Below are 54,216 nucleotides of genomic sequence, written 5' to 3'. Positions count from 1 at the left end.
TGGCGGTGGTGAAAGACACCGCCGCTGGCCAGCGACTGGTGGGCTACGTTTCCGGTGAGGACCTGGATGAGCGCCGCATCAAGGCGACGCTCCGGGAGCGGTTGCCGGAGTACATGGTGCCGTCGCACATCGTGACGCTTGAGCGCCTGCCGCAATTGCCCAACGGTAAACTGGACCGCAACGCCTTACCGGAACCCACGGCGCCCGCCGAGCAACAGGCAGCGCCGCAAGGGGAGCGGGAAACGCTGCTGGCGGAGCTCTGGCAGGCGGTGCTCGGCATTGAGGGCATCAGCCGGGGCGACAGCTTCTTCGAACTGGGCGGCGATTCCATCCAGTCGCTCGGGCTGATCACCCGGCTGCGCCAGGCCGGTTGGCACCTGACGCCCAAGACGGTGTTCCTCAAACCGCAACTGGCGGAGATGGCGGCCGCGCTGGAAACCGCAGTGAACGAGGCGGATGCGCCGGCGAGGGTGGAAGGCGAGTTGCCGTTGACGCCCATCCAGCATCATTTCTTCGAGCAGCCCCTGCGCGATGAGGCGCACTGGAACCAGTCGCTGCTGCTCAAGGTCACGCAGCCCCTGGATGCAGGCCGCCTGCAGCAGGCGGTGCAGGTGCTGGTCGAGCATCACGACAGCTTGCGCCTGGGCTTCCGCCGCCAAGCCGGCCACTGGCAGGCGTTCTATCGGCCATCCGAGAGCGCGGATCGCCTGCTGCGGGTTGTGGACCTGGCGGACGCCGGGGCCGTCACTGCGGCGTGCGATGCCGTCCAGCGGAGTTTCGACCTTGAGCGGGGCCCTCTGGCCGGCGTCCTGTTGATCAACCTGCTGGATGGCGAGCAGCGCCTGTTGCTCAGCGTGCATCACCTGCTGATAGACGGTGTGTCCTGGCGCATCCTGCTGGACGACCTGACGCGCATCTACCAACAGATCGAAGCCGGCCAGCCTGCGGATCCCGGATTGCGCAGCGCCAGTTACCAGCGGTGGGCGGACCATCTGGCGGCCAACGCAGCCTCGGGCGCCTGGCTGTCGGAAGTCGACTACTGGGCCACCCTGGGCAGCGTGGATGAGGCCTGGCCGGTGGATAACCCGGACGGGCGCCGGGTCCAGGCGGACGCCCGTCACGTGGAATGGCGGTTGCCGGTCGGGCAGACCCGGCGCCTGCTGCGGGAAACCCTGGCCGCCCGGGACGCGGGCATGGACGACCTGTTGCTGGCGGCGTTGGCAGAGGGCCTGCGCACCTGGGGCGATCTGGACAACCCGCTGGTGGCGGTGGAAGGCCACGGCCGGGAACCGCTGGACGACCGCCTCGATCTCAGTCGCACCCTGGGCTGGTTCACCAGCCTGTACCCGTTGCGCCTGCCGTCCACCGGTGAGCCAGATCGCACCCTGGCGCGAATCCGCGAGGCCCGTGCCGCCGTGCCCGGCAAGGGACTGGGTTTCGGAGCCCTGCGCTACCTGGCGGAGCCGGAGATCCGGTCCCGTCTGGCGCAGGTGCCCGAACCCCGGCTGGCCTTCAACTATCTGGGCCAGGTGGACGGCCACCTCGGCGATGATCGTTTCCAGCCCGCCGATGAGTCGCCCGGCGACCTGGTCCACCCCTGGTCGCCCCTCAGTCGCGAACTGGAGATCAACGGCCAGATCCATCGGGGGCAACTGGTGCTCAATGCCCGCTACAGCGGTCAGCGCTATCGGCCCCGCACGGTGGAACGGCTGCTGGCGGCCATGGGCGAGGCACTGAAAACACTGATCCGGACCCCCTCGGCGACAACGGACGTGACGGCCAAAGTCCAGAGCGATGGCGCGTCCCTCGACCCCCGGGTGCGCCTGGGCGGATCGGCGGACGCCACCGGCACCCTGTTTTGCCCCCATCCGGTGAGCGGCACGGTGGTCGGCTACTACCCGCTGGCGCGACAGCTGGCGGATGACTGGACGGTCTGGGGCCTGCAGAACCGGCAGATCCTGGATGCCGGCTGGCACGATACCTCGCTGGCGGCCATGGCGCGGGATTATGTGCGGATCCTGCTGGAACAGCAGCCGACCGGCCCGTACCACCTGCTTGGCTGGTCCATGGGCGGGACGCTGGCCCTGGAAATGGCCAGCCTGCTGGAACGCCTCGGTAAGCGTGTCGCGTTCGTCGGCCTGATCGACGGTTACGTGCCCGGTGCGGGTGAGGCGAGAGCGGTGGCGGACGCCGCGCCGGTGCCGGACGGTGTCGGCGACGACCAGTGGCAGCAGTTGCTGGCGGTGGAGCGCCATATGCGCACGCTGGCGCGGACCCACGACAGCGTCAGGCCGGTCCGGGCTCCGGTCCATGCCTGGTGGGCGTCGCAGTCACCGGAGAACAACGCCCATGCCGAGCACATCCTGGCGCGTTCACTCGGCCAGCCGTTGGCCACATCCGTCTGGCTGGAGACGGACCATCTGGGCATCGTTCGTGAACCGGCCTTTATTGGCGCGCTGGCCGAGCTCCTGGGGCGCTTCAGTCTGGCAGCGCAGGCCCCCGCCTGAGGGGCTGACACGCGTTGCTTCTGTCCAATCGGGCCATTCGGGAGAGTGGTCCAGCTTATCATCCTAATGCGAATATTTATCATTTACATTACCGTTAATTTTCATTAAGGTGAATGCGCTTTTGGGAGGGAGCGTGCACACGCGCTTTACGTCAACAGGGCGCCTGATCCGGAAACGGTTCGGCCAGGCTTCCAGGCGCCACAGGACCAACACGGAAATCAGGTATGGATAGGATGTACAAACGCCATGGGGCGTTCCGCGTGAGTCTGCTGGCCGCCATGGTCGCGGCTGTCCCGGCGGCTGGCTGGGCGCAGGACAGCGACGATGCGCAGGAGCTGGATACCATCACGGTGACCGGTCAACAGGAAGGCCCGCGGGGCCCGGATGTCGGTTACAAGGCCGAACGCAGCCTGACGGCGACCAAGACGGACACGCCACTGTCCGAGACGCCGCGCTCGGTCTCCGTCGTCACCCGCAAACAGATCGAGGACCAGGGTGCGCAGACCCTGGGGGATATCCTGGAATACGTTCCCGGCATTTCCCCGGCCAACTATCCGGCCGGCGATGCCCTGGCCGGGGATATTTTCTACATCCGCGGCATGAACCAGCGCGACTACGGCTACGGCACCTATCGCGACGGCCTGCGCACGCAACCCAACGCCTACGCCACATCGGCCGAACCCTACGGCCTGGAGCGAGTGGAAGTGTTCAAGGGACCCACCTCGATCCTATACGGCGAGAACGTCCCGGGCGGGCTGGTGAACCTGGTCAGCAAACGCCCCACCGAGACCCGTCAGGGAGAGGTGAACCTGAGCTATGGCACCCATGACCGCAAGCAGGTCTCGGCGGATGTTTCCGGTGCCCTGACCGACAATGGCGGCGTCCGGGGCCGGTTGGTGTTCCTGGCACGCGACTCGGATACCCAGACCGACAGCGTGCCCGACGACCGCATCTATTTCGCGCCGTCACTCGCCATCGACCTGAGCGATCGGGATACCCTGACGCTGCTGACCCAATACCAGAAGGACGAGACTGAAATCCAACTGGGGCTGCCGGCGGCGGGAACGCTGCTGGATCATCCGGGGGGCGAGCTGGATACCGACACCAACCTGGGGCATCCGGACTGGGACAGGTTCGATCGGGAATTCTGGACGCTGGGCTACGAGTATGAACACCGTTTCAACGACGCCTGGACCTTCCGCCAGAACGCGCGCTACACCCGCTCACTGGTGGATCGCCGGGAAACCTGGTGGTCGTTTATCGACAACGGTTATGGCCCCTATGTTGCGACCTACGGCCGTGACCGGGACAACGAGTCGCGTGTCTACTCCATCGATAACCAGGTCGTGGGGCATGTCACCACGGGCGCCTTCGACAACACCGTGTTGGTGGGGGCCAGTTTCGACAGGGTGTCGTTCGCCCAGACCCAGCATATCGGCAATATTGCCGGTGGCGAGTATCAACTGATCAATATCTTTGATCCCCGGTATACCTCCAGGCCGCAGACCTCGGCATTGGCATCGGATGACGAGATCAAGCAGGATCTTGCCGGTGGCTACGCGCAGCTGCAGACCAGGGTCGGCGGTCTGATTGCGCTGGTGGGAGGCCGCTACGACCGGGCCAAGAGCCGATATGACGATCGCACGCCAGCCAACAGCGACACGCAACGAACGGACAACGAGTTCACCTGGCAGACCGGGCTGATGTACCAGTTTGCCAATGGCCTGTCGCCGTACGTCAGCTACGCCACCACGTTTGTCCCGGTGCAGCAGACGTCCAGTAATTCCGGTGAGACCTTCAAGCCGATCACCGGTGACCAGGTGGAAGTGGGTGTGAAGTACGAGCCGCTGGGCTGGAATACGGTGGTAACGGTCGCCGCCTATGACATCACCAAGGAAGACGATGTGACCTATGACAGCAACCTGGGCGACTACCGCCAGATTGGCGAGACCGAGTCCCGGGGGGCGGAAGTCGAGGTCAGGAGCGACATCACGGACAACCTCAGCATGACCGCCGCCTACAGCTACACCGACGCGAAGATCACCGACGACGCCGGTTCGCGTTATGAAGACCGGCAGGTTACCGGCGTGCCACGTCACCAGGCCTCCGTCTGGGCGAACTACTCGTTCCGCCAGGGCGCCCTGGCCGGACTGGATACCGGTGTCGGCGTCCGCTACCTGGGCAGTTCCTATGCCTACCCGCCCGATACCCTGGATTACGGCACGCTCAAGACCGATGGCGAGACCCTGGTCGATGCGGCCCTGGGGTATGCCCTGACCGACAACTGGCAGGCGCGGGTCAGCGTGAAGAACCTGTTCGACCGCAAGTACGTCGCGCAGTGCAATAACGCCGGCCGTTGTTACTGGGGGGCCGAGCGTACCGTGCTGGGCACCGTGTCCTACAACTGGTAGGGCCTGAGTGCCCCCCGGGTGCCCCGGGGCTGCGCAGCACCGTTGGGTCCGGAGGCGGTTCGCCGCCTCCTTTTCATGAGGGAGCCGATCCGAGGCTACCCGGGTTTTGTGAGCGCTCTGCGCCGGTACCGGCTGCAGGGTTTTGTCGTTTCAGGAAACAAGGAAGCATCCGTGAACCGGACTCTGACGGCGGACCCGGCCGCCGAAAGCCACGCACAACGTCCCGTTCTCCTAGCCACGGTGACCGGACTCCTGTTGCTGGTGGCCCTGGTGCTCTGGCAGGCGGTCCTGCGCTTTCCGGATCTGGACCTGTCGGCCCTGGCGGGTGCCTGGCAGGCCCGGCCCCCGCTCGATGGACTGTTGTTCCGGGAGGCCCAGTTGCCGCGCGTGGTTGCCGGGATCGTCGTCGGCGTCGGGCTGGGCCTGGCCGGTGCCCTGATGCAACTGATCACCCGCAACCCGCTGGTGTCGCCCGACCTGCTGGGGATCACGGCTGGCGCGCAATTCGGGGTCATCCTGGGATTATTGCTGCCGGCCAGCCTTGGGTTGCCGGTGATTTTTATCGGCGGCCTGCTGGCGGCCGGGCTGACCTTCCTCCTCGCCGGTGGCAGCCGTACCACGCCATTGCGTCTGGTGCTGGCGGGCATGGCCGTGGGCCAGGCCCTCTACGCCCTGATTACCCTGTTCCTGACGCTCAACGCCCGGGCCGCGATGGTGGTTTCGCTCTGGGATACGGGGTCGCTGAGCCAGATGGGCTGGGGCGGACTCCTACCCGCCCTGTGGCTGGTTCCGCCCTTGCTGCTGGTGATTGTGCTGATGCGCCGCCCCATAAACATGGCGGTGCTGGGCGATGCCCAGATGCGCATGCTGGGCCTGTCGCCGCGGCTGTTGAAAGCGGTCGTGATCGGGGTGGGGACGATCCTGACCGCGTTGGCGATCCATCTGGCCGGCCCCCTGGGATTCATCGGCCTGGTCGCGCCCAACCTGGTCCGCTATGGGCTGGGCATTCGCTGGCCGTCGCGATTGCTGCCGCTGGCGGGATTGTGGGGCGCGGTCCTGACGCTGGGGGCCGACGCGCTGGTCACCGGACTCAAGGGCTGGATCGACCTGCCGCTGGGGACGCTCTCCGCCATGATCGGGTCGTTGGCGGTGCTGCTCCTGCTGCGGGTGATGGCCCGCCCGGGCCCGGCGGCGCAGGCGGATGTCTTTTCCGGTGAGCCGGGCGGTACTCGCTGGCCCGTGGGGCCGACCGGCCTGGCGCTGGGGCTGCTGGGTGCACTGGGGTTGGGCATGCTGGACGGCGCGACAACCATCAGGCTGGGCGACCTGCTGGCCGGGGAGAACTGGGCCTGGACACTGGTGGATCTGCGCTTGCCGCGTCTGCTGGTCGATGCCTGCGGCGGTGCCCTGTTCGCCATGAGTGGGCTGATCCTGCAGTCGGTGACCCGCAATCCGCTGGCCAGTCCCAGTGTGCTGGGTGTCAGCCAGATGGCGGCGCTGGCGGTACTGGCCGGTCTGGTGGTGAGTCCGGACCTGATCGTCGCCGCGCGGCTGCCGTTTGCCTGGGCCGGGGCGGCCCTGGCTTTGTGCCTGATTGTCGGGCTGAACCTGCGTCATGGCCTGGAACCACTGCGGCTGATCCTGACCGGCTTCGCGCTGACCGGTCTGGCAATGAGTGTCACCAGCCTGTTGATTGCCTACCACAGCCAGAATGTCGTGCTGGCCCTGATCTGGATGACGGGCAGCAGCTATGCCGCTACCTGGACCGATGTCATCAGTCTGGCGCCCTGGCTGGGACTCGGGCTGGTCCTGGCCTGGCTGGGCCGGCGCTGGATGGATCTGCTGGCGCTGGGCGACGGGGTGGCGGACAGCCTGGGGCTGGCCTCCACCCGCAAGCGGCTCTGGTTGCTGGTGCTGGCCAGCCTGATGATCGCCTCCGGCGTCAGCGTGCTGGGGCCCGTCGCCTTCGTCGGTCTGCTGGTCCCCCATGCCGTGAGGCTGCTGGGATTCCAGGGTTATCGCCAGCGGCTGGTGGTCACGCCGCTGCTGGGCGCGTTGCTGCTTGTCCTGGCGGACATCCTGGGGCAGCGCCTGCTGGCGCCGCTGGATATCCCGCTGGGGATCATGACGGCGGCGATCGGGGCACCGGTGTTCCTGGTGCTGCTCAGTCGAACCTATCTGCGTCGGGAGTAAGGCATGCGTTGCGTGGGAATCATTCTGCTGTGCCTGACGCTGTTGAACGGTACGGCGCTGGCCGCCGGTCCGGATGTCGTGGCCTACCGGTCGGATGACCTGCCGGAACAGCCACAGAGGATTGTGACCCTGGATGACCTGTCCACCGAACTGGCGGTGTCGCTGGGGCTCCGGCCGATTGGCGTGGCCAACCTGGCGGGCTATCGGCGCTGGGTGAAGCTGGGAGCCGATCACCTGGACGATGCGGTGGCGCTGGGCTCCTCCCAGCAGCCCAGCCTGGAACGGCTGGTGAGCCTGAAACCGGACCTGATCCTCGGTGTGGCCGGTCTGCACGGTGCGTTGTTCGAGCGACTCGATGCGCTGGCGCCGACGCTGCTGTGGGATGTGTCGCTGGCGCCGGCCCCGCAGGATGCCGTCACCAAAGGTGAGTGGATGCTGGAGCGGCTGGCGGGACTGACCGGGCGGGAGTCCGAGGCGGGGCGGGTGCTGGACCGGTTGCAGGCCGCGCTGGACGAGGCGAAAGGCATTGCGCAGGCCCGGGGCCTGCGCGATGAACCCCTGGCCGTTCTCTACCCGCTGACCCAGCAGGGCCTGTTTATCGTTTCCAATGAGCAAACGCTGGTGGTGAGTCTGGCGGACCGGCTGGGCGGGCGTAATCCCTGGTCTCTGCAGGCCGCGCACCGGCTGCACCGGCGCATTGAAATCAATGAGGTGGCTCACCAGCCAGACCTGAACGTGCTGTTCATCGGCGGGTTCCGGCAGGCCCCGTTCTTCCAGTCCAGACTCTGGCGGTCGCTGCCGGTGGCCCGGCGGCAGGACTACGGCTTCCTCGATACGCCTTACTGGTCCTACGGGGGCCCCTGGTCGGCGACGGTGATCGTCCGGCAAATGGCCGAGGCGCTGCGGCAGATGCAGGGAGCCCCGGGTGGCTGACGGATGGAGCGGTCGCGGCGGGGAATGTCTTAAATTTTCGGGATCGCCAGTCGTCTTTAGAAGCAACAGACAGGGACGGGAGTCCCCGGAATCCGATCGGTCAGACGAGGTGCATGATGAGTTTTGACAGCGACAACACCATTTTCCAGGTCGTCATCAACGGCGAAGAGCAGTATTCCATCTGGCCGGATTACAAGGCGATCCCCGAAGGCTGGCGGGCCGTCGGCTTCAGCGGCGACAAGGCGGCCTGCCTGGCGCACATCGAGTCGGAATGGACGGACATGCGCCCGAAGAGCCTGCGCGATGCCATGGCCGGAGCGTAAGCGCCATGGATGCCGTTATCGAACAGGCGGAGGCGGCCGGGCTTTCCCTGCGGGAAGGCTTTCCGCTGACCGTACAGGCGACGGATCGCCAGCGGGGCCTGGAGCAGGCCTTCAGCGTTATTCGTGATCAGGTGGATCGTCGCCTGGAGCGGGACGGTGCCATCCTGTTCAGCGGGTTTGCCGATCCCGGCGTCGAAGGTTTCCAGGCGTTTGCCGCGGCTTTTGGCCATCCCCTGCTGAGCTATGAGTTTGGCTCCACCCCGCGCAGCCAGGTGACCGGTGGTGGCGTCTACACGTCCACCGAATACCCGGCGCACCACTCGATCCCGCTGCATAACGAGCAGGCCTACACCACCGAGTGGCCGATGCGGATCTGGTTCTATTGTGCCCGGGCGGCGGACGAGGGTGGCGAGACGCCCATCGCCGACAGCCGCCGCGTCTACCGCCGGATCGACCCGGCCCTGCGTCGACGGTTCGAGGAGAAGGGCCTGCGCTACGTGCGCAACTATGGCAACGGTCTGGATGTGGACTGGCAGCAGGTGTTCAACAGCGACGATCCCGCCGCGGTCGAGGCGTACTGTCGTCGACACCGGATCGACTGGGTCTGGAAAGACGACGGCACCCTGCGGACGTCCCAGCGCTGCCAGGCGGTGGCCCGCCACCCGCGCACCGGGGATCGGGTCTGGTTCAACCAGGCGCACCTGTTCCACGTGTCGGCGCTGGATCCGGAAATGCAGGAGGTGTTGCTGGAGACGGTCGGCGAGGCGGACCTGCCGCGCAATGTCTACTACGGCGATGGAACGCCCCTGGAGAGTTCGGCCCTGGACGTGATTCGGGGCGTGCTGGACGAGTCCCGCATCGTCTTCCCATGGCAGACCGGTGATGTCCTGATGCTGGACAACATGCTGACGGCCCATGCCCGGCAGCCATTCAGGGGACCGCGGAAAGTGGTGGTGGCCATGGCGGAAGGCGTTTCCCTGGAGTCCCTCGAGCAAACCGCGATACCGGAGGCTGCCCATGACTGAGGTTATCGATCGAGCCGCGTTGCCGTTACCGGACGGCCGCATGCTGCAGGCCAGCGCCGAAGGGCGTCGCATCACGCTCGCTGTCGCCGGCCAACCGTCGATCCAGTTTGGTATAGGACCCGATGCGCCAACACTGGGTGTCGACGTGATGGAGTGTGGCGAGCGGGATCCGCAGCAGGCCGTATGGCTGGCGAGTTACTGGCTGTTTGCCACACGCCCCGGGAGCCAGTCGCTGGAGTGGTCGGGGCTTCCCCTGACCCCTGCAATGCGAGATGCGGGGCTGGTCATGCCGGCGGCGGATGGCGGCTGGCAGACGCTGCGTACGGCCTTCTGGCAATTGCCGTCTCCCTGGCTTCGGAGCGGGACCGGGGCCGATTTTCCCCAGGCCATGCAGATGGTCTCGGGCGTGCGCTTCCCCCGTCGCCCGCCCAAACCGGTGGGCGAGGTGTACCGTCGTTTCGATGCCCGGCTGGGAAGCTGGATTTCACTGCGGACGCTGGATATCGAGCAGGATCTCGAGCGCTTCAACCGCTGGCAGAATACGCCGCGCGTCGAGAAATTCTGGGAAGAGGGCGGCTCGCTGGAAACCCATCGGGCGCACCTGGAGAAGCTCGCGGACGATCCCCACTGCCTGCAACTGATCGGGTGCTTCGACGACGAGCCGTTTGCGTTCTTCGATGCCTACTGGGCGCGGGAAGACCGGATCGGGCCCTACTACGAAGCGGACCATTACGACCGCGGGATTCACATGCTGGTGGGCGAGGAGCACCATCGCGGACCGCACAAGGTGGCCAGTTGGCTGCCGGCGCTGGTGCACTACCTGTTCCTGGACGACCCGCGGACCCGGATGATCGTGTCCGAGCCGCGTTCGGACAACGACCGCATGATCCATCACCTGCAACGGATTGGCTTCCACCGGCAGAAGGATTTCGATTTTCCCCACAAACGGGCCGCTATGATGGCGCTGACACGGGAGTGTTTCTTTGACCGCTGCTACCTATGCTGACGCCGGACAGTCGTTTACGCCGGTAACGGCCACAAGCCGATGATCTCTGCGCTGGCCCCCCTGTTCGTGGGCGACTTTGCCCGCTACCGTGATGTCCTGGTTCTCAGGGATGATCCGCGCGCGTCGTTTCCGGCCCGGGATCTGACTGATCCCGACGGCCTCCTCTGGCTGCTGGAGCAATACGAACCCGGGTTGTTGGATGTCGACCGCCGGGCGCTGGTTTCCCAGTGGTCGCGAACCTATTTCCTGAAGCTGACCGTGCCGACGGTGGCAGCCAACCTGCTGCTCAACCGCCAGTTGCCGGTGGGACTGGATACGATGGATATCGTTCTGGATGACGCGGGGCTGCCGGCTGCCTTCAGGATCCCCCACGGAGGTGAGGTTTGGCGTTCGTCGCCAGCCGGGCCGTTCGAGCGTTTCGGAACGCTTCTGGATGACAACTTCTCGCCCTTCATCGAGGCCATGAATCGCCATGTCAAAGTCTCGCGCACCGTGCTTTGGAGCAATGCGGCCAACTACTTCGAGTGGTTGGTGTCGGCCATGGCGCAGTTGCCTGTCCCGGAGCCGGTGCTCAAGGACGGTCGGGCATTGATCGATACTGAGCGCCGCCCCGATGGCTCGCGCAACCGGATGCATGCGCCGGTGCGGTACCTAAAGCGGGAGTGCGGCCCGTCGCCGCTAAGACAGCGCCGGCATTGCTGCATTCGCTACCTCCTGCCGGATCTGGATCTTTGCGAAAACTGCCCGCATATCGATAGGCCACCGAAAGGTGCCAGGGCGGCGGGCTAGCGTCGGTTGTTCGAGCCTTCGGGAGCGACGATCGCCCATCCAGGGTGTTGCGGTCCGCGCCGTTCAACAGCCACCCGCTAATAAACCACGGCAATCCGATCCCCTTCGGTATTCGGATGCGGCATGACCGACATCGGGATGCCGTAGATGGCCTGTAGGGTATCGCTGCTCATCAGCTCGTCCGCACTTCCCTGGACCAGCAGTCTGCCGCTGTGCAGGGCGATCAGGTGATCGCAGTAACGGGCGGCCATGTTGATGTCGTGGAGGACGACGACCACGCCAATATCCAGATGATTGCAGAGCTGATGCACCAGCGACAGGACTTCCACCTGATGGGCGATGTCCAGCGCGGAGGTGGGTTCGTCGAGTAACAGGTAGCGGGGGTTCTGCGCCAGCAGCATCGCGAGCCAGACCCGCTGCCGCTCGCCGCCGGACAGGGCGTCCACGGCGCGATCGGCAAAGTCTTCGATGCCGGTCATGGCCATCGCCCGGTCCACCTGTGCCTGATCTTCCTGCGAAAAGCGGCCCAGCGCCCCATGCCACGGATAGCGCCCGAAACGGACCAGGTCGGTCGCCGTCAGGCCGTCCGCCGGTGGCAACTGCTGCGGCAGGTAGGCGATCTGCCGGGCCAGTGCCCGATCGCGCCAGTCCGCAAGCGGGGTGTCCTCCAGCGTGATCTGCCCATCGCTGGGTGTCAGCTGCCGTGCCAGCAACTTGATCAGGGTCGATTTGCCGGAGCCATTGTGCCCGATCAGGCCGATCATGCGACCGTGGTCGATCCTGAGATCGAGCGGGTGGAGGAGGGTCTTGCCTGGAATTCGGTAGGTCACGGCATCCAGTGTGAACATCGGGCTCTCGCAAGGTACGGCAGTAGAGGAAGTCCGATGGTATGCTAAATGTTAATCGTTATCAATAACGATGGCGCCGGATCAACAGCGCGGACTCAGGCGGCGGTCACCGCGACCAGGCCCAGAATCCGGTCCCCGCTTTGCGTCAGCAGGGCATCCAGTTCCCGGCCGGCCGGCCACCCTTCCGACAGATCCATCCGCAGCCGCAACCGGGCCCTGCCGTCGTCCGCCAGGGTCAGCACCTCGGCGTGCTCAAAGTAGAATCGCTTCAGCGTGATGGGGTAGAGCGCCTTGAACAGGCACTCCTTGAGGGAAAAAATCCGGGTGAGACAGGCGCCGGGCGTCCCGGACAGGGCGTCGGCGAATCGGGTGATCTCATTCGGTGTCAGGATCTGGTGAGCCAGCTTGCGGGCCCGGCTGTCCGGCATCACCACTTCAGCGTCAAGGCCGACTCCGGCATAGTCGCGATCATGGCCGACGATCGCGGCGGCCCAGCCCTGGGTATGGGTAATCGAGCCCACCATGCCCTGTGGCCAGCGGGGGGCCCGGTCTTCACCGGTGCCGGGATAGATGGCCAGCTTCGCGGTCCGGTGCAAGGCCTCGCGGGCGCAGAGTCGGCCGGCCAGGTATTCGGTCTGGCGTTTGGAAACCGCCCGCTGGACCGTCGCCGGCGGGACCATATTGCAGTCCCGGAAATCGCCCGGGCGCAGCCGGTCAGCATCGAAGTCGAGGGAGATCAGCTGCAACCCGGGCAACGGCTGGCGCCACGGCCAGTCGTCCCCAAGGTTGCTGCAGCAAGAGGGCAGGGAAGTCATCGGTGACGTCCCCTTGCCGGCTTATACGTTGAAACGGAAGTGAATGACATCACCGTCCTGGACGACGTAGTCCTTGCCTTCCAGGCGCCATTTGCCGGCCTCCTTGGCACCCTGTTCGCCGTTGTTCTCGACGAAGTCGTCATAGCTCACCACTTCGGCGCGGATGAAACCCTTCTCGAAGTCGGTGTGGATGACGCCGGCCGCCTGCGGGGCCGAGGCGCCGATGCGGACGGTCCAGGCGCGGACTTCCTTGACGCCGGCGGTAAAGTAGGTCTGCAGGCCGAGCAGCTTGTAGCCGGCGCGGATGACGCGGTCCAGGCCGGGCTCTTCCATGCCCATTTCCTCCAGGAAGATGGACTTCTCATCGTCTTCCAGTTCGGCAATTTCCGCTTCCAGCTTGTTGCAGATGGGTACGACCACGGCGTTTTCCTCCGCCGCGATGGCGCGCACCTTATCCAGGTGCGGGTTGTTCTCGAAGCCGTCCTCGTTGACGTTGGCGATGTACATGGTGGGCTTGACCGTCAGCAGGCACAGCTCGCGGATCAGTGCCATCTGGTCGGCGTCCAGCTCCATGCTGCGCACCGGCCTGCCTTCGTTCAGCACCGGCAGCAGGGTCTGGAAGATTTCCAGTTGGGCCTTGGCGGTCTTGTCGCCGCTCTTGGCGACGCGCTCGACCCGCTTGATGCCTTTCTCGACGGTTTCCAGGTCAGCCAGGGCCAGTTCGGTGTTAATGACCTCGATGTCGGCTACCGGGTCCACCTTGTTGGCAACGTGGATCACGTTGTCGTCCTCGAAGCAGCGGACGACCTGGGCGATAGCGTCGGTCTGGCGGATGTTGGCCAGGAACTGGTTGCCCAGGCCCTCGCCCTTGGACGCCCCGGCGACCAGGCCGGCGATGTCGACGAATTCCATGGTGGTTGGAATGACCTTCTGCGGCTTGACGATTTCCGCGAGCTTGTTGAGGCGCGGGTCGGGCATGCCGACAACGCCGGCGTTCGGCTCGATGGTGCAGAAGGGGAAATTCTCCGCCCCGATACCCGCCTTGGTCAGCGCGTTGAACAGGGTGGATTTGCCGACGTTGGGAAGGCCGACGATGCCGCAGTTAAAACCCATGAAAAGCCTCTGCTGGATGCGAAAAAATTTGATGCTGGATTATACCGATGTGGTCAGGCCGGTGCGAATATGCAAAGGCCGAATACGGAAATGGAGCTGGCCCGCCGGGGCCGGGGCCGTTCAGGCGTTCGGACGAACGCTGTGCAGGGCGTTCATAGCCTTGGCCAGGTTGCCATCGAGCACGTCCGGCAGCACGCGCATGATCTCGTCGCTGATGGTGTCCAGGTGGGTGGTGTCCGCCTTGGTCAGGCGACTGAGCACGTAACCGGTCACCTTGCGGCTGTCGCCCGGATGGCCGATGCCAATGCGCAGGCGCTGGAAGTCTTTGGTGCCCAGGTGGGCAATGATGTCCCGCAGACCGTTATGGCCACCGTGGCCGCCGCCTTGCTTGAAGCGGGCCGTACCGGGAGGCAGGTCGAGTTCGTCGTGGGCGACGAGGATCTCTTCGGGCTGGATCTTGAAAAAGTCCGCGAGGGCTTTGACGGACAGGCCGCTGCGGTTCATGAACGTGGTGGGATTCAGCAGGTGCAGGTCATGCCCTTGCCACTGAATGCGGGCATAGAGCCCGTGGTACTTCTTTTCAGGACGAAGGCCCTGACCCGCGGCGCGGGCCAGGGCCTCGACGAAGAGGGCACCGGCGTTATGCCGGGTGTTCTCGTAATCCGCACCGGGATTACCGAGACCCACCACCATGCGTACGGCCTGTGCCATGGGCGGGGATTACTCCTGGCCGCCTTCTTCTTCGCCTTCACCTTCCTCGGCTTCGTCGGCCTTGGTGCCTTTCGGCAGGTGAACGGAAACAACCGCCTGGTCGTGGTCTTCACCCTGCAGCAGCGCGGCAACCTTGACGCCCTTCGGCAGTTTCAGGTCGCTCAGGTGCAGCGTCTGGTCCATCGCGATGTCCATCATGTCGACTTCGATGAACTCCGGCAGATCCTGCGGCAGACAGATGACTTCCACTTCGTTCAACTGGTGGTTGACCGCGCCGCCCTGCAGTTTGATGGTCGGTGCGCTTTCTTCGTTGATGAAGTGCAGCGGTACGTTGACGTGAATCTCGTGGTCCTTGTCAACGCGCAGGAAGTCGGCGTGGGTCAGGATCGGCTTGTACGGGTGACGCTGCAGGTCCTTCAGGATGACGCTTTCCTTCTTGCCATCCACATCCAGGGTCAGGATGTGGGAGAAGAAAGCCTCGTTCTCCAGGGCCTTTTTCAGGTCGTTGTGCCACAGGGAGATGGACCGGGCGTCCTTGTCGCCACCGTAGATGATGGCAGGGATTTTACGTTCTTCGCGACGCAGGCGGCGGCTCGCACCTTTCCCCTGGTCGTCACGAAGGAATGCTTCGAGTACGAATTCTTGGGCCATGATGTCTTCCTCAATGTTCACCGTTGCTGTCTCGCGACCAAGATCAGCAGGGTGGTTCCAAAATCCCGGAAACCAGCCGAAACCATTTTCCGGGGCTCAAACAAACAAGGAGCCCTTTGTGGGCTCCCTGTTCATTAATTCAGTAAAATCGCGGACTTACTCAAACATCGCGCTGATCGATTCTTCGTTGCTGACGCGACGGATCGATTCAGCCAGCAGTCCGGCCATTTCGAGGGGGCGGATTTTATCACAATTGCGCGCTTTGTCACCCAGCGGAATGGTGTCACAGACCACGAGCTCGTCCAGTTGCGAGGCGTTGATGTTCTCGATCGCCGGACCGGACAGGACCGGGTGGGTGATGTAGGCGACGACGCGGGAGGCGCCGTGCTCTTTCAGCGCGTTGGCCGCCTTGCACAGGGTGCCTGCGGTGTCGACGATATCGTCCACCAGGATGCAGGTCTTGTCCTGCACGTCACCGATGATGTGCATCACCTGGGAGACGTTGGCCTTCGGACGACGCTTGTCGATGATGGCCAGGTCGGCATCGTTCAGGCGCTTGGCCACGGCCCGGGCGCGAACCACGCCGCCCACGTCCGGGGACACCACGATGAAGTTTTCGAAGCGCTGGCGTTCGATGTCGTCGAGCAGGACCGGGGTGGCATAGATGTTGTCCACCGGGATGTCGAAGAAGCCCTGGATCTGGTCGGCGTGCAGGTCGACGGTCAGGACCCGGTCGATGCCGATGCTGGTGATCATGTCCGCCACGACCTTGGCGCTGATGGACACCCGGGTGGAACGTACGCGACGATCCTGGCGGGCATAGCCGTAGTAGGGCACGACGGCGGTGATGCGTGTGGCGGACGCGCGACGCAGGGCATCGGCCATCACGATCAGTTCCATCAGGTTGTCGTTGGTTGGGTAGCAGGTCGGCTGGATGATGAAGACATCGTGGCCACGGACATTTTCGTTGATTTCAACGGTGGTTTCGCCATCGCTGAATTTGCCGACGGTCGCTTCACCCAATGGAATGTGCAGCTTCTGGGCGATACTGCGGGCGAGTTCCGGGTGGGCGTTGCCGGCGAAAATCATTAACTTGGACACGACGGAGTCCTTCTCAGTTTCAGCGTTGAGTTCAGAAGAAGCGGGAGAAAGGTGGCTGGGGTGGCAGGACTCGAACCTGCGAATGACGGGATCAAAACCCGTTGCCTTACCACTTGGCGACACCCCAGTATCGTGCTTTTTCGGCATCAGTCTAGCTCTGTCAGCTTTGTGTGAAGCGGTGAACTGTTCACCCCTCTCGTGACGAACCCGGTGATGCCGGAGGGTCTGGAATCCCAAACCTCGAGGGCCTTGGATTCTGTTGGGAAACGTCCAAATATGCAAGCCCCGGTTCCGGTTAATCTTGCAGGTCCGAATTGTGAAAGCCAGTCCCGGCTTTTTTCAACCTCAGGATACAGCTTACAGACTATATCCTCACAGTCGTTTCGGTACCTTGAGGCGTCTCCCTCAAAAGCGGGCGCTATTGTGATTGGCGGTGTATTCCTTGTCAACCCTTCCTCGGAAAAAATCATTCCAGTGTTTATGTTGCAGTCCGGTTTGATCACGACATACCAGTCTTCGGGAGGATCACAGGGGGTCAGCTTCTCGCCGATGCCTTCGGCAAACGCCGCGTGACCCCGCACGAAGACCGGCACATCCGCACCCAGTTGCAGACCCAGTTCCGCCAGGCGGTCGATCGACAGGCCCAGTTGCCAGAAATGGTTGAGGCCGAGCAGTGTGGTCGCGGCGTCGGAGCTGCCGCCGCCGATACCGCCGCCCATAGGCAGTCGCTTGGTCAGGTGAATATGGACGCCCGGCAGCTCCCGGCCGGCTTCGGCCTGCAGCAGGCGGGCGGCCCGCATGATGAGGTTGTTTTCCTGCGGGACCCCGTCGATGGCCGGTTCCAGGGTGACCCGGGAGCCGGAGGTGGGGGAAAAGGTCAGCTCGTCGCCATGTTCGAGAAACTGGAACAGGGTCTGGAGCTCATGGTAGCCGTCGGGACGGCGTCCGATGATATGCAGGAAGAGGTTGAGCTTGGCCGGCGCCGGCAGTGTGAGCGTCATGTCTGCTTGCCGAGCGCCTGCCACTGTGTGATCACCAGCCGTATGCGGCGATCCCCCTTGAGGGCGGTGATGCGCGCCGGGAGTGCCGGGTAACCGTCGATAAAGGACTGACGGCGGTCGATGCGGATGTCCCAGCCCTGCTGACGGATAGCCGCCAGTTCGCCGCTCTTGTCGAACAGGAGCTCGAAGTCATCGCCCGGCGCCGGCAGGCCGCGAATCCACCAGGTCAGGCTCTCCAGCGGGAAATGCCAGCCCGTGGCCGCCTGGATCAGCGCCTGGGGGTCGTTGGATCGGTAATTCTTGCCGTCCGGCATGGTCAGGCTGAGGTAGCCGGGCATGCCTTCCAGCTCGGTGCGTCCGACGCCGAGAAAGGCCGAGGACAGCAGCAGGTGGTACTGCCCGTCCATCTGCTGCCACTGGTTGATGATGGCCGAACCACTGTCATCGGGCTGCTTGACTGCCAGTTTGCCCTGCAGCTCCCAGCGGGTGAGCTGCGCCAGTTGGGCGCTGCGCCCGGCCCAGCCAGCCGGCGGCTGGTTGGTCAGGCCATCCGGCAGAGGTGCCTTGGGAACGCTGGCACAGGCGGCTAGCGTCAGTATCAGGATCAGGGCAGCGCCGTACCGCAGCGCGGTCATTGGGGACGAACTCAAAGATCCCGCTCCTCACCCAGCCGCTCCATGGTGGCCGGAATCAGGGTGTCGTCCGGATGCTCGTCCAGGGCGCGGCGCCAGACCACGCGGGCCTGGTCCTTATCGCCATTGACGTAGAGTACCTCGCCATAATGAGCCGCCACTTCCGGGTCAGGGAAGGCGTCATAGGCGCGGCGCAGGTAATCCAGCGCCTGGGCCATGTTGCCGAGTTTGTAGTGGACCCAGCCGACACTGTCGAGGATGGCGGGGTTGTCCGGGTCCAGCTTGAGGGCTTTCTCCAGCAGTTCCCGGGCTTCCTTCAGCCGGTCGGTTTTCTCGGTGAGGATGTAGCCGAGGGCATTCAGCGCCACGGCATTGTCCGGATGGCTGTCGATGATCTGGCGCAGGTCGGCCTCGGCTTCTTCGGTACGGCCCAGTTCGTCGAACAGCATGGCCCGGGCGTAGCGGATGCGGGCGTTGTCCGGGAACGATTGCAGGGCCTCGGTGGCGGCGCCAAGGGCGTCGTCATTCTGGTCCAGGTCGAGCAGGGTGTTGACCTCCACCAGCCAGAGGCTTTCCGCCAGGTCCGGCATTTGCTGGCGCAGGGCGCGCAGGTCCCGCAGGGCGTTGTCGAGATCGCCGGTGCTGCCGCGCAGGTAGGTGACGCGGGAGACGGCTGGCAGGAAGTGGTTGCCCTCGCTCACCTGGCTGTACTGCGAGATCGCCTCCTGGGTGTCGCCTGCCTCGTCGGCGATGCGGCCCAGGTAGTAATGCGCCTCGTTGGCATGCTCCTGCTGGTCGACGAGGATCTGCAGCGACTCCCGGGCATCGTCGGTATTGCCGTTCTCCAGGGCCACCAGGGCGTAGGACAGGCGCAGTTCCGGAACATCCGGGAAGCGCGTCATCAGGTCCTCGAACTGGTCTTCGGCCGCTTGCATCTGCTTCTCTTCAATCAGCATGCGGCCATAAAGGGTGCCCAGCTTGCGATTGTCCGGATAGCGACGGGACTGGTAGCGCAGGTAATCCAGGGCTTCTTTCTTTTGTCCCATTTGGTAGAGCAGGTCGCCGCGCAGGATGATCGCGGGCTGGAAAACCGGCTGTTTCGAATCGTCCAGCAACGGATCCAGCTTGTCCATGGCGGCCTGGGGATCGCCCTGGGACTTGAGCAGCAGGGCGATGCCATACTGGATCTCGCGGTTGTCCGGGTGGCGTTTCTCCAGGTCCTGGTAGAGTTTCAGCAGCTGTGCCTGGTCTTCCTTGGGCAGGCGCGCCGAGAGGGCGGCAAGGTCGTCGAAGTCCGCATCCTCGCCCTGGGCCAGGATCTGCTCCATGTGGTAGAGCGCCAGGTCGAAGTCTTTCTGGCGGACATACTGGATGGCCGCAACCCGGTGAGCCTCCAGGCTGTCCGGTTCTACCTCGAGCCACAGGTTGGCCAGTTGCAACTGGGCGTTGTCGGCGTTCAGGGACTGGGCGATGCGCATGGCGCGTTTGATCACGCCCAGGTCGCGGGATGATTTGGCCGCTTCCACGTAGTTGACCAGGGTGACGTCGTAGCGGCCACGCTGGGCGGCGACTTCGGCCGCAAGCAGGCTGTAGAGCGTGTCCTGATCGAAATCGGCGTAATTGATCTTGTCTTCGGGGGGCGGCGTAACGGCCTGCTGTTCGGTCGATTTTCCGGTATCGGTCTGGTTATCTGTCCCGGATAGGTTGGCGCAGCCTGCGAGCCCGAGTCCCAGAAGGACGGTTACAACAGAAAAAACAGGTTTCATGGTACGTCCGATGGCCATTGGCTTGAGGGACCTCTGATTAATCCATTCGCGTGTCGTCACGTCTGTCAGCACATCCCTGTAAAAGTTCGCGGAATCACTGGAAATAACATTCCTGAGTCGGAGGCCACTGACTCACTTCCGGGGGCGCCCTGAAAGCTGCCGGATCTGGTGCGGCAAATCGACGCGGCGCTTCCGGTCTGAGCGGGTCGTCCCGCATCGCCATGGCCAGGAGCCATGGCGCCGGGAGTCCAGCACCCTGAAAACCGGAGACGCTCTGCAATGAGTCCGAGGCTCCATTGTTGCTGGCTTATAATGGCACAAGGCTAAACGCTTGCCCAATGACTGTTTTCTCATGCGGTCCCGGGCTGATTCGGTACCAAAGTAGGTGGCGTAGCGGTAACCCGTGGGTAGCGCCGTCGGGATGCCGTCGCTAGAATGAGGCGTTAAGAAGTATCCTACTTTCCTATTTATCTGGTTACAGGTTTTCGCTGTTCGATGGCTTTATTGACACTGGGCATCAATCACCGAACCGCCCCCCTCGAGCTGCGGGAGCGGGTGGCGTTCACCCCGGAGCATATGGGGGAGGCGTTCGCGGCCCTGAAGGTCGTCGGTGGTGTCGGCGAAGCGGCCATCCTGTCCACCTGTAATCGCACCGAGCTCTACCTCGCGGCTGAGGACGACTGCGCCGACGCCGTGCTGCGCTGGATCGCCGGATTCCACGATATGGATGTCGACGAGCTGGCGGAGTCCTTCTATGTCTACACCAACGCCGAAGCCGTCCGTCACATGATGCGGGTGGCGTCCGGGCTGGATTCCATGGTGCTGGGCGAGCCCCAGATCCTGGGCCAGTTGAAGGAAGCCTATGCGCTGGCCCGGTCCCATGGCGCCAGTGGTTCGCTGCTGTCACGGCTGTTCGAGCAGAGTTTTTCCGTGGCCAAACGGGTCCGGACCGAAACCACCATCGGTGAGAATCCGGTGTCGGTGGCCTATGCCGCGGTGAGCATGGCACGCAACATCTTTTCCGACCTGCGCCGCAACAGGGCCCTGTTGATCGGGGCCGGCCGCACCATCGACCTGGTGGCCAGCCACCTGCGTCAGGCCGGTGTGCCCTCGCTGATCGTGGCCAACCGGACACTGGAACGGGCCCAGGAAGTGGCCCGGCAGCACGGCGGTCACGGTATCCTGTTGTCGGATATCCCCGAGCACCTGCCCGGCGTGGACATCGTGATTGCGTCCACCGCCAGCCAACTGCCGGTACTGGGCAAGGGGGCGGTCGAGCGCGCCCTGAAAATCCGTAAACACCGGCCGTATTTCATGGTGGATCTGGCGGTCCCGCGGGATATCGAGCCGGAAGTGGCGCAGATGGACGATGTGTACCTCTACGCCGTCGACGACCTGCGCCAGGTGATCGAGGAGAATGTGCGGTCCCGGGAAGGCGCCGCGCGGGAAGCCGAGCGGCTGATCGAGTCCGGTACGGATGACTTCCTCTATCAGTTGCGGGCGCTGGATGCGGTCTCCACCCTCAAGCAATACCGCAACCATGCCGAGGAGCTGCGTGACCTGGAAGTCGAGCGGGCGCTCAGGCAGTTGCGCAACGGCGGCGATCCGGAGACCCTGTTGCGCAGTCTGGCGCGCGGGATTACCAACAAGCTGCTGCATGAACCGTCGGTCCAGGTGCGCAAGGCCACCGCGGAAGGCCGCACCGAAGTCACCTACTGGCTGCGCGAGTTGCACCAGCTGGGCCGTGCCCAGGACGATCTGCTGGCACCCCCGTCGGCGGCGGACACCTCCGATGAGCCGGACCCTGCGCCTCAATCCCAATTCAATGATAAGATCTGACCACGCTTTTTCCGGACCCGCTCGGGTCCGCTGACCTGGACACGGCATGAAACCTTCGATTCAGACCAAACTTGATCGGCTCAACGACCGATTCGAGGAAGTGAGCGCGTTGCTCAGCGACCAGTCCATTATCGCCAACCAGGAGCGCTTCCGGGAGCTTTCCAAGGAGTTTGCGGACATCGAACCGGTGGTCCAGTGCTACCAGGCCTATCAGCGCGCCAATGCCGATGTGGCCGAAGCCCGGGAGCTGCTGCGTGACGGCGATGCCGACATGCGCGAGATGGCTGAGGAAGAGCTGGCATCGGCCCGCCAGAAGGTGGAGCAACTCGACGAAGAGCTGCAGCGCCTGATGATGCCGCGGGACCCGGACGACGGCAAGAACGCCTTCCTGGAAATTCGCGCCGGCACCGGTGGCGACGAGGCGGCCCTGTTTGCCGGCGACCTGTTCCGCATGTACAGCCGTTTTGCCGAAACCCGCGGCTGGAAAGTCGAGGTGATCAGCGACAGCCCCGGCGAACACGGTGGCTACAAGGAAATCATCACCCGGGTGACCGGCGACCAGGTCTACGGCGCGCTGAAATTCGAATCCGGTGCCCACCGGGTACAGCGGGTCCCGGAAACCGAATCCCAGGGCCGTATCCACACCTCCGCCTGCACGGTGGCGGTGATGCCGGAAGCCGACGAGGCGGACGCCATCGAGATCAACAAGGCGGACCTGCGGGTGGACACCTTCCGGGCGTCCGGCGCCGGTGGTCAGCACGTCAACAAGACGGATTCCGCGATCCGCATTACCCACCTGCCGACTGGCATCGTGGTGGAGTGCCAGGACGAGCGGTCCCAGCACAAGAACCGCGCCAAGGCCATGAGCCTGCTGTCGGCCCGGTTGCAGGACGCCGAGACCGAGCGCCAGCAGCAGTCCGAAGCCGCCCAACGCAAGAGCCTGGTGGGTAGCGGCGATCGCTCGGAGCGGATCCGCACGTACAATTTCCCCCAGGGCCGGGTGACCGATCACCGCATCAACCTGACCCTGTACAAGCTCGACGAAGTGATTGCCGGCGACCTGTCCCCGGTGATCGGTCCGTTGCAACAGGAGCGCCAGGCCGAGTTGCTGGCCAGCCAGGCGGATGAGTAACGCACCCGACACCGTCGCCGCTCTTCTCGCCGATGCCGCTGCCCGTATTGGCGGTGATTCGCCGCGGCTGGATGCCGAGTTGCTGCTGGAAGCCGTGCTCGACCGCAATCCCACCTGGTTCCGTACCTGGCCCGAGCATGAGGTGGCGCCGGCCGATGCCGCCCGTTTCCGGACCCTGGTCGAACGCCGGGTCGCCGGCCACCCGGTCGCCCACCTGCTGGGCCATCGGGGCTTCTGGACGCTGACGCTCGAGGTCAGTGACCGCACACTCATTCCCCGTCCCGATACCGAGTGCCTGGTGGAAGCGACGCTGGCTTTGCCGTTGCCGGAACAGGCCCGGGTTCTGGATCTGGGGACCGGAACCGGGGCCATTGCCCTGGCGCTGGCCAGCGAGAAGCCCGATTGGTCCGTCAGTGCCACCGATGCGGTGGAGGACGCGGTGGCGCTGGCCCGACGCAACGCGGAACGGTTGGGGTTGTCGGTTCAAGTGCACCGGAGTCATTGGTTCCGGAATCTGACCGCTGCCGGGTTCGACCTGATCATCAGCAACCCGCCCTATATTGCCGAGAGCGACCATCACCTGGACGAGGGCGATGTCCGCTTCGAGCCGGCGTCGGCCCTGGTGGCCGGGGCCGACGGGCTGGACGACATCCGCGAGATTGCCGCAACCGCACCGGATTGGTTGCAACCGGGTGGGTGGCTGCTGGTGGAGCACGGTTACGACCAGGGCGCGGCCGTGCGCGATCTGTTCCTGGCGGCCGGTTTCAGCGAGGTCGAGACCGGGCGTGATTATGGCGACAATGACCGGTACACCCTGGGACGAATCGGGAAGGGAGAATGCAATGCTGACGGATAACGAACTGATGCGTTACAGCCGCCAGCTGCTGTTGCCACAGTTGGACGTGCAGGGGCAGCTGCGACTCAAGCAGGCCCGTGTGCTGATTGTGGGGGCCGGCGGTCTGGGGTGCCCGGTGGCGCTCTATCTGGGCGGGGCCGGTGTGGGCCACCTGGTGGTTGCCGACGACGACCGGGTGGAGATGGCGAACCTGCAGCGCCAGGTGGCGTTCCGCCAGGACGACCTGGACCTGCCCAAGGCGAGCCGTCTGGCGGAGGCCGTCCGATCGATGAATCCGGAGATCGCGGTGGACGCCATCGAATCGCGCCTCGAAGGCGATGCCCTGCAGGCGCAAGTCGCCGCCGCCTCCCTGGTGGTGGATTGCACCGACAACTTCGCCACCCGCTTTGCCATCAACCGCGCCTGTGTCGACGCCGGCGTGCCGCTGGTGTCCGGTGCGGCGATTCGCGGGGAAGGGCAGGTGAGTGTGTTCGATACACGCGAGGCGGACCAACCCTGCTACCAGTGCCTGTATCCGGAAACCGGCGATGAGGACCTGCGCTGCTCCGAGGCGGGCGTCATCGGTCCGCTGGTGGGCATGATCGGCGCCTGCCAGGCGATGGAGGCCATCAAGGTGCTGGCCGGTGTCGGCCGGTCGCTGGTCGGCCGTCTGCTGTTGCTGGATGCCTGGCGCATGGAGTGGCGTGAGATGAAGCTGGCACGGGATCCCGGTTGCCCGGTCTGTGGTGGCCGTCACTGACTCGTGAATGCCCTGTCGCGGTTCGCGACGGGGTCCTGTCCGCGCACTTTAATGGAACGTTGGCGCCCGGTGCGGTGCCGTCCTGGTGCAATTTCCTCCCGCCCCAAAACCCCGTCCAATCCCCAAATGCCCGTCCTGCGCCGAAATAGCGCCATTGGTACGTCGATTGCTTCCCATGCACCGTCTATTCACTCCGGGAAAGGCTGCCGGCAAGGGCGTCGCTGCTGAACGGGGAGTGGGATCACGGTAATGACCCGTGATTGCCCCTCCTGCCGTCGATGAGCGACGACCGTCTTCCGATCGGTCCGATCCCATGGCTTAACGGGCGCCCGGCGCTCGTGGCCGACTCATCTCCAGCGGTAAGGCAGCCTGCCCGAGGCCATTCTTTCTTTCGGTAAAGGCAGGTGTATGTCGAACGGTTCCTTTCGTTTCCTCTCCTTCCAGGGCAAGACCCGCGTCCTCCATCTGAGCTGGATGGCGTTCTTCATCAGCTTTCTGGTGTGGTTCAACCACGCGCCGCTGATGGTGACCATCCGTGAGCAGTTCGGGCTGACCACCAGCGAAGTCAACGCGATCCTGCTGCTGAACGTGGCGCTGACGATTCCCGCCCGCATCCTGATCGGCATGCTGGTGGATGCGCTGGGCCCGCGCCGGGTCTATGCGCTGGTGCTCATCCTCTCGGGTTTTATCTGTGTGGCCTTTGCCATGGCGGATTCCTTTGAATCCCTGGCCATGAGCCGTTTCCTGCTGGGGTTTGTCGGCGCCGGTTTTGTGGTGGGCATTCGCCTGATCAGCGAGTGGTATCCGGCCTATGAGCTGGGGCTGGCGGAAGGCATTTACGGCGGCTGGGGCAACTTCGGCGCCGCCTTTGCCGGCCTCTCGATGCCGGCCCTGGCGCTGGCCTTCGGCGGGGACGATGGCTGGCGCTGGGCGGTCGCGGCCACAGGCGTGCTGTCGATCGTCTATGCCGTGCTGTTCTACGCCATGGTGCGGGACACACCAAAAGGCTCGACCTACTTCAAGCCCAAAAAAGGCGGGGCGATGGAAGTCACCAGCAAGGGGGATTTCGTGCTCTACGTGATCATGAACCTGCCGCTGTTCCTGGCCATGGGGCTGATCGCCTGGCAACTGGGGCCCGCCAAGCTGGGTCTGGTGGGCGTGACCACCACCAACCTGATCTATGGGGTGATCGCCGTCATGTGCGCGTTCCAGTTGCTGCGGATCTGGCAGGTGAACGGCCATGTCTTCCGCGAGCCGGTTCCGGATTTCGACCGCTATGCGTTCAAGCAGGTGGCGTTGCTGGACCTGGTCTACATGGCCAGCTTTGGCTCGGAGCTGGCGGTGGTGTCCATGCTGCCGCTGTATTTCCTGGATACCTTCGACATCTCGCCGGTGCTGGCGGGCATGCTGGGGGGCAGTTTCGCGCTGATGAACCTGTTTGGTCGGCCCGGTGGCGGGTACCTGGCGGACCGCTGTGGTCGCAAGCTGATCCTGCTGCTGATGCTGGCCGGCATCAGTGTCGGCTATCTGCTGATGGGCCAGATCAACGGCAGCTGGCCGTTGCCGCTGGCGGTCCTGCTGGTGATCTTCTGCTCCGTGTTCGTGCAGGGTGGCTGCGGTGCCGTCTACGCCTCGGTGCCGCTGGTCAAGCGCCGGCTGACCGGGCAGGTGGCCGGCATGGCGGGCGCCTACGGCAATGTCGGCGGTGTGGTCTTCCTGGTGGTGCTGGCGCAGGTGTCGCCGGCCGTCTTCTTCTATGTGCTGGGCGCGGTGGCCCTGGCCATCCTGGTGCTGGTGGCGCTGTTCATGGATGAGCCCAGCCCGCAGACCAGCGAAGTCATGCCGGACGGTTCGGTACGGATGATCGAGGTGCCATGAGCGGACGTTTAATGCTGCGCCTGGGGCAGTTCAGCAGTGCCGGGCGCAAGCCGGAGAATCAGGACAGCCTCGGGGCCCGCTACCCGGAAGGCGAGACGCTGTTGCTTAAAGGGGTGGCGGCGGTGATTGCCGATGGCGTCAGTGCGTCCCGGGCGGGTCGCGAGGCGGCGCAGGCCTGCGTGACCGGTTTCCTGCACGACTACTACAGCACGCCGGATTCCTGGGCCGTGGAAACTTCGGCCAGCAGGGTGCTGGGGGCCCTCAACCGCTGGCTGCATGGCCGCGGTCACGCCAGCCACGGCGGTGCCGGCGGCATGATCTGTACCTTCAGCGGGCTGGTGATCAAGAACAGCCGGGCCTATGTGTTCCATGTGGGCGACAGCCGCGTCTACCTGTTGCGGGGCGGCGACCTGGAGTGCCTGACCCAGGACCATCACGTGGTGGTGTCCGGCGACCGCCAGGCCCTGTCCCGGGCCATGGGTGTGGAAGTGAACGTGGAAATCGACGTGGCCCGGGTGGCGTTGGAGCCCGGTGACCGGCTGATCCTCACCACCGATGGCGTTCACGGCTACCTGTCGGCGGCGGAACTGCGGGAAGGCGCAGGCGTCGAGGATCCGGAAACCGCCGCCGAATGGCTGGTGACCCACGCCCTGGAAAACGCCAGCCCGGACAATCTCAGCGCCCAGGTGGTGGCGGTCGACCATCTGCCCTCACAGGATCTGGAAGCTCACTATGAACGCCTGAGTGCATTGCCGTTCCCGCCGCCGCTACAGCCCGGCCAGTCGCTGGACGGTTATCGCATCATTCGGGAATTGCACAGCAGCCGGCGTACCCAGGTCTATCTGGCGTCGCCGGACAACGGCCAGCCGCTGGTGGCGATGAAAACGCCGTCGCCCAACTACGTGGACGATCCGGCCTACATTGACCGGTTCATGACCGAATCCTGGGTGGCGCGACGGGTCAGCAATCCGCATGTGGTTCGTTTCCTGGAACCGCCGGAGAACCGCCAGTGCCTGTACTGCCTGACCGAATACGTGGACGGGCCGACCCTGCGGGCGTGGATGAACGATCATCCGCATCCGGAACCGGCCGAGGTGCGCGGTATCATACGCCAGGTCGCCGCCGGGGTGCGGGCGCTGCACCGGCTGGAGATGATCCACCAGGACCTGAAGCCGGAAAATATCGTCATCGACGGGGACGGCACCGCGAAGATTATTGACCTGGGCTCGGTGCGAATTCGAGGCATCGAGCAGATCGATGTGCCCTGGGATGGCGACGGCTACCACGGTACGGAAAGCTATGCCGCGCCGGAGTGCCTGGAAGGCGGGCGCGCCACGCCGGCTTCGGACCGCTACAGCCTGGGCGTCATCGCCTATGAAATGTTCACCGGCCGGCTGCCCTACGCGCGGTCACCCAAACCGTCGGCGCGGGCCCGTTTGCGCTATCGCAGTGCCCGGGAAGCCAATCCGGACCTGCCGCAGTGGCTGGATGCCTGCCTGGAGAAAGCGGTGGCGCTGCGCCCCCAGGATCGCTACCCGGCCCTGTCGGAATTCCTGCAGGACCTGGAGCATCCCAACCCGCAGTTGCTGCCGTCCGATAACCCGCCGTTGATGGACCGGGTGCCCACGGAGAACTGGCCGGTGATTGCCATCACGTCACTGCTGGTCAACGCGGCGTTACTGCTCTGGATCCTGGTCAACCATCACTGATCACGCAGGGCCTGGAAGCGGGCGATGGCCTCTTTCCGGGTTTCCTTCAGGTCCACGATGGGCCGGATATAGCCTTTGGGCACGGTGCCACCGGCGGCGGGGTTGTGGATGCGTTTGTTGTCCAGGTCCCGCAATTCCGGCACAAACCGGCGGATAAACGCGCCGTCCGGATCGAAGCGTTCGCTCTGGGTGACCGGGTTGAAGACCCGGAAGTAGGGCGCCGCATCGGTGCCGGTCGAGGCGCTCCACTGCCAGCCGCCGTTGTTGGACGCCAGGAAGCCGTCGGCCAGGTGGCTCATGAACCAGGCTTCCCCCTGGCGCCAGTCCAGGAACAGGTTCTTGGACAGGACCATGGCGGTCACCATGCGCAGGCGGTTGTGCATCCAGCCGGTTTCCCTCAGTTGCCGCATGGCGGCGTCCACCAGCGGGACGCCGGTCTCGCCGTTCTGCCACGCTTTCAAATGCTCTTCAGAGCGGTTCCAGACCAAGGCTTCGGTCTCTGGCTTGAAGGCCCGGTGCCTGCTCACCCGTGGATAGTGGTAGAGGATGTGCACGTAGAAATCCCGCCAGCAGATCTCGTTGATCCAGCCCCGGATGCCGGTCGTATCCCGTTGCTGGCGCATGGCGTCCTGCGCCGCTGTAAGGCACTGTCGGCCGGACAGGATGCCGCTGGCCAGGTAGGGCGAGACCAGGCTGGTGCCGTCGATCGCCGGAAAGTCCCGGTCTTCCTTATAGCGAGCGGCCCGCTTCTCCAGGAATTCCACCAGTGCCCTGTGTGCGGCCTCTTCGCCCACGGCCACGAGTGACGGTGGCGGATCCCGAAAGGCCTCCGGGGTGGCCGGGCGCGGCGGTGCCTGGATCGTCGGGCCCTGGGGCGCGGGGATGGCCAGGCACTGCGGCTGCGTGGTCTCCACCCAGTCCCACCAGCGACGGCAGAATGGCGTGAACACCGAATAGGGCTCGCCCTGTTGGGTCAGCACGCTGCCCACCGGGGCGACCGTCTGGTCCCGGTATTTGTGCAGGGTGATGCCCTGGTCGGCCAGTCGCTGGTGGGCGCTCTTGTCCCGTTGGCGCTCGTTGACGCCGTATTCCTCATTGATGTGAATCGTGCTTACGGAACGCTCGCGGGCCAGATTCGCCAAGGCGTCCAGGCTGTCGTCAAACCGGTCCGAGTGCAGGATGTGCAGCGGAATCCCCAGCCCGGCCAGTTGCCTGCCGAGGTCTTCCAGGTGATCCAGGACCAGCGCAACCCGCGCCGCTGACCAGTCGTGTTCGGCCCACTGGCCCGGTGTCAGCAGGAAGCAGGCTTCCACCGGTCCGTCGCCGGTACAGGCGGCGACCAGGGCCGGGTTGTCGGTGACCCGGAGATCGTTGCGGAACCAGGCAAGCTGCGTCATGTCACGTCCCTTCCATACATTGTATCGTCTGTCTTCCTGACCATGTATTCGCGGCGGCTGGATGTTTGGATTATAGTTAAATGAAATTATTGAATTTTATCGGCTGTTCCCCATGGGGATTAATGCTTACTTGAGCCCGGTGGTTTTCCGGTCTAAATAGTGCGCTGGAATCGGCTCCCCGTGGTCGATCCGTTTTTCCTTTCATCGCGAGATACACCATAGACCATGGAGCAGGCACAGGATGCACCCGGCCGTTGGAACCACGCGTTCCAGTTGATGTCCGGCCAGACCCAGAAACACGAACTCAGTGAAACCCGGCTCTGGGTGACGCTGCTCGACAACGAGTGGCAGGTGCGCTGGGAGCGGGATGCCGGTGAAACCGACCGCACCGAATGGCGTCAGCAGGTCAGTCATGTCCTGCCGGGCAGCGAGGTCAACCAGCACCGGTTTATCCGGCCCGACGAAGCGGGCGACGTCCTGTTTATGCCGGCCATGGCGGATCGACCGACCATGATTCGGCCCTACCAGCCGTTGACCATTCCGGCCGGCCGCGAGTGTACGATCTACGTGGCGACCCTGGTCTGGCTGCGGATCCTGGTGGGAAATACACGCACCCAGCTCATGGAGCTGCCACTGGCGGAACCGTCCCTGACCTGGGTTGGGCCTTCCACCATGGACGGCGAACTGTGCTACACGGCCCCGACCTTTGCCAGGCTGGTGCTGGATGCCGTGCCCAAGCGGCCATGGCGGGCCATCAGTCCGGTGCGGATCTGTAACCGGCGACCGGAGCCGCTGCTGCTGGAACGGTTCAGCCTGCCGACCCAGTACCTGTCGCTGCACGTCAACGAGCGCGGGCAGCTCTGGACGCCCCGGGTGACCGTGGCGTGTGATACCGACATGGAACACGCCGCCATGCGCATCTCCCGGCGTTTGCCGGCAGAGGCCGGAGAATGCGAGATGCTGGCCGCCGGGCGTATGCGCTACGACCGTGGCGTGCTGACCAAGGCGTTGGGCCGGATTTTCGGATAGGAGAAAGCTGTTGGACGGAATTGGAGAGGCGCTGACCCTTGAGCTGGGCAGCATCAACTGGGGCGCCTGGCTGCGGGTTGCGGTGTTGCTGGCCCTGGGCTTTTTGCTGGCAAGCCTGGCGTCGAAAGGCATGGGCGGCCTGTTGCGCAGCCGGTCGTCGCGGCATGTGACGGCCCTGTTCGGCCGGTTGGTGTTCTATGCGGTTTTCGTTGTCTTTATTATTGCGGCCCTGCGGGAGGCCGGCTTTGCGCCGGATGTCCTGTTGGGCGCGGCCGGCATACTGACGGTGGCGATCGGCTTTGCGTCGCAGACGTCCGCCTCGAACATGATCAGTGGCCTGTTCCTGTTGATGGAGAAGCCCTTCGAGATCGGCAACTTCATCGAAGTGGACGGCACCACCGGTGAAGTGATCGGGATTGATATGCTCAGCGTTAAACTGCGTACCGCCGACAACCTGTATGTCCGGATTCCCAATGAAACGCTGATCAAGACCCGGGTCATCAACCGCTCGCGGTTCCGTATCCGGCGCCTCGACCTGACCATCGGCGTGGCCTACCGGGAGAATGTGCATCGGGTTCAGCAACTGTTGCTGGGCCTGGCCAGGGACAGCGCACTCTGTCTGGAGGAGCCGAAACCGTTTGTCCTGACCAACGGTTTCGGGCCATCCTCCGTGGACCTGCAGTTTTCGTACTGGGTCCCCGCGGACAAGGTGCTGGATGGCCGCAGTTCCATGATGGAAGCGATCAAGGCCCTGTTTGACCGGGAGGGCATCGAGATCCCCTTCCCGCAAACCAGTATCCACGCAGGCAGCGCCTCGGCGCCGTTCCAGGTGCAGTTGATTCCGGAGACGACCCGACAGGAAGGAACCGATGACGACAAGCAAGAAGAACATTGATCCACTGGCGCTGACGCCGCTTGGCTGGCGGGAATGGTTGGGCCTGCCCGACCTGGGTATCGATCGCATCAAGGCGAAGATTGATACCGGTGCGCGCACCTCCTGTCTGCACACGTTTCGTATGGAGCCCTATACGGAGAAGGGCGAGCGCCGCGTCCGCTTCTGGGTCCACCCGGAGCAGAACAACCTGCATTCGGTGGTGGAATGCGACGCCCTGGTCCTGGACGAACGCATGGTCTCGGACTCCGGCGGCCACCGCGAACAACGGCTGGTGATCAGTACCACGGTGGTGGTGGGCGAAGCCCACTGGCCCATTGAAATGACCCTGACCAACCGCGATACCATGCGTTTCCGCATGCTGTTGGGGCGCACCGCCATGTCCGGTCGTGCGCTGGTCGTTCCCGAACACTCTTATCTGGCCGGTGACCCGGTCCCTGGGAGCTCTAAATGAAGATTGCCGTGCTTTCCCGCAACAAATCCCTGTACTCCACCCGTCGCCTGGTCGAAGAGGGGATTAACCGCGGGCATGATGTGCGGGTAATCGACTGCCTGCACTGCTACATGAACATCACCTCCGCCAATCCGGAGATTCACTATCGAAAGGAAATCCTGGATGACTTCGATGTGGTGATCCCGCGTATTGGTGCGTCGGTCACGTTCTACGGCACGGCCGTGTTGCGCCAGTTCGAGATGATGGGGGTGTTCCCGGTCAATGAATCCGTGGCCATCAGCCGCTCCCGTGACAAACTGCGCTCGCTGCAACTGCTGGCGCGCAAGGGCGTCGGCATGCCGGTGACCGGCTTTGCCAACAAGCCGGACGACGTGCCCGAACTGATCCGCATGGTGGGCGGCTCGCCGGTGGTGATCAAGTTGCTGCAGGGCACCCAGGGTATCGGTGTGGTGCTGGCGGAAACCCGCAAGGCGGCGGAGAGCGTGATCGAGGCCTTTATGGGCCTGAAGGCGGACATCCTGGTGCAGGAATTCATCAAGGAGGCCGGCGGCGCCGACATCCGCTGCTTCGTGATCGGTGACAAGGTCATCGCCGCCATGAAGCGTCAGGCCGGCGAGGGCGAGTTCCGCTCCAACCTGCACCGGGGCGGGACGGCCTCGCTGGTCCGTATTTCCCCGGAAGAGCGGCGCACGGCGATTGCCGCGGCCAAGGCCATGGGGCTGAACGTGGCCGGCGTGGACCTGCTGCGCTCCAGCCGCGGCCCGCTGGTGATGGAGGTGAACTCGTCGCCGGGCCTGGAAGGCATTGAAACGGCCACCGGCAAGAACGTGGCGGGCATGATCGTCGACTGGACGGAGAAGAACCAGAAGCCGTGGAAGACACGGACCAAAGGGAGGGGCTGACGATGGCGCGTGCGCCCTTCAAGATTGCGGGACACGAAATTCCCGCCGGATCCCGGCAGACGGTGGAAGTGCCGGTGGCGAAGCTCTATACCCACACGCCGCTGCATATCCCGGTGGAAGTGGTCCACGGCCGGCGCGATGGTCCGGTGATGCTGGTCTGTGCCGCCATCCACGGCGACGAGATCAACGGTGTCGAGATCATCCGCCGGGTCCTGCGATACGGGGCTTTACGTCACTTGCGGGGCACGCTGATCGCGGTGCCGATCGTCAACGTGTTCGGCTTTGTGCAGCGCACCCGCTATCTGCCGGACCGGCGTGACCTGAACCGTTGCTTCCCGGGGTCGGAGAGTGGCTCCCTGGGTGGACGGATCGCCTACCTGTTCCGCACCCAGATCATGGAAAGCGTCACCCATATCATCGACCTGCACACCGGCGCGATCCATCGCTTCAACCTGCCGCAGGTGCGCGCGGAGCTGAAGAATCCGGAAACCATCCGCATCGCCGAGGCTTTCGGTGCCCCGGTGATCCTCAATGCCAGCCTGCGTGAGGGCACTCTGAGGGAGTACGCGGACTCACTGGATATCCCGGTCATTACCTTCGAAGGCGGCGAGGCGCTGCGTTTCGACGATGTCATTATCTCCAGCGGTGTACGGGGGATTATCCGCGTGATGCGGGCGCTGGAGATGCTTCCCCCGAAGGCTTCGCGCATCAAGGTCCGGAAGCGCTCGGAGCTGGCGGAGAGTTCCACCTGGGTCCGGGCCGATATCGACGGCATCATGCGGCCGATCGTGCGCCTGGGACAGCGGGTGCGTAAGGGCCAGAAGCTGGCGGTGATCGCCGATCCCTTCGGCGAGACGGAAACCGCGCTGCTGGCGTCGGTGTCCGGCATCGTGATCGGCATGAACAACCTGCCGCTGGTGAACGAGGGGGAAGCGATCTATCACATCGCCCGCTTCGAGGAGTTGGCGGAAGCGGAGAAGGCGATGGACTATTTCCGCTCCAAGTTCGATTCGGAGGTGACCGAGGCGGTGTTGCCGGTGCATCCTTGGGACGATCGGGAGAAGTAGAGATTTCGCGAGGCGGGTTGCATTCGAAATGTAGCCGACGCTTTAGCTTCGGAGGGCCCGCCAGGGCCCCGTCTTTTCCGACCCGACGTTGATATTCCTCCTGCCCGGGCGCCTATGGCACCTCCGAAGCTAAAGAGGGTGTTGCAAAAGCCCCGGTACTACAAGAGCTGCGTCGTACACTCCCTCTCCCCTCGAGGGAGAGGGCCGGGGAGAGGGGGAGGCGCCCTTCTATTCCAGGCGATTATCTCCGGCGAGGCTTTCGCCTCGCCCCCCTCTCTCCAAACCTCCGCTCCGCGCCCCGGCCCACATCCAGAGGCTGTGGGCGTTCCGGCGGGCGAAGCGATGCTTCGCTGTTTCCGCCTGCACCCCACCAGGGGAGAGAGGCTTTTACCCGAAAGCTTTTACAACACCCTCTAAAACATCGGCTACATTGGTCGGGGAATGGGCTTGGCTCGGGAGCCCAGCCCATTCGTTGATGGATCTCCCTACAGATTCGCTTCCGCAAACTCCGCCAGAGCAGACCTTGGCACCCCTTGCAGATGGATGTGCCCGCCGTGGCGGAAGCCCTTGAAGCGTTCGGTCATGTAGGTCAGACCGGAGCTCAGGCCGCTCAGGTAGGGCGTATCGATCTGCGCCAGGTTGCCCAGGCAGATCACCTTGGAGCCGTTGCCGGCCCGGGTGATGATGGTCTTGATCTGGTGCGGTGTCAGGTTCTGGGATTCGTCGATGATGATCAGGCTGTGCTGGAAGCTGCGCCCGCGGATGTAGTTCAGCGATTTGAAGTGCAGCGGCACCTTGGACAGGATGTAGTCCACGCTGGCGGTCATGTTCTCGTCGTCCTCGTGCAGGGCCTCCAGGTTGTCGACGATCGCGCCCAGCCAGGGCTCCATCTTTTCCGCCTCCGTGCCCGGCAGGAAGCCGATATCCTCATCCAGCCCCTGGGTGCTGCGGGTGGCGATGATGCGCTTGTAGGTCTTGCTGGCGACGGTCAGCTCGATGCAGGCCGCCAGGGCCAGGATGGTCTTGCCCGAACCGGCGGAACCGGTCAGGTTGACCAGGTGCACTTCCGGGTCCATCAGCAGGTTCAGGGCCACCGCCTGGTAGATGTCCCGCGGCACCAGGCCCCAGACTTCCCGGTGCAGCAGATCATGCTGGTGGAGGTCCTGCAGGACCATGCGCTCCTCCTCGATGTCCACCACCTTGCCGACAAAACCCTGCTCGTCGAGCACGAACTCGTTGATATTGAGTTTGGCCAGTTCGCCTTCGCGCCGCAGGATGTGCTCGGTTACCCCTTCACGCTGGACGGTTTCCACCTTGTTGATGGTGTCCCAGAACGAACCGCTGAATTCCCGGTAGCCCTTCGGGAGCAGGTCGATGTCGTCCAGTAGCTGGTCGTTGTGGTAGTCCTGGGCCTCCACGCCGAAGCCCCGCGCCTTCAGGCGCATATTGATGTCCTTGCTGACCAGGATGATGTCCCGTTCCGTGTTGCGGGCCTGCAGGGCCGCCAGGGTGTTGATGATCTTGTTGTCGTTGAGGTGCTCGGGCAGGGCGTGGTTGTTCGAGTGCTCGGTGCTCATCAGGATCGACAGCGTACCCAGCGGGTCCGCCTTGCGGGCACGGACGATCGGCACCCCGCGCTCGATGTCTTTGGGGCTGGCATCGCCCAGGAGCTTGTCGATATTGCGGATGGCCTGGCGGCAATCCGCGGCAACCGCCTGTTTGCCGGACTTCAGACTGTCCAGTTCCTCCAGGACGGTCATGGGGATGATCACATCGTGTTCTTCGAAGTTGAGCAGGGCGTTGGGGTCGTGGATCAGGACGTTGGTGTCGAGGACGTACATCTTTTTCCGCTCTTGCGGTGCTGAGGGCATAGGGCTCGATACCTCGCAATGGACGTTTTGATCGGTCTCCGCGGACGCGTGATCACGCGTTGCCGTTTCGGTCATGGCAGGCAGCGCTGTGTCAGCGAGTTGTCGGAGATCAGTTTCAGCATGTCGTAGGTGGTTATGATGCCGGTCACTTCTCCTTCGTGGGTGACAAAGATGCGGTGCAGGTGTTCTTCCATCATCAGGTCGGCGATTTCCCGCACGGGGGTATCCTCGGCGACCGAGACGACGATGGGGGTCATGATGTCCCGGACTTCCACGGGCAGTTTGCCCATTTCCTCGAAGATGAACATGCGCAAGCGGCGGGCTTCCTGCTGCTCTTCCGGCGTCAGTTGCTGCTCGGCATCGGAAGGCCGGGAGGAGGACCAGCGGAATTCGGCCACGTCCTTGAGGGTGGCGATGCCGACGATGCGCCCCTCGTCATTGATGACCGGGCTGCCGGTGATTTCGTGGTCGGTGAGGAACCGGGTGAACTGGTCCATCGTCCAGGACTGGGGGACTGCTTTTACACTGGGTGTCATGATCTCGCGTGCGAGAACCGTCATTATCGCTATCCTGCTCTGACGCGCGGGGCCTTTAAACCGTTGTTGGCGTCCCGTCCAGCTGGACTGCTCGAGGCCCCCGGGTGTACCAACAGGTGTAGCATTCTTCCGATGCGTTCACCTGCATCCTTTTCCAGGATTCTAGTAAGAGCTTATACGCTCTTTTATTCGTCGTCACCCTCCGTGTGACCGGATTTGACCACATTCACCAATTCGCCCCGATCGTTGTAGACCAGCCGGTAACCCGCATAGCGGGGCTTGTGGGCGACCTTTTCCAGGCTGTGCATGGACTTGACGGGAATGTCGATGACCAGGGAATTCACCAGCCAGCTGGGAATGGCGCCGTTGGGCTCGGTGTGCTGGACCCAGGTCATGCGGGTGTGCTCCGGGCCCAGCGGTTCGAAACGATAGAGGGTGTCCGATTGGTCCACCCGTACGTAGTCGTCGTCCCCGGGGCGGGCGCCGGGCACGGCATTGAGGTCCATTTCCACCACGCCGCTCTGCCGGTCGCCGTGGGTGCGAATGCGCAGGACGTAGTCGCGATCCTGTACCGGCCAGGGCATGTCGTTGACGGAATAGGCGTAACGGTCCTGAAAATTGCCGTTGCCGAATGCTTCGGATACCGAACAATTATGCACCCACTCCAGACAGGACTTGGGGTTGATCATGACCGCCATCAGCGCCGCCAGGGAGACATCCAGGTCCGCTACGGCCTTGAAGGCTTCGAAGTCCGAGCCTTCGACCTCGGTGGTGTAGATACGGATGTCACCGGTTTCCTTTTGCAGGTGCCAATCGGCGTCCAGCGGCGGCAGGGAGCCGGCGATACCGGCAACCGGCATGAGCAGGGCGGCGAGTAGCAGGGAAAAGCGTGCGCGTGTGGTCAGTCTCAACGGGAGAACCTTCTGTTCGTCGACGGTGGCCGGTACGATAACACGCGGTTCAAATGCCAGAATGATACCTGTCCGGCAGTTTTGGGGATCTGCGAAAGCGTGTCCCGGTTGACCTGGCCGGGAGTCGTCACAAGAAGGAAAACACGGACTCATGGATCTGATCCTGCCCAACGGCCAGCCCCGTCTCGGTACCCTCGACACGCCGGTGGACCACGTCAACTACCGCGACTTTGACCTGCGCTCGGTGATGGACCGGCCCCGTTCCCGTCTGGCCCGCTACTGGCGTTTCAACCAGTTCCAGTTCATCAGCGCCATGGGGCCGGACTGGCTGATGGGGTTGGCTGTCGTCGACCTGCGGCTGGTCAGCAACGCCTTTTTCTATCTCTACGATTTCCGCAGCGGAGAGATGCAGGAATGCAGCTGGTTGAGTCCGTTGGCGCTGGGAACGGACTGCGATCAGGATCCGGAAGGCGGCCGTTGTCGTTTCGCCCGGGGCGGGACAAGAATCGACATTCGCGGTGAAGGCCGTCAGCGCCGGGTAGACCTGGTGGCGAGTGGGGTGGCCTTGCAGTTGACGCTGGGCGACGATGAGGCACCGCTGCGGGTCTGCAGTCGTGCCGGGTACGATGGCTGGGTCTTCACCCGCAAGTCCGCGGGCCTGCCGGTGAGCGGCGAGGTCCGCTGGGGCGACAGGGTCTATGTCTTCGATGAACGCATGCGCGGCACCATCGACTGGAGCGCGGGTTTCATGCGCCGGGAGACGGCCTGGAACTGGGCCTGCCTGGCCGGAAAGGCGGGCGATGGAACGGTTATCGGCCTGAACCTGGCGGCCGGCGTCAACGAGACCGGTATTACCGAAAACGCCCTGTGGCTGGATGGCGAACTCATCAAGCTGGATCTGGCCCGTTTCGGGTTCGATCGCTACTCGCCGGATTCACCCTGGCGTGTGACAACGTCGGATGGCCGCGTCGACCTCACGTTTGAGCCGGCTGGTGTGCGGCGGGAGAAGCTGAATGTCGGGCTGCTGGCGTCCAATTTCCGCCAATACGCGGGGACCTTCAGCGGTCATGTCGTCGGGCATAATGGCCGGACTGTGGCGGTGTCCGGGTTGCGGGGGTTGATGGAGGATCATTTCGCCCGCTGGTAGGCAGGTTGGACCGGCGCGGGAATGCGCCGGTCCGGACGGTTCACGGCTGATGCTCGGGCAGGGTAACGTTCAGTTCCAGGACCGAGCAGTCTTCATTGCGATCCAGCTCGACCTGGACCATGTCGTCATCGATCTGCACGTATTTGCGAATCACGGCGATCAGCTCCTGCTGCAACTGCGGCAGGTAGTCCGGCTGATCCCGCATGCCGCGCTCGTGGGCGACGATGATCTGCAGTCGCTCCTTGGCGACGCTTGCTGTGCTCTTCTTCTTACTCTTGAAGTAGTCGAAAAAACTCATTCGGCCTCACCCCTTGAACATGCGTGAGAAAAATCCCTTTTTGGCCGCAGTCAGGAAGCGGTGCTCGCGTTCTTCACCCAGCAGCCGGCCGACTGCGTCTTCATAGGCCTGGCCGGCATCGCTGTCGTTTTCCAGGATAACCGGCATCCCCTGGTTCGACGCGTTGAGGACAATCTGGGACTCCGGAATCACACCCAGCAGGGGGATGGCCAGAATTTCCTCGACGTCGCCGACCGACAGCATCTCGCCCCGATCGACGCGATCCGGGTTGTAACGGGTCAGCAGCAGATGCTCCTTGACCGGATCCAGCCCCATCTCCGAGCGACGGGATTTGCTCTGCAGGATGCCCAGGATACGGTCGGAGTCGCGTACCGAGGAGACTTCCGGGTTGGTGACGACGATGGCTTCGTCGGCGTAGTAGAGCGCCATCTGCGCGCCGTGCTCGATCCCGGCCGGGGAGTCGCAGACGATGTAGTCGAAGGTTTCGGCCAGCTCGTTCAGAACCCTCTCGACGCCTTCCTGGGTCAGCGCTTCCTTTTCGCGTGTCTGGGAAGCCGGCAGGATGTAGAGGGTCTCGACCCGCTTGTCCTTGATGAGCGCCTGGTTGAGGGACGCTTCGCCCTGGATGACGTTGACGAAGTCGTACACCACACGGCGTTCGCAGTTCATGATGAGATCAAGGTTGCGCAGGCCCACATCGAAGTCGATGACTACGGTCTTGAAGCCGCGACGCGCCAGGCCGGTGCTGATCGAGGCGCTGGTTGTGGTCTTGCCCACGCCACCTTTACCTGAGGTAACGACGATTATCTTAGCCAAGGTTGCAGTCCTGTTAGCTGAAAGTGAAGCGTTCTGTAAATCCAATGGCCCCGTGGGGCGATTCCCTGTTTCCGGAACCTTTTCAAAGGTTCGCCTTATTTGTCGAGTGGGGTGACCACCAGCAGATCATCCTTGAGCTGGAGCTGTACAGCCTGCTTCCAGCCCTGCTCCTGCAGATCTTCCGAGATTTTATAGTGTCCGGCAATGGAGACAAGCTCTGCTTCGAGCGATTGGCAGAAAACCCGCGCTTCTGAGAGGCCGTGCACACCGGCCAGGGCGCGACCGCGCAACGGACCGTAGACGTGGATGTTGCCGGCGGCCAGCACCTCGGCCCCGGCCTGCACCGGCGCCAGGATGATCAGGTCGCCTTCGGGGGCATAGACCTGCTGGCCGGAGCGTACCGGCTGGGTAATCAGCCGTGCCGCCGCCGGGGCGGGGCCGGCCGCGGTTGGCGCCGGATCGGGCGTGGTCGGCGCCGCCTCTTCGACCGCTTCTTCGGCCGGTTCCGGCGCTCGGGGTTCGCGCTGGGCCGTGGCCGGCAGCAGGGCCAATGCGGCATTTCGGGCCAATCGACGCTGGTCCTCGTCGCCCCCGCGGACGGCAACCACATGGATATTGTGGCGGCGGCAGATACCAATCAGCTTGAAGAAATCCAGTTCCGCCGTCGGGCCTTCGTATTTCTCCAGGCTCACCACCAGCGGGATATCCCGGAAGAAGCCGGGCGCCTGGCGGATCTTGTCGCGCAGGGTCTCCTCGAAGGCGTCTTCCTCAAAGAAATGCAGTTCCAGGGCGGTCAGCGAGACGTTCGCGCCCTTGAGCTGGAAGCACTGACTGGTTTGGGTGGCGTCCGCTTCCGGCATCAGCGTTCTACTCCGTTGTTGGTCTTGTGTTGGGTGGATTCAGGGTCCGGTGCATCGAGCGGCGACGACCGGAATACCAGCGCCCGCCCGCCAAACTCGATGCCCGACCAGCCGGTGCTTATAAACTGCCTGATGTTAGCGTGGCTGGTTCCGGACGGATCATCCATTACGGTGCGGTAATGGCGCCCGAAGCAGGCGAGGGTCTGTTGCTCCGGCAGGCCAGCCAGCTGGCCCAGGGCAAAGATGCGGCAGGAGCCGCCGTTCTCTTCGCGTTCGTTTTCCAGCGGGCCGTTGCGGAACGCCGTGGGGGTGAACTCGAAAAAACGATCGATCAGGGCCAGTGTGTCCTCGAAATCGGAACGACCGGCCTGGAGCGCGGCCAGGTGAATACGCAGGGCGCTCTGGAAGTTCATCATTGGTCCGACTTGTCGACGGATTGCTTGCTACCGGTCTGGTAGCGGGCCTTCCACTCATCGTAGGGCATGCCGTAGATGAGTTCCCGGGCCTGCGGGTCGGACAGGGTCTCGCCGCGGGCTTCGGCCTCGGCCCGGTACCACTTGGACAGACAGTTGCGGCAGAATCCGGCGAGGTTCATCAGGTCGATATTCTGGACATCGGTGTGGGTGCGCAGATGCTCGACCAGCCGGCGAAACACCGCCGCTTCGATTTCGGTTTGGTTCTGGGTCCGGTCCGTCATTGCAGACACCTCTCGTTGATGAATCCTGACATTCTCGGCATACAGCGGTAAGATACAAGTCTGTATAAATATACAGCCATCCGATCTGGCAGGTGAATCCCGGAGATATGGCCCAACGCAAGATCATTCATCTGGACTGCGACTGCTTCTACGCGGCGGTGGAAATGCGGGACGACCCGTCCCTGCGCACGGTGCCGCTGGCGGTGGGGGGCGGTGGGCCGCGGGGTGTGGTGTCCACCTGCAATTACCTGGCCCGGGAATATGGCGTACGCTCGGCCATGCCCGGCGCCGAGGCCCGCCGGCGCTGCCCGGACCTGGTGACGGTGCCCGTGGACATGGCACGTTACCGGGCCGTCTCGCAGCAGGTGATGACGATATTCCGGGAACTGACCGATATCATCGAACCGCTGTCGCTGGACGAGGCTTTCCTGGATGTGAGCGACGTCGAGGATCACAAGGGCAGCGCAACCCTGATGGCCCGTTACCTGCGTGAGCGGGTCCGGGACGAGGTGGGCATCACCGTCTCGGCCGGCGTGGCACCCAACAAGTTCCTGGCCAAGATTGCCAGCGACTGGGAAAAGCCGGACGGGCTGTTCGTGATCCGGCCGGAGGACGTGGACGCCTTTGTGGTCAACCTGCCGGTGGAAAAGCTGTTCGGTGTGGGTAAGGTCACCGCCGGCAAGTTGCACGACATGGGCGCAGCCACCTGCGGCCAATTACAGCAGTTCAGCCGGGAAGATCTGGTGGAGCGCTTCGGGCGGCACGGGGCCCGGCTCTATCATATGGCGCGGGGCGAGGATAACCGCCCGGTCACGGTGACCCGCATCGCCAAGTCGGTTTCCGTGGAACGGACGTTTTCCCAGGACCTGCCGAACCGGGACGCCTGCTACCGGGTGATGGCATCGCTGGTGCAGGACCTGGAGCGCCGCCTGAGTCGCAAATCCGACCGGCCTATCCATAAACTTTTCGTCAAGCTGCGTTACAGCGACTTCTCTACCCATACCCTGGAGCGCGTGCGGGATAGGGTGGAGGCGCCGGTGGCGGACGATTTCCAGCCGCTGCTGGAGGAACTCTACAAGCAGGCGGACCGGCCGGTCAGGCTGCTTGGGCTGGGGGTGCGCTTTCGCGACGACAGCGCGCCAACGCGCCAGTTGCGGCTATTCGAGTAGGGCGATCGCTGCCGGCGTGATTACGCCATCGGCATGAACGTCGGCAGCGCGTAGGACGCGATGGTCCCCATGCCGCCGCCGATCACCGCTCCGGCCAGCACATCGCTGGGGTAGTGCAGGCCCAGCACCACACGGGAGGCCGCGACGCTCAGGGTAAACGGCAGGATCAGCAGGGCCAGGTCCGGCAGCGTCATGGCCAGCAGTGTATTGAAGCAGACCGCGTGCAGCGTGTGGCCGGACGGAAAGCTGTAGCGGTCCAGTGGCGGTGTGCCGCAGTGAATCGCGGGGAAGGAGATGAAAGGGCGCTCGCGAATCAATGTCTTCTTCAGCCCCTTGTAGGTCAGCGTGCAGACGCCCCCGGTGGTGGCCATCAGCAGGGCGACGGCCAGGCCGGCTTCAGGGTGCAGCAGCGGCAGGGCGAGGATCAGGGCGTACCAGAACCAGCCATCGCCCAGTCGGCTTGCCACCCGGAAGTAGGGCAGGACGAAACGGTAGCGCAAACAACCGTTGATGCTCTGACACAGCAGGAATTCCCGCTGGTCGACCCGTTCAAAGAAGCGAGACGCTTTGCTTGCCGGCATGGCTTTTCTCCCGATAGCGGAGATTGAAGACGATGTTTTCGAACTGTTCGACCAGTCCGGGCCAGTGGATATCCAGGGCGTCCAGCCGGGCCTGGCTGCGCAGCCGGCTCACCAGCGATGGCTGATCCGCCAGGCGCAGGGCCGCTTCGGTGAAGGCCGCCGGGTCGTCGAGGGGCACCTTCATCCCGTTTTCTTCATGGCGCAGATGCTCGCTGGCGGCGGCATCGTCGAAGGCCACCAGGGCCAGGCCGCTGGCCATGGCCTCGGTCACCACGTTGCCGAAGGTTTCGGTCCTGCTGGGAAACAGGAACAGGTCCGCCGAGGCGTAGTGCCTGGCCAGGGCTTCGCCGCGCTGCGTGAGGCAGAACAGGTAGTCCGGGTGGCGTTCCTCCAGGCGGCGGTGCAGGGGGCCGTCGCCCACCAGGATCAGCCGGGCGCGTGGATGGATGTTGCGCAGGCGCTCGAAGGTCGAAATCACCAGCGACAGATTCTTCTCCGCAGCGAGGCGGCCCACATAGATGACCCCCAGATCGCGATCGCCCAGGCCCCAGCTCTTCCTGAGGGCCCGGTCACGGCGGGCCGGCGTGAAACGCTCGCAGTCCACGCCGCGGCTCCAGACCGCCACCGGATGGATGCCCATGCCGTAAAGCCGCGATTGCATGCAGCGGGTGGGGGCCAGGGTGAGCTCGGTACGGTTGTGGAACCACCGCAGGTAACTTTCGATCGCCTTTTTCAGCCAGCCGACCCGGTAATGCCGGCTGTACTGGTGGAAATTGGTGTGGAAACCCGAGCAGACCGGAACCTGCAGGCGGCGGGCCGCGCTCAGTGCCGCCAGGCCAAGCGGGCCTTCGGTGGCAACGTAGATGACGTCGGGGCGACTCTGCTGCCAATGGCGGACCAGACGGCCGGCGCGGGTCAGGCCGAACTGCAACTCCGGGTAGCCCGGCAGCGGCAGGCCCGGGAGTGCGAGGGTCCGGTCGACGCCGGAGGCGGGCGCTGATGCCGGCTCGCCCTTCTGGCGCGGGCGGATGACCGACACGCGGTGCCCGCGCTGGCGCAGTCCCTCGCAAAGCTTGCCGAGGGTGTGGGCCACGCCGTTGATTTCCGGCGGAAAGGTTTCGGTGACGATGGCGATGTGCCGCTGACGCTCGATCAAGTGCGCTCCGTCATGACTGCAACTCGGGCCGGCTGGAAGGTTTGGGGTATAGTCAGTACGCTTTCCAGCCAGCGGGTCCGGGTGAACATCTGGGCTGAGGCCTTGGCGGGCCTGCCGTTGCCGCTCATGTCACTATGGAAACGCCAGATGACAGTTAGACGACAGCCCCGTGACATTCCGTTGAACAATGCACCGGCTTTGGAGATGTAGATATGCAGAAGCGAACGTTGGGACCTACCGACCTGGAAGTCAGCCTGATCTGCCTGGGAACCATGACCTGGGGCCAGCAGAACACCGAGGCCGAGGCCTTCGAGCAGCTGGACTACGCCACCAGCAACGGCATCAACTTTATCGACGCCGCCGAGATGTACCCGGTGCCGCCGCGCAAGGAAACCCAGGGGGCCACCGAAATTTGCCTGGGCAACTGGCTGGAGCGGCGTGGCCGCCGCGATGACCTGATCATCGCCTCCAAGGTGGCTGGGCCGGGCAATGGCCTGGATTACCTGCGCGACGGGCCCCGCCTGACGCGGCCGCACATCCGGGCGGCGGTGGATGCCAGCCTGCAGCGCCTCAAGACCGACTACATCGACCTCTACCAGGTGCACTGGCCGGACCGGAACACCAACTTTTTCGGCAAGCTGGGCTATCAGCACAACGCCGATGAGCAGGCAACGCCGATCGGGGACACCCTGGAAGCCCTGGCCGAACTGGTGCAGGAAGGCAAGGTCCGTCATGTCGGCCTGTCCAACGAAACGCCCTGGGGCACGATGCGCTACCTGCAGCTGGCCGAGCAGAACGGCTGGCCGCGACCGGTCAGTATCCAGAATCCGTACAACCTGCTTAACCGCTCGTTCGAGGTGGGCGGTGCGGAAATTGCCCACCGGGAGGGCGTCGGCCTGCTGGCGTACTCGCCGCTGGCTTTCGGGGTCCTGTCCGGCAAGTACCTGGGCGGCAAAAAGCCGGAAGGGGCGCGTCTGACCCTGTTCGAACGCTTCCAGCGATACAGCGGCCCGCGTGCCGATGTGACCACCCAGGCCTATGCGGACCTGGCGGCACAGCACGGTCTGAGCCTGACGCAACTGGCGCTGGCCTATGTGAACAGCCGCAGCTTCGTCACCAGCAACATCATCGGGGCGACCACAATGACGCAGTTGAAGGAAAACGTGGCGTCGGCGGAGGTGACCCTGTCGGCAGACGTGTTGCAGGCGATCGAAGACCTGCACGCCGAATTCACCTACCCCTGTCCGTAACCCACGGCTCCTTCCTGGATTGACCGGAACGGCGTGGGACCGTTGCACCGGGCGCCATTGCACGCCCGGCGCAGTTGGCCCACCATCACGGTATTGCAGATAACAACAACGGAATTCCTGATGCGTCCGCGTCGCAAAGACAGCCTCACCGGCAAGCTGCTCTCGGCCGCTGTCCATTCGGTGGAACGGCGCCTGTTTTCGGATCACTTCAACATTTCCAACCAGACCCCGTACCGCACGATCCATCGCGACGGCATCATGAGCGTGCGTCACTATCAGGCGCTTGCGGTGGATGAGATCCAGGTGGGTAACGAGCCCATGTCCGTCTCCGCCCACCGTTATCGGGTGCCGGTGCTGCTGGTTCCGCCGCTGGCTGCCACCTCCATGATTTTCGATCTGCTGCCACAGCGTTCACTGGTGCGCTACCTGCTGGCGCGGGGTTTTGACGTCTACCTGGTGGACTGGGGCGAGGTCACGGCCGACCACAGCGATCTGTCGCTGGAGACCTATGTGCTGGAGTGGATGCCCGCTGCCGTTGATGCGGTCCGGCGGGAGAGTGGGCAGGCCGATGTGTCCATCCTTGCCTACTGTATGGGCGGGTTGCTGTCACTGATGTACGCTGCGGCGTCCGGTGATCGCCACATCCGCAACATGGTCACGGTGGCCAGCCCGGTGGACATGCACCAGATGGGCGTCGCCGGCGGGTTCCTGTCGGCGGTTTACCGACCGGCCCAGATTGTCTCCGGCGTGTTGAATGTTTCCCTGCTGGATTTGCCGGCGGGCTATTTCCATGTCCCGGGCTGGATGAGTGCCCTGGCGTTCAAGCTGACCAATCCGGTGGGCAGTCTGGTGAGCTCGCTGGAACTGGCGGTGAACCTGTGGGACCGGGATTACGTGAAAGTCCACAGCACCATGCAGACATGGTTCAACGACATGGTCGACTATCCCGGTGAAACCATCAAAGGCATGGTCGTGCACATGGCCCTGAACAACCGTATGGCCCGGGGCAGTATCAAACTGGGCGGCGAAAAGGCGACCTTCGACCGTATTGATTGTGCCCTCCTGGCCTTTGCCGGAGAAACGGACAGGCTGGTGAAGATACCGGCCGCCCATAAGGTGATGGACATCGTGGCTTCGAAGGATCGGGAGTTCTGCGTTGTACCCGGTGGTCATGCCGGCGTCTTTGCCGGTGCCGGCGCTCCCGGGAACACCTGGCGGATCAGTGCCGACTGGCTCTCGGCCCGGTCCGACTGACGAGGGAGCGGGCGGGTAAAACATCGTTACACGGCGTGACCGTTTGTTGACAAAAAAATGGCGGCAGGGCGCCGGAATGCCGTCAAAGTTTGCGATTAATCACATTTTACAGATCGTTCATTGATAGACTAATGTCTAACCAATTTAAGCGATTTCGGACGTTTTTCGGGCTGTCTTCATGGTCATTCGTATCTTCCTCCTACTGCTGGTTCTCAACTCCCTGGCTTTCGTGGTCAAGGCGGATGCGGCCGAGCGCACTGAATACCGGGAAGACGCCTACGACAACCGGTATGCCGCGCAGGATGCGATGCCGGATGACCTGCAGCAGGATGACGTGGAGGCGGCCGTCGAGGTCGGCTCGCGACTGTTGCAGTGGCGCTTTTCCAGCAACGATGACGATGGCAAACGCTACGCGTCGGAAAGCCTGCGCGCCGATCATGGTCTGGCGCTGATTGATGAGGGTGACGGCGCCTGCCTGAACCTGAAGTGGAATTTTTAAGCCGGCCACAGGCCTGTTGCTCCCTTCCGCAAAATGACCCGCAACCGTTGTTCCTCCAAGCTCCTCATGTGATGATCTTTTGGCACTGAATTGCGGACCGTCCGGAATCCAAACCGGATGACGTCCTGGCCTGGTCAAGGAGAGATTTATGGCGGTTGCACCGATTGTGTTTCCCCGACCCGATGCCTGTGTCGATGCCATTATCGAACGGGTGGGACACGACATCATCCTGGGTTTGCCCCTGGGGCTGGGTAAGCCGATTCACCTGGCCAACGCCCTTTATGCCCGGGCCAAGGCCGACCCCGGGCTGAAACTGCATATCGTGACGGCCATATCGCCTCTCGCGCCTGCGGGAAAGTCGTCGCTGGAAAAACGCTTCATCCAGCCCTTCGCCGAGCGGCTGTTCGGGCATATCCCCGAGCTGGCTTACGCACGGGACGTGGTGAACGGTAAGCTGCCCGATAATGTCACCGTGTCCGAGTTCTTCTTCAAGGCCGGCTCCTTCCTGAACAATCGCCAGCAGCAACAGAACTATATCTGCACCAACTACACCCATGCCGTGCGCGATCTGCTGGCGCTGGGGGTCAATGTCGTTGCGCAGATGGTGGCGCCGCAGCCGGAGGGTGGTGGTGATGCCTACAGCCTCAGTTGCAACCCGGACCTGACGCTGGACCTGATTCCAAGGCTGCGGGAACGGGAGGCTGAAGGGCATGACGTGGCCATCGTCGGCGAGGTGAACCGGGCCCTGCCGTACCTGGCCAATGACGCCGAGGTGCCGGCCCACGTCTTCGACCTGGTGGTGGACTCGCCGGCCGACGATTACCCGCTGTTTCCGGTTCCGCAGCAACCGGTCAAGCCCGCCGACCACCTGATCGGGTTCTACGCCAGCACGCTGCTGCGCGATGGTGGAACGCTCCAGGTGGGGATCGGTTCGCTGGGCGCTGCGGTCGTGCATTCCGCCATCCTCCGTCACCGGGACAACGCCGCCTATCGACGGGTCTACGATCATCTGGACGTCGCCGGGCGTTTCCCCGTGGCGGCAGAGTGGGGTGGCGCCGAGCCGTTTCGTGACGGGTTGTACGGCTGCAGTGAAATGATGGTGGACGGGTTCATGCACCTGCTTGAGGCCGGCATCCTGACCCGGGCGGTGTATCCGGACACGGCCCTGCAGGAACTGATCAACGCAGGAAGACTGACGCATGAGGTGTCCATGGCGACCCTCGATACCCTGCGGGAGGCGGAGCTGATCGACTCTCCGCTGCGGGCGCGGGATATCCAGTGGCTGCAGCAGTTCGGCATCGTGCGCGACGACGTCGCCTTTCGGGGTGGGCGCCTGGTGGTCAACGATGTCAGCTTCGACCCGGACCTGGACGACGCCAGCGCCCGCGAACGCATCGCCGCGGTCCTGGGGGCCCACCTGACCGGCGGCACGGTCCTGCACGGCGGGTTCTACCTGGGGCCGGCCGATTTCTATGAATGGCTGCGGCGTCTCCCGCCGCACGAAGCGAAGCGGATCTGCATGACCAGCGTCAACTTCATCAACCACCTGTACGACCACCGGTTTGGCAATCAGCGCCTGAAAGTGGCCCAGCGCCATGAAAGCCGCTTCATCAATTCCGCCATGATGGCCACGCTCGACGGAACCGTGGTGTCCGACGGCCTGGATGACGGTCGCGTCGTCAGCGGCGTCGGCGGGCAGTACAACTTCGTGGCGATGGCACATGAGTTGCCGCGGGGCCGGTCGATCATCACCCTGCGCAGTACCCGGGGCAGCGGCGACAGGGCGCAGTCCAACATTGTGTTCAGCTACGGGCACTGCACGATCCCCCGCCATTTGCGGGACATCGTGATCACCGAGTACGGCATTGCCGACCTGCGCGGCCGTTCCGACGAGGACGTGTATCTGGCCCTGATCCGGATCGCCGACGCCCGCTTCCAGCCGCAACTGCTGAAACAGGCGCAGAAAGCAGGTAAGGTGCGCGCCTCGTTCCGGTTGCCGGAGGCCTGGCAGAAGAACACGCCGGAGTCCGTCAGGGACGCGCTGCAGGCTGCCGGGAGCAACGAATTTCCCGAGTTTCCGTTCGGCTGCGATTTCACCGACGATGAGCTGACCCTGATGAAGGCATTGAAACGCCTGCAGGGCGCCTCCAAATCCCGCAGCGGCAAACTCAAGCTGCTGTGGCGGGCGATGCGGTCAGAGCCGGCGGATGAATCCCTGGCACCCTATCTGCGTCGAATGGACCTCGAGGCGCCGTCAGGCTGGCGCGCCAAGCTGGATCAGCGGTTACTGATCCATGCCCTGCGGCAACATTAATTCTGCTGTACCCGTATCGAGGTGCAGCCGCAAGACAGGACTGGAGTTATGCAACGCTCTTCCATTTACACCGTCCACTACCGCCTGAAGAACAAAGAAGGTGAAGTGGTGGATACCTCCGACGGCGCCGAACCGCTGCAGTTCCTGCTGGGCGCGGGCAATGTCATCCAGGGCATCGAGGAAGCGGTCCGTGACCGCGGCATCGGTGATTGCCTGGAGGTGACCATCCCTCCGGAAATGGCCTATGGCGAGATCAACCCGGAACTGATCCGCAAGGTGCCGCGCTCGGCCTTTGCCGACGTGGAAGACCTGCGGCCGGGCATGAAATTCCAGACCAACAGCGGCGAGGAGGCGCAGGTCGTGCAGGTGGTCGCCATTGATGGCAACCTGGTCAAGGTGGATGCCAATCACCCGCTGGCGGGCTTCACGCTCTACTTTGAGCTGGAAATCATCAACAAGCGTGCCGCCACCGACGACGAGATGGCGGCCGGTCGGCCCCTGGAACCCTGAGGCAGCCCCGGCTTCAGGTGCCGCCGAGGTGCGGGCGCGATGGCTGGCAATCCGGCTGCACCCCGGTGTCGCCCGTGCCGCGATGAATGTCGGCCAGCCCCTGTTGCACGGTGGCATGCAGGGCCCGGGTCTGGGACTGGAGGTCTTCATCCGCCGTCAGGTAGACCGGGGCGTGGAGAATGACATCCACTTCCACCGCCGGCTCTTTCAGCATGCGTACCAGGTGTTTCTCGAACTGATCATCCCCGACAAAAGGCGCCAGTGGATCGGGATGGTGACCACGCCGATAGCCGATGCTGATGGGCTGTATCGGCACCCCCGCGGTGATTGCCGCGGTCAGCAGGCGACTGTGGAACGGCAGCACCGTGATGCCGACGCTCGTGGTTCCCTCCGGAAAAACCAGCACCGACTCCCCGCCGCCCAGCGCCCGGGCAATCTGATCCCGTGCGGCGCCCGCCTGCCCGCTGCCGCGGCGAATGAACAGGGTACCGGCCTGTTCCGCCAACCAGCCGATGACCGGCCAGTGACGGACCTCGATCTTGGACAGGAAACGCAGGGGAACAACGCTGCCCAGGATGGGGATGTCCGACCAGGAGATATGGTTGCTGACGATCAGGGTGGTTGTCCGGGGGCGCTCGCCCCGGATGTTCACCCGAAAGCCCAGGCAGCGGCACGCCAGCCCGAAGCAGGTGCGGGCGAATGGGGCACGGCCGATGTTCCGGCGGGCCACCGTTTCGGTCACGCTGACGACTGCAGCCAGCGTGGCGCAGAACAGCAGGGCCGTGCCGAACAGCGTCAATCGCCCGGCCAGGCGCAGCGGTCGCATCAGCATGTGGCCGACGCCTCCGCCGGGCGCATGAAGTGGCGGCTATAGCGGCCAGCCAGGCGGCTGACTTCCAGCAGCACCAGCAGGTCCGCGCAGCGGAAGTCCGGGTCCCAGCAGGGCTCGCCACAGACCCGCGCCCCCAGGCGCATGTAAGCGCGGATCAGCGGCGGAATCTGCACCGGTGCCTGGCGGCTGGCGGAGACGTGGGTGAGATGTGGCAGGTCACGTCTGGGCCTGACCCGCTGATGCGCCCCGGTCAGGTAACGCGCCTGCAACTGCTGGGTAATGCGCCAGGCTTTCAGGCCACCGTCCGCCATGCCGATGCTGGCACAGCCAATCAGATAATCGACCTGCTCCCGGATGAGGTATTCCGCCAGCGATGACCACAGTAGGCTGATGGTGGCGCCGGAGCGGTAATCCGGATGCACGCAGGTGCGTCCGAGTTCGGCGATCTGGCCGGCGAGCCGGTGCAGGCTTGCCAGTTCGAATTCGCCTTCCGAGTAGAAACCGCCGGCACGTTCGGCATCCCGCTGGTGCAGGATGCGGGAGGTGGCGACCAGCTCGCCGGTCCGGCTGTCGGTGACGATCAGGTGGTCACAGAAGGCGTCGTAGCTGTCCCGGTCGATGCCGGGTGTGGTGGCGCCGAGGTCAGAGCCATACTCCTCCGAGAACACCCGGTAGCGCAGTTTCTGGGCGGCTTCCACGAGCGCGGGCTCGCGCGTGATGGACGCCTGCAGGCGACGTGCGGTGCTGACGGAACGGGCTTGTTCTGCTGACATGACAGGTTTCTCTTTATGGCCGTTTCCCGTCGAGCCTATGAACCGTGGGTTGCAGTTGAATGAACGGTGTGTGACGTCCCCGTGACAGCAATAGTGATTTCCGGCCATGTCACGACTTGTTACTGTGGGTCGATTCCATGTATTTTTCTGAACAGCATGTATAATTGCTGTTACATGGCGTAGCCTTGAGCAGGGCAGCTGCCGCTTAAACCTCAATGGTGTCCGGACTCCTCGGCAGGGCCGGGGCAGTGCGCCCCGGAGTAGACCAGCACCATCAAGCGGCCAGTTGACGGTAAACGGAAAAACAAAATCAGAGATGGATGGCGTGGAACAATCTAACGAGAGTTGTAGAGTCCTCATCGTTGAGGACGACAAGCGCCTGGCGGATTTGACGCGGGAATATCTTGAAAGCAATGGCCTGAACGTTTCCGTTGAGGAAAACGGGGCCAACGCGGTCGAGCGGATCCGCCGGGAAGACCCGGACATCATCGTCCTGGACCTGATGCTTCCCGGAGAGGATGGTCTCTCCATCTGCAGGCGGGTTCGTCCTTTCTACAGTGGGCCGATTCTGATGCTGACGGCGCGCACCGACGATCTGGACCAGGTTCTGGGTCTGGAAATGGGTGCCGACGACTACATCTCCAAACCGGTGCGCCCCAGGGTTTTGCTGGCGCGTATCCGGGCCCTGCTGCGCCGGGTCAACGACAAGGGCGAGAGTGAAGCCGAACCCAAGTCGGCCGAGGAACCGGTGCGACTGGAGTTCAATGACCTGGTGGTCGACCGGTCCATGCGCGAGGCCTGGCTCAATAACGAGAGCATCGACCTCACCAGCGCCGAATTCGATCTTCTATGGCTGCTGGCTTCCAGCGCCGGCCGCGTCCTGAGCCGGGAGGAAATCTTCACCGCGCTGCGGGGCATTGAATACGATGGCCAGGATCGGTCCATCGACGTGCGCGTTTCCCGTATCCGGCCGAAGATCGGTGACGACCCGGTGCACCCGCGTCGCATCAAGACGGTACGCAGCAAGGGCTATCTGTTCGTCAAGGAAGCCTGACGGGACCATCTCTGTCTGATCCATCGCAACGGCGGCGGTTGTCCGGCCTGATCCGGGCCGGCGTTGCGTTCATCGGAAAGGCCCTATGCCCCTAATTCCCTTCCTGAATATGTTTGGCCGCCTGCTGTTGGTGGCACTCATTATCCTGGCCCTTTCTGCTGGGCTGTTTTCCGGAGTCAACAGCGTCCGCGAGCGTGACTGGAAAGAACAGTTTGCGACGCCCCTGATGGACTGGCTCGCCGTCTCGCCTCATCCCCAGGTCAGCTATCCCTGGCTGGATGCGCTGTATGGCTTGCGTCTGGTCCCGGTCGGGGAGATGACCCTGGATCCGGTGGCGGAAGAGCGCCTGTCCTATGGCCAGGTGGTGACCACCACCGAAAGCCTGGGCGTACACGTGCTTCGGCTCGCGAACTCCGGCGATATCATCGATGTGACGTTCCGTGATCTATACCGGGATGTCAGCGAAGCGACGGCATTGCTGGTGCTGACTCACCTGAACGATGTGCTGCCCCAGGATCGTGCGATCGCCATGGACAGTTTGTCCGATGAGTTCAATGTCGCCATACAGCCAGTCACCGGCGTCGCCGATATCCCTGACGGTCCGACGCTTGAGCGACTGGTGGAGCGGGGGCTGGCCTTTGTGCAGCTGGAGAAATCGGATCCGGCGCAGGTCTATCTGCGGCTGAACGATGGGGCGGTGGTTCGCATGGCGATGCCCGAGCCGTTCCATGCCATGGCTTGGCCGGTCATTCTGCTGGTTTTCTGCGTGGCGGCGGCGATTGCCGGGTTTTTCCTTTTCCTCCTGCTGCGCGACGTGGACCAGAACCTGCGGGCGGTGGAGTCCGTTGCGGTGCGTATCGCGCGGGGCGAACTCAATGCCCGGGTCGATTCCCGGCGCGGACTGCTGGTACGGCGCCTGGGGCGGACATTCAACAGCATGGCCGAGCATATCCAGCGTCTGGTGGAAGTGCAGCGGGAGATGATTCATGCCGTTTCGCACGAATTGCGCACGCCGGTAGCCCGGATCCGTTTCGGTGTGCAGATGATTGAAGACTGCCCGGACGAGGATTCCCGACAGAAACAGCTGGCGGGTATTGACGGCGATATTCAGGAACTGGACGAGCTGATCGATGAAATCCTCACCTACGCCCGGCTGGAGCAGGGCGGTCCGATCATGCATCTGCAGGAGGCCAACGTGGCCGACATCGCCCGTCAGGTGGTGGACGAGCAGCAGCGATTGCGGCCGGACATGCAGTTCAGTGCCGAGTTCATCGGGGACAGCGAGTCCTGGGCCCTGTCGGATGTGGAGCCGCGCTACATCCATCGCGCCCTGCAGAATCTGGTGGGCAATGCCGGCCGTTACGCCGCCGGCCGGGTGCGGGTGCGCTGCCGGTTCGATGAACAGAACTGCCGGGTCGATGTGGAAGACGACGGTCCCGGTATCCCGGAAAGCGACTGGGAGAAGGTGTTCACGGCGTTTGCCCGTCTCGACGACAGTCGCACGCGCACGTCCGGGGGCTACGGGCTGGGCCTGTCCATCGTCCGCCGCATTCTGTACTGGCATGGCGGTCAGGCTTTTGTCACCCGCAGTGCCGACCTCGGCGGGGCTGCTTTCAGCCTGGTCTGGCCGCGCCGGCAGGGTGAAAACGGCGCCTGACCGGCCGTCGTGTGAACGGTGTCGCGCCGGCACACGTGTTGTAACAAACCGCTACACAAGCACCACTGAAGCCTTGCGCCGTGCCGCCTAGGATTAAAAGCGTAAGGGATGACTACTTGAGGTTGTAGTTCTTACGAACTTTCCTTGTTTCATTCGTCATTTTTAGAGGGGCCGTTTTCGGCCCCTTTTTTTGGTGCGCCAGGCATGGCGCGTAGCGCCTTGACGGGCGCTGTTCTGGTACAGGTGGTGCTGGCCGGATGACTTGGGGGTGCAAGTCCCCTGTGGGCCCGGTAAGGGGAACTACTAGCCGAA

General features: G+C 63.8%; 50 protein-coding genes and 1 tRNA gene. 28 read left to right on the top strand and 23 right to left on the bottom strand.

Annotated elements, in window-relative coordinates; all coding sequences use genetic code 11:
- The 8 genes from EZI54_RS18975 to fhuF form a co-directional block, all read left to right on the top strand.
- The coding region (locus EZI54_RS18975; RefSeq protein WP_242674526.1) for an alpha/beta fold hydrolase at positions 1-2,507 on the top strand (2,507 nt) is incomplete at its 5' end.
- A 224-nt stretch (positions 2,508-2,731) separates the two neighbouring features.
- Positions 2,732-4,918 carry a TonB-dependent siderophore receptor gene (locus EZI54_RS18970; RefSeq protein ID WP_131483454.1) on the top strand — a complete coding sequence of 729 codons (2,187 nt, stop codon included), beginning with the start codon at positions 2,732-2,734 and terminating at the stop codon, positions 4,916-4,918.
- A gap of 171 nt (positions 4,919-5,089) precedes the next feature.
- A complete protein-coding gene (locus EZI54_RS18965; RefSeq protein ID WP_242674525.1) occupies positions 5,090-7,111 on the top strand; it encodes an iron ABC transporter permease in 2,022 nt (673 codons plus the stop codon).
- Between the two features lie 3 nt (positions 7,112-7,114).
- On the top strand, positions 7,115-8,044 hold the full coding sequence (locus tag EZI54_RS18960) for an iron-siderophore ABC transporter substrate-binding protein (RefSeq protein WP_131483452.1): 930 nt from the start codon (positions 7,115-7,117) through the stop codon (positions 8,042-8,044).
- Between the two features lie 116 nt (positions 8,045-8,160).
- The gene (locus tag EZI54_RS18955; RefSeq protein ID WP_131483459.1) at positions 8,161-8,367 is read left to right on the top strand and encodes an MbtH family protein; all 207 of its coding nucleotides are present in this window, start codon (positions 8,161-8,163) and stop codon (positions 8,365-8,367) included.
- A gap of 5 nt (positions 8,368-8,372) precedes the next feature.
- Positions 8,373-9,392, top strand: coding sequence for a TauD/TfdA family dioxygenase (locus tag EZI54_RS18950; RefSeq protein ID WP_131483451.1), 1,020 nt, complete (start codon positions 8,373-8,375; stop codon positions 9,390-9,392).
- The gene (locus EZI54_RS18945) at positions 9,385-10,398 is read left to right on the top strand and encodes a GNAT family N-acetyltransferase (protein ID WP_131483450.1); all 1,014 of its coding nucleotides are present in this window, start codon (positions 9,385-9,387) and stop codon (positions 10,396-10,398) included. The genes EZI54_RS18950 and EZI54_RS18945 overlap by 8 nt, the downstream gene beginning before the upstream one ends.
- Positions 10,399-10,437: 39 nt before the next feature.
- On the top strand, positions 10,438-11,187 hold the full coding sequence (gene fhuF / locus EZI54_RS18940) for a siderophore-iron reductase FhuF (RefSeq protein ID WP_131483449.1): 750 nt from the start codon (positions 10,438-10,440) through the stop codon (positions 11,185-11,187).
- Positions 11,188-11,264: 77 nt separating this feature from the next.
- On the opposite strand, the gene EZI54_RS18935 is transcribed toward fhuF, so the two are convergent.
- From EZI54_RS18935 to EZI54_RS18890, 10 genes are all read right to left on the bottom strand, one after another.
- A complete protein-coding gene (locus tag EZI54_RS18935; protein WP_131483448.1) occupies positions 11,265-12,035 on the bottom strand; it encodes an ATP-binding cassette domain-containing protein in 771 nt (256 codons plus the stop codon).
- 95 nt (positions 12,036-12,130) lie between these two features.
- The gene (locus tag EZI54_RS18930; RefSeq protein ID WP_131483447.1) at positions 12,131-12,850 is read right to left on the bottom strand and encodes a 4'-phosphopantetheinyl transferase family protein; all 720 of its coding nucleotides are present in this window, start codon (positions 12,848-12,850) and stop codon (positions 12,131-12,133) included.
- Between the two features lie 21 nt (positions 12,851-12,871).
- On the bottom strand, positions 12,872-13,963 hold the full coding sequence (gene ychF / locus EZI54_RS18925) for a redox-regulated ATPase YchF (RefSeq protein ID WP_131483446.1): 1,092 nt from the start codon (positions 13,961-13,963) through the stop codon (positions 12,872-12,874).
- A gap of 120 nt (positions 13,964-14,083) precedes the next feature.
- Complete coding sequence (gene pth / locus EZI54_RS18920) at positions 14,084-14,674, bottom strand: aminoacyl-tRNA hydrolase (RefSeq protein WP_131483445.1); 591 nt, start codon at positions 14,672-14,674, stop codon at positions 14,084-14,086.
- A 9-nt stretch (positions 14,675-14,683) separates the two neighbouring features.
- The gene (locus EZI54_RS18915; protein ID WP_131483444.1) at positions 14,684-15,325 is read right to left on the bottom strand and encodes a 50S ribosomal protein L25/general stress protein Ctc; all 642 of its coding nucleotides are present in this window, start codon (positions 15,323-15,325) and stop codon (positions 14,684-14,686) included.
- A gap of 156 nt (positions 15,326-15,481) precedes the next feature.
- Positions 15,482-16,426, bottom strand: coding sequence for a ribose-phosphate diphosphokinase (locus EZI54_RS18910; RefSeq protein ID WP_131483443.1), 945 nt, complete (start codon positions 16,424-16,426; stop codon positions 15,482-15,484).
- A gap of 52 nt (positions 16,427-16,478) precedes the next feature.
- Positions 16,479-16,553, bottom strand: a tRNA-Gln gene (locus tag EZI54_RS18905).
- 19 nt (positions 16,554-16,572) lie between these two features.
- Positions 16,573-17,427, bottom strand: coding sequence for a 4-(cytidine 5'-diphospho)-2-C-methyl-D-erythritol kinase (gene ispE, locus EZI54_RS18900; RefSeq protein WP_131483442.1), 855 nt, complete (start codon positions 17,425-17,427; stop codon positions 16,573-16,575).
- A complete protein-coding gene (gene lolB, locus EZI54_RS18895; RefSeq protein WP_131483458.1) occupies positions 17,424-18,062 on the bottom strand; it encodes a lipoprotein insertase outer membrane protein LolB in 639 nt (212 codons plus the stop codon). Before lolB ends, ispE begins: the two co-directional genes overlap by 4 nt.
- 11 nt (positions 18,063-18,073) lie before the next feature.
- A complete protein-coding gene (locus tag EZI54_RS18890) occupies positions 18,074-19,825 on the bottom strand; it encodes a tetratricopeptide repeat protein (RefSeq protein WP_131483441.1) in 1,752 nt (583 codons plus the stop codon).
- A 495-nt stretch (positions 19,826-20,320) separates the two neighbouring features.
- Here EZI54_RS18890 and hemA point away from each other — a divergent pair, with 495 nt between their 5' ends.
- The 6 genes from hemA (at position 20,321) to EZI54_RS18860 (ending at position 27,978) form a co-directional block, all read left to right on the top strand.
- Positions 20,321-21,664 carry a glutamyl-tRNA reductase gene (gene hemA, locus EZI54_RS18885; RefSeq protein WP_131483440.1) on the top strand — a complete coding sequence of 448 codons (1,344 nt, stop codon included), beginning with the start codon at positions 20,321-20,323 and terminating at the stop codon, positions 21,662-21,664.
- Positions 21,665-21,710: 46 nt separating this feature from the next.
- Positions 21,711-22,796, top strand: coding sequence for a peptide chain release factor 1 (prfA, locus tag EZI54_RS18880; protein WP_131483439.1), 1,086 nt, complete (start codon positions 21,711-21,713; stop codon positions 22,794-22,796).
- The gene (gene prmC, locus EZI54_RS18875; protein WP_131483438.1) at positions 22,789-23,652 is read left to right on the top strand and encodes a peptide chain release factor N(5)-glutamine methyltransferase; all 864 of its coding nucleotides are present in this window, start codon (positions 22,789-22,791) and stop codon (positions 23,650-23,652) included. Before prfA ends, prmC begins: the two co-directional genes overlap by 8 nt.
- Positions 23,639-24,391, top strand: a complete 753-nt coding sequence (locus EZI54_RS18870; protein ID WP_131483437.1) for a HesA/MoeB/ThiF family protein — start codon at positions 23,639-23,641, stop codon at positions 24,389-24,391. The genes prmC and EZI54_RS18870 overlap by 14 nt, the downstream gene beginning before the upstream one ends.
- Positions 24,392-24,799: 408 nt before the next feature.
- Positions 24,800-26,269, top strand: coding sequence for a NarK family nitrate/nitrite MFS transporter (locus EZI54_RS18865; protein ID WP_131483436.1), 1,470 nt, complete (start codon positions 24,800-24,802; stop codon positions 26,267-26,269).
- Positions 26,266-27,978, top strand: a complete 1,713-nt coding sequence (locus tag EZI54_RS18860) for a bifunctional protein-serine/threonine kinase/phosphatase (RefSeq protein WP_131483435.1) — start codon at positions 26,266-26,268, stop codon at positions 27,976-27,978. Before EZI54_RS18865 ends, EZI54_RS18860 begins: the two co-directional genes overlap by 4 nt.
- Here EZI54_RS18860 and phrB read toward each other — a convergent pair.
- Positions 27,972-29,375 (bottom strand): deoxyribodipyrimidine photo-lyase, encoded by a 1,404-nt coding sequence (gene phrB / locus EZI54_RS18855; protein ID WP_131483434.1) that lies wholly within the window; start codon positions 29,373-29,375, stop codon positions 27,972-27,974. The genes EZI54_RS18860 and phrB overlap by 7 nt on opposite strands.
- Before the next feature lie 225 nt (positions 29,376-29,600).
- On the opposite strand from phrB, the gene EZI54_RS18850 reads away from it, so the two are divergent.
- The 5 genes from EZI54_RS18850 to EZI54_RS18830 are packed head-to-tail and all read left to right on the top strand — an operon-like array spanning position 29,601 to position 33,719.
- Positions 29,601-30,404, top strand: a complete 804-nt coding sequence (locus tag EZI54_RS18850; RefSeq protein ID WP_131483433.1) for a hypothetical protein — start codon at positions 29,601-29,603, stop codon at positions 30,402-30,404.
- Between the two features lie 7 nt (positions 30,405-30,411).
- Complete coding sequence (locus EZI54_RS18845) at positions 30,412-31,299, top strand: mechanosensitive ion channel family protein (RefSeq protein ID WP_423227011.1); 888 nt, start codon at positions 30,412-30,414, stop codon at positions 31,297-31,299.
- Positions 31,274-31,750, top strand: coding sequence for an ATP-dependent zinc protease family protein (locus EZI54_RS18840; protein WP_131483432.1), 477 nt, complete (start codon positions 31,274-31,276; stop codon positions 31,748-31,750). The genes EZI54_RS18845 and EZI54_RS18840 overlap by 26 nt, the downstream gene beginning before the upstream one ends.
- Positions 31,747-32,652, top strand: coding sequence for a 30S ribosomal protein S6--L-glutamate ligase (gene rimK / locus EZI54_RS18835; protein ID WP_123635741.1), 906 nt, complete (start codon positions 31,747-31,749; stop codon positions 32,650-32,652). Before EZI54_RS18840 ends, rimK begins: the two co-directional genes overlap by 4 nt.
- A gap of 2 nt (positions 32,653-32,654) precedes the next feature.
- On the top strand, positions 32,655-33,719 hold the full coding sequence (locus EZI54_RS18830; protein ID WP_131483431.1) for a succinylglutamate desuccinylase/aspartoacylase family protein: 1,065 nt from the start codon (positions 32,655-32,657) through the stop codon (positions 33,717-33,719).
- Positions 33,720-34,204: 485 nt separating this feature from the next.
- Here the strand turns inward: EZI54_RS18830 and EZI54_RS18825 are convergent, their stop codons facing one another.
- From EZI54_RS18825 to EZI54_RS18815, 3 genes are all read right to left on the bottom strand, one after another.
- Positions 34,205-35,560, bottom strand: coding sequence for a PhoH family protein (locus EZI54_RS18825; protein ID WP_131483430.1), 1,356 nt, complete (start codon positions 35,558-35,560; stop codon positions 34,205-34,207).
- A gap of 101 nt (positions 35,561-35,661) precedes the next feature.
- Positions 35,662-36,150 (bottom strand): CBS domain-containing protein, encoded by a 489-nt coding sequence (locus EZI54_RS18820; protein WP_131483429.1) that lies wholly within the window; start codon positions 36,148-36,150, stop codon positions 35,662-35,664.
- A 161-nt stretch (positions 36,151-36,311) separates the two neighbouring features.
- On the bottom strand, positions 36,312-37,037 hold the full coding sequence (locus tag EZI54_RS18815) for an START domain-containing protein (protein WP_242674524.1): 726 nt from the start codon (positions 37,035-37,037) through the stop codon (positions 36,312-36,314).
- Between the two features lie 151 nt (positions 37,038-37,188).
- Here EZI54_RS18815 and EZI54_RS18810 point away from each other — a divergent pair, with 151 nt between their 5' ends.
- Positions 37,189-38,184 (top strand): DUF2804 domain-containing protein, encoded by a 996-nt coding sequence (locus EZI54_RS18810; protein WP_131483428.1) that lies wholly within the window; start codon positions 37,189-37,191, stop codon positions 38,182-38,184.
- 40 nt (positions 38,185-38,224) lie between these two features.
- Here EZI54_RS18810 and minE read toward each other — a convergent pair whose 3' ends face one another.
- The 5 genes from minE to EZI54_RS18785 form a co-directional block, all read right to left on the bottom strand.
- Positions 38,225-38,482: a cell division topological specificity factor MinE gene (gene minE, locus EZI54_RS18805; protein ID WP_131483427.1), complete on the bottom strand. Its 258-nt coding sequence runs from the start codon at positions 38,480-38,482 to the stop codon at positions 38,225-38,227.
- A 6-nt stretch (positions 38,483-38,488) separates the two neighbouring features.
- The gene (minD, locus tag EZI54_RS18800; RefSeq protein WP_131483426.1) at positions 38,489-39,298 is read right to left on the bottom strand and encodes a septum site-determining protein MinD; all 810 of its coding nucleotides are present in this window, start codon (positions 39,296-39,298) and stop codon (positions 38,489-38,491) included.
- 95 nt (positions 39,299-39,393) lie between these two features.
- On the bottom strand, positions 39,394-40,158 hold the full coding sequence (minC, locus tag EZI54_RS18795; RefSeq protein WP_131483425.1) for a septum site-determining protein MinC: 765 nt from the start codon (positions 40,156-40,158) through the stop codon (positions 39,394-39,396).
- Positions 40,158-40,574, bottom strand: a complete 417-nt coding sequence (locus EZI54_RS18790) for a HopJ type III effector protein (protein WP_242674523.1) — start codon at positions 40,572-40,574, stop codon at positions 40,158-40,160. The genes minC and EZI54_RS18790 overlap by 1 nt, the downstream gene beginning before the upstream one ends.
- The gene (locus EZI54_RS18785) at positions 40,571-40,855 is read right to left on the bottom strand and encodes a DUF1244 domain-containing protein (protein ID WP_131483424.1); all 285 of its coding nucleotides are present in this window, start codon (positions 40,853-40,855) and stop codon (positions 40,571-40,573) included. The genes EZI54_RS18790 and EZI54_RS18785 overlap by 4 nt, the downstream gene beginning before the upstream one ends.
- 107 nt (positions 40,856-40,962) lie before the next feature.
- Between EZI54_RS18785 and dinB the strand changes: the two genes are divergently transcribed.
- Positions 40,963-42,024, top strand: a complete 1,062-nt coding sequence (gene dinB / locus EZI54_RS18780; RefSeq protein WP_131483423.1) for a DNA polymerase IV — start codon at positions 40,963-40,965, stop codon at positions 42,022-42,024.
- Positions 42,025-42,044: 20 nt separating this feature from the next.
- Here dinB and EZI54_RS18775 read toward each other — a convergent pair whose 3' ends face one another.
- A complete protein-coding gene (locus EZI54_RS18775) occupies positions 42,045-42,605 on the bottom strand; it encodes a phosphatase PAP2 family protein (RefSeq protein ID WP_131483422.1) in 561 nt (186 codons plus the stop codon).
- Positions 42,574-43,761: a glycosyltransferase family 4 protein gene (locus EZI54_RS18770; protein ID WP_131483421.1), complete on the bottom strand. Its 1,188-nt coding sequence runs from the start codon at positions 43,759-43,761 to the stop codon at positions 42,574-42,576. Before EZI54_RS18770 ends, EZI54_RS18775 begins: the two co-directional genes overlap by 32 nt.
- Before the next feature lie 212 nt (positions 43,762-43,973).
- Between EZI54_RS18770 and EZI54_RS18765 the strand changes: the two genes are divergently transcribed.
- The 5 genes from EZI54_RS18765 to EZI54_RS18745 all read left to right on the top strand — a co-directional run bounded on the left by EZI54_RS18765 (position 43,974) and on the right by EZI54_RS18745 (position 49,588).
- Positions 43,974-45,011 (top strand): NADP(H)-dependent aldo-keto reductase, encoded by a 1,038-nt coding sequence (locus EZI54_RS18765; RefSeq protein WP_131483420.1) that lies wholly within the window; start codon positions 43,974-43,976, stop codon positions 45,009-45,011.
- Between the two features lie 120 nt (positions 45,012-45,131).
- Complete coding sequence (locus EZI54_RS18760; protein ID WP_131483419.1) at positions 45,132-46,265, top strand: alpha/beta fold hydrolase; 1,134 nt, start codon at positions 45,132-45,134, stop codon at positions 46,263-46,265.
- Positions 46,266-46,443: 178 nt separating this feature from the next.
- Entirely contained in the window at positions 46,444-46,764 is a 321-nt protein-coding gene (locus EZI54_RS18755) for a hypothetical protein (protein ID WP_131483418.1), read from the top strand.
- Between the two features lie 148 nt (positions 46,765-46,912).
- Entirely contained in the window at positions 46,913-49,078 is a 2,166-nt protein-coding gene (locus EZI54_RS18750; RefSeq protein ID WP_131483417.1) for an acetyl-CoA hydrolase/transferase C-terminal domain-containing protein, read from the top strand.
- A gap of 48 nt (positions 49,079-49,126) precedes the next feature.
- The gene (locus tag EZI54_RS18745; RefSeq protein WP_131483416.1) at positions 49,127-49,588 is read left to right on the top strand and encodes an FKBP-type peptidyl-prolyl cis-trans isomerase; all 462 of its coding nucleotides are present in this window, start codon (positions 49,127-49,129) and stop codon (positions 49,586-49,588) included.
- Between the two features lie 13 nt (positions 49,589-49,601).
- On the opposite strand, the gene EZI54_RS18740 is transcribed toward EZI54_RS18745, so the two are convergent.
- Both EZI54_RS18740 and EZI54_RS18735 read right to left on the bottom strand, forming a co-directional pair.
- Entirely contained in the window at positions 49,602-50,420 is an 819-nt protein-coding gene (locus EZI54_RS18740) for a lysophospholipid acyltransferase family protein (protein ID WP_131483415.1), read from the bottom strand.
- A complete protein-coding gene (locus EZI54_RS18735) occupies positions 50,414-51,193 on the bottom strand; it encodes a GNAT family N-acetyltransferase (RefSeq protein ID WP_131483414.1) in 780 nt (259 codons plus the stop codon). Before EZI54_RS18735 ends, EZI54_RS18740 begins: the two co-directional genes overlap by 7 nt.
- A gap of 316 nt (positions 51,194-51,509) precedes the next feature.
- On the opposite strand from EZI54_RS18735, the gene EZI54_RS18730 reads away from it, so the two are divergent.
- Positions 51,510-52,247, top strand: a complete 738-nt coding sequence (locus EZI54_RS18730; protein ID WP_131483413.1) for a response regulator — start codon at positions 51,510-51,512, stop codon at positions 52,245-52,247.
- Positions 52,248-52,332: 85 nt separating this feature from the next.
- Positions 52,333-53,904, top strand: coding sequence for an ATP-binding protein (locus tag EZI54_RS18725; RefSeq protein WP_131483412.1), 1,572 nt, complete (start codon positions 52,333-52,335; stop codon positions 53,902-53,904).
- The last annotated feature ends 312 nt before the right edge of the window (positions 53,905-54,216 follow it).

It is taken from the genome of Marinobacter halodurans (genome assembly GCF_004327985.1).
Taxonomy (GTDB): Bacteria; Pseudomonadota; Gammaproteobacteria; order Pseudomonadales; family Oleiphilaceae; genus Marinobacter_A; species Marinobacter_A halodurans.
Note: the sequence above shows the minus strand (reverse complement) of the source record. Positions and strands in the feature narration are given on the sequence as shown.

What these genes read in the sequence shown, in the direction of transcription:
- EZI54_RS18740 (WP_131483415.1), bottom strand. Translation starts at nt 50,420, where the DNA reads ATGCTGATGCGACCGCTGCGCCTGGCCGGGCGATTGACGCTGTTCGGC.
- EZI54_RS18840 (WP_131483432.1), top strand. Translation starts at nt 31,274, where the DNA reads ATGACGACAAGCAAGAAGAACATTGATCCACTGGCGCTGACGCCGCTT.
- EZI54_RS18785 (WP_131483424.1), bottom strand. Translation starts at nt 40,855, where the DNA reads ATGACGGACCGGACCCAGAACCAAACCGAAATCGAAGCGGCGGTGTTT.
- ispE (WP_131483442.1), bottom strand. Translation starts at nt 17,427, where the DNA reads ATGACGCTCACACTGCCGGCGCCGGCCAAGCTCAACCTCTTCCTGCAT.
- EZI54_RS18865 (WP_131483436.1), top strand. Translation starts at nt 24,800, where the DNA reads ATGTCGAACGGTTCCTTTCGTTTCCTCTCCTTCCAGGGCAAGACCCGC.
- EZI54_RS18730 (WP_131483413.1), top strand. Translation starts at nt 51,510, where the DNA reads ATGGATGGCGTGGAACAATCTAACGAGAGTTGTAGAGTCCTCATCGTT.
- EZI54_RS18750 (WP_131483417.1), top strand. Translation starts at nt 46,913, where the DNA reads ATGGCGGTTGCACCGATTGTGTTTCCCCGACCCGATGCCTGTGTCGAT.
- EZI54_RS18955 (WP_131483459.1), top strand. Translation starts at nt 8,161, where the DNA reads ATGAGTTTTGACAGCGACAACACCATTTTCCAGGTCGTCATCAACGGC.
- minE (WP_131483427.1), bottom strand. Translation starts at nt 38,482, where the DNA reads ATGAGTTTTTTCGACTACTTCAAGAGTAAGAAGAAGAGCACAGCAAGC.
- phrB (WP_131483434.1), bottom strand. Translation starts at nt 29,375, where the DNA reads ATGACGCAGCTTGCCTGGTTCCGCAACGATCTCCGGGTCACCGACAAC.
- EZI54_RS18745 (WP_131483416.1), top strand. Translation starts at nt 49,127, where the DNA reads ATGCAACGCTCTTCCATTTACACCGTCCACTACCGCCTGAAGAACAAA.
- EZI54_RS18760 (WP_131483419.1), top strand. Translation starts at nt 45,132, where the DNA reads ATGCGTCCGCGTCGCAAAGACAGCCTCACCGGCAAGCTGCTCTCGGCC.
- EZI54_RS18825 (WP_131483430.1), bottom strand. Translation starts at nt 35,560, where the DNA reads ATGTACGTCCTCGACACCAACGTCCTGATCCACGACCCCAACGCCCTG.
- EZI54_RS18930 (WP_131483447.1), bottom strand. Translation starts at nt 12,850, where the DNA reads ATGACTTCCCTGCCCTCTTGCTGCAGCAACCTTGGGGACGACTGGCCG.
- ychF (WP_131483446.1), bottom strand. Translation starts at nt 13,963, where the DNA reads ATGGGTTTTAACTGCGGCATCGTCGGCCTTCCCAACGTCGGCAAATCC.
- EZI54_RS18960 (WP_131483452.1), top strand. Translation starts at nt 7,115, where the DNA reads ATGCGTTGCGTGGGAATCATTCTGCTGTGCCTGACGCTGTTGAACGGT.
- EZI54_RS18725 (WP_131483412.1), top strand. Translation starts at nt 52,333, where the DNA reads ATGCCCCTAATTCCCTTCCTGAATATGTTTGGCCGCCTGCTGTTGGTG.
- prfA (WP_131483439.1), top strand. Translation starts at nt 21,711, where the DNA reads ATGAAACCTTCGATTCAGACCAAACTTGATCGGCTCAACGACCGATTC.
- fhuF (WP_131483449.1), top strand. Translation starts at nt 10,438, where the DNA reads ATGATCTCTGCGCTGGCCCCCCTGTTCGTGGGCGACTTTGCCCGCTAC.
- dinB (WP_131483423.1), top strand. Translation starts at nt 40,963, where the DNA reads ATGGCCCAACGCAAGATCATTCATCTGGACTGCGACTGCTTCTACGCG.
- prmC (WP_131483438.1), top strand. Translation starts at nt 22,789, where the DNA reads ATGAGTAACGCACCCGACACCGTCGCCGCTCTTCTCGCCGATGCCGCT.
- pth (WP_131483445.1), bottom strand. Translation starts at nt 14,674, where the DNA reads ATGGCACAGGCCGTACGCATGGTGGTGGGTCTCGGTAATCCCGGTGCG.
- EZI54_RS18890 (WP_131483441.1), bottom strand. Translation starts at nt 19,825, where the DNA reads ATGAAACCTGTTTTTTCTGTTGTAACCGTCCTTCTGGGACTCGGGCTC.
- EZI54_RS18945 (WP_131483450.1), top strand. Translation starts at nt 9,385, where the DNA reads ATGACTGAGGTTATCGATCGAGCCGCGTTGCCGTTACCGGACGGCCGC.
- EZI54_RS18935 (WP_131483448.1), bottom strand. Translation starts at nt 12,035, where the DNA reads ATGTTCACACTGGATGCCGTGACCTACCGAATTCCAGGCAAGACCCTC.
- EZI54_RS18775 (WP_131483422.1), bottom strand. Translation starts at nt 42,605, where the DNA reads ATGCCGGCAAGCAAAGCGTCTCGCTTCTTTGAACGGGTCGACCAGCGG.
- rimK (WP_123635741.1), top strand. Translation starts at nt 31,747, where the DNA reads ATGAAGATTGCCGTGCTTTCCCGCAACAAATCCCTGTACTCCACCCGT.
- EZI54_RS18755 (WP_131483418.1), top strand. Translation starts at nt 46,444, where the DNA reads ATGGTCATTCGTATCTTCCTCCTACTGCTGGTTCTCAACTCCCTGGCT.
- EZI54_RS18765 (WP_131483420.1), top strand. Translation starts at nt 43,974, where the DNA reads ATGCAGAAGCGAACGTTGGGACCTACCGACCTGGAAGTCAGCCTGATC.
- hemA (WP_131483440.1), top strand. Translation starts at nt 20,321, where the DNA reads ATGGCTTTATTGACACTGGGCATCAATCACCGAACCGCCCCCCTCGAG.
- lolB (WP_131483458.1), bottom strand. Translation starts at nt 18,062, where the DNA reads ATGACCGCGCTGCGGTACGGCGCTGCCCTGATCCTGATACTGACGCTA.
- EZI54_RS18915 (WP_131483444.1), bottom strand. Translation starts at nt 15,325, where the DNA reads ATGGCCCAAGAATTCGTACTCGAAGCATTCCTTCGTGACGACCAGGGG.
- EZI54_RS18870 (WP_131483437.1), top strand. Translation starts at nt 23,639, where the DNA reads ATGCTGACGGATAACGAACTGATGCGTTACAGCCGCCAGCTGCTGTTG.
- EZI54_RS18820 (WP_131483429.1), bottom strand. Translation starts at nt 36,150, where the DNA reads ATGACGGTTCTCGCACGCGAGATCATGACACCCAGTGTAAAAGCAGTC.
- EZI54_RS18850 (WP_131483433.1), top strand. Translation starts at nt 29,601, where the DNA reads ATGGAGCAGGCACAGGATGCACCCGGCCGTTGGAACCACGCGTTCCAG.
- EZI54_RS18735 (WP_131483414.1), bottom strand. Translation starts at nt 51,193, where the DNA reads ATGTCAGCAGAACAAGCCCGTTCCGTCAGCACCGCACGTCGCCTGCAG.
- EZI54_RS18830 (WP_131483431.1), top strand. Translation starts at nt 32,655, where the DNA reads ATGGCGCGTGCGCCCTTCAAGATTGCGGGACACGAAATTCCCGCCGGA.
- EZI54_RS18860 (WP_131483435.1), top strand. Translation starts at nt 26,266, where the DNA reads ATGAGCGGACGTTTAATGCTGCGCCTGGGGCAGTTCAGCAGTGCCGGG.
- EZI54_RS18810 (WP_131483428.1), top strand. Translation starts at nt 37,189, where the DNA reads ATGGATCTGATCCTGCCCAACGGCCAGCCCCGTCTCGGTACCCTCGAC.
- EZI54_RS18950 (WP_131483451.1), top strand. Translation starts at nt 8,373, where the DNA reads ATGGATGCCGTTATCGAACAGGCGGAGGCGGCCGGGCTTTCCCTGCGG.
- EZI54_RS18790 (WP_242674523.1), bottom strand. Translation starts at nt 40,574, where the DNA reads ATGATGAACTTCCAGAGCGCCCTGCGTATTCACCTGGCCGCGCTCCAG.
- minC (WP_131483425.1), bottom strand. Translation starts at nt 40,158, where the DNA reads ATGCCGGAAGCGGACGCCACCCAAACCAGTCAGTGCTTCCAGCTCAAG.
- EZI54_RS18970 (WP_131483454.1), top strand. Translation starts at nt 2,732, where the DNA reads ATGGATAGGATGTACAAACGCCATGGGGCGTTCCGCGTGAGTCTGCTG.